This window comes from Sphingomonas sp. J315, from assembly GCF_024666595.1.
GTDB lineage: Bacteria > Pseudomonadota > Alphaproteobacteria > Sphingomonadales > Sphingomonadaceae > Sphingomonas.
In genome coordinates this window covers 2,222,501-2,280,171 of the sequence record NZ_CP088296.1, presented here as the reverse complement: position 1 = coordinate 2,280,171, position 57,671 = coordinate 2,222,501, and the positions used below count along the sequence as shown (strand labels likewise).

Below are 57,671 nucleotides of genomic sequence, written 5' to 3'. Positions count from 1 at the left end.
GCGGGGCTGCGGTGACGCTGACCGGGAAGTAGTTACGCACCAGACCCAGCGAAGGCGGCGAGACCCCCTTCGAATAGGCGGCACGGAACTGAAGCCCACCACCGACTTCCAGCTTCAGGTTGAGGCTGGGTAGCCAATAGTCATAGTCGAGATCGAAGTTGTTCGCGACGGTCGCACCGTTCAGATACGCCCCAATCTGCGTCAGCTGCGTCGGCGTCAGTGCGCACAGCGTGTTCACCGATCCACCCGCACCCGTCAGCGCGTTGTTGATCGAGTCACGGCATGTCGTCGCGTCGGGAAGGTTGGTTGCGAACGGGAATTCGACGAACCCTTCCGACTTGCGGTTGGTCGTCGTGTAACGCACGCCGACATTGCCGCTGAGCTTCATGCCGTTGCCGAACTCGTTGCCGAAGCGCAGCATGACGTAGGCAGCCTTGTTGATCTCCTGCTGCGGATTGACTTCACCCGGGGTGAAGTACGTGCCCGGGATCGCGTTGGGGCGATCCGCGAGCGAACGCCAGCCGCCGTTGATCTGACGTCCACCGGCCCCCGCCACGGTGGGTTCCCACTCGCGATTGATGCGGTTCGCATAGTCGATATAGGCGGGATAGCCCGCCGGGCTTGCCGTGTTGGCGTTATAGAACAGGCGGCACTGACCACCCAGCGGATTGCTGACCGCGTTGCCAAAGAAATTGTCGAAGCAGAAGGGCCGGACGCCCTGCAGCGGCGCGCCGCCGGTGCCGCCGGTGACGTTGTCGACGGGATCATCGGCCCAGATCGGACCGTTATTGCCCCACTGCTCGCTAAGACGACCCCAGTTGTAGGTCGAGAAGCGCGCCGTCTGGTCGCGGTCGGCATAACGACCACCGACACGAACCGATTCAAAGAAGCTGCCTTCGGGGAAGGACAGCTCGGCATCGAGACGGAAGGCGTCCGAATTGCCGTCGCTCTGCTCGATATGGTCCATCGCCGAGCGGTAGAAGCTGTTATACGGGTCGGAGAAGCTCTGGTGCGTGCCCGTATAGTAAGACGGGTAGTTGGCCGAGCTTCCCGGCGCACCCGTGCAGGGCAGCGTCGGGCAGTTCTGCGGCGGGCGGAATTCGACCGTCGGAAAGTCGCTGCCGTTCAGCCGGATCGCCGCGTCCTGGTAGGACGAGAGCCACAGGCCATTGTCGACGATGTCGACGAACGAGTCGACATGCTGATAGTCGAAGCTGACACTGAGATTGTCAGCGACCTGATAGCGGAAGTTGAACGAGTAATCGTCGGTCACCGCACGCTCGTCACGATCGCGGCGGATGTTGTTCGACTGCAGGCCCATTGCCGGGGTGCGGATGTCGCCCGCCGTATTCTGGTCGGCGCGCCAGCCGGTCGGGCCGGTGATCACGCCGCTTTCGAACAGGCCGGTCGAATCGAAGGTGATCGACGTGCCATCACGGGCGCGCGAGTCGCCGTTCGACGCGACGTTGTCGGTCGCGATCTCGATCGTGTGCTCGGTCCACGCCTGACGCGCGTCCGAGCGCAGGAACTGGAAGGTCGCTTCGGCGCGGCGGTCATTGCTGCGCCACTGCGCGGCCGCAGCATAACCGAAGCGGCGACGCTCAAACTCCTGCGTGCCCATCACGGCACCGCGCGGGAACACGCCGCTGCCACGCTGGGTCGCGGTGCCGAACGGGACCACATCAGTGCGCGTGCCGTCCGAATAGATCGGGCGGACACGGAAGCTGGAGACCTGGAAGCGATCCGCGCGCGAGAAGAGCTGCGAATAGGACAGGCTGCCGAGCAGGCCGATCTCACCGATGCCGGTGTCCCAGGTGTTGCTGACAACCAGTGCCGCAGTCGGCGAGGCCTGCTTCACGAAGTCCGAATAGTTGAGCTCGAGCGAGCCGGCGAGGACGAAGCCCTTCTTGTCGAACGGCAGGCGGGTGCGGAGGTTGACCACGCCAGCGATGCCACCCTCGATCCGGTCGGCCGAAGGGCTTTTGAACACGTCCACCCCGCCAAGAAGCTCGGACGGAACGTCGGCAAAGCTCAGTGAGCGGCCGTTATTGGCGGTGAACGCCTCACGCCCGTTGAACTCGGAGCGGACATAGGTGAGGCCGCGCACGACGACGCCCGAACCTTCGACCGAGAAGTGGTCGGGATCGACGCCCGCCGCGAAGCGGTTGATCGAGATGCCCGGGATGCGCTGAAGCGTTTCGGTCACCGACCGGTCGGGCAGCGCGCCGATATCCTCGGCGGTCACCGAATCGACGATCGTGTCCGATGTCCGCTTGCGCGTCTGAGCGCTCTGCAGCGATTCTGCGGAAGCCGGTGACCACCACCGTATCCGCGTCGGTCTCCTCGGCAGCCGGCGCATCCTGCGCATATGCCGCCGTCGGCATGGCCAACGCTGTCATCAGCGCGGCGGTCGAAACTCCGAGACCCCATGCGGCGCGACCATCGGTGCGCACACGCTTCCGCCAATTCGACATCCATCCCCTCCTTGTTCGAGAGCCTTGGCGGCTCTTCTGCCAGCTGCGCCAGTAAGGTAGCGCTAACATTTCTTCGTCTTATGCCAATGTGCAGCTTTCGGCAAGAGATGTTGTGCGCTACCACAAAGAAAATGACGCAGATGTTGCAGCGATGCTGCACGGCGATTTTTGGGGAGGGAAGCAGCGTGGCGGAACGGATCCGGTCGATCGTGATCGTGGGGGGTGGCACAGCGGGGTGGATGACCGCGGCGGCGATGGCGCGCATCCTTGGCCCCGATTATGCGACGATCACGCTGGTCGAGTCGGACGCAATCGGTACGGTCGGCGTGGGCGAGGCGACAATCCCGCAGATCGGCACATTCAACCGGCTGCTGGGTATCGACGAGAATGAGTTTCTGCGCCGGACCAAGGGCAGCTTCAAGCTGGGGATCGAATTCGTCGACTGGGGCGGACTCGGCCGCCGCTATTTCCACCCGTTCGGCAAATATGGCATCGACATGGAGGGCGTGTCCTTCCACGCCTATTGGCAGCGGCTGGCGCATGAAGCGCAATTCGCCGACATCGACGCCTTCTCCCTGATGGCAAGCGCCGGTCGCGCCAACCGCTTCATGCCGCCGATCGACGCGGGCAATTCGCCGCTGTCGGGCATCGCCTATGCCTATCATTTCGATGCGGGGCTCTACGCCCTCTATCTGCGCGAGCTGGCGGAGAAGATGGGCGTCAAACGGATCGAAGGGCGCATCGTCGATGTCGCGCGCGATGGGACAAGCGGCCATATCGCGTCGGTCGCGCTCGAATCCGGCGAACAGGTGGCGGGCGAGCTGTTCATCGACTGCTCGGGCTTTAGCGGGTTGCTGATCGGCAAGACACTGGGCGTGCCCTATGTCGACTGGTCGGCGCATCTGCCGTGCAATCGCGCGGTGGCAGTGCCGTGCGCATCGGTGCCAGGCGGCCTCACCCCTTTCACCCGATCGACCGCGCGCAGTGCCGGGTGGCAATGGCGCATCCCGCTCCAGCATCGCACCGGCAACGGCATGGTCTATTGCAGCGACTATATCAGTGACGACGAGGCGGCGGCGACCCTGCTCGCCAATCTCGATGGCGAGGCGCTGGCCGATCCGCGCTTCCTGCGCTTCACCACCGGGCATCGTACGCATTTCTGGGACGCGAACTGCGTATCGATCGGCCTGTCGGCGGGGTTCATGGAGCCGCTCGAATCAACCAGCATCTGGATGATCCAGACCGGTATCGCGCGGCTGTTGTCGAACTTCCCGGACTCGAGCTTCGCTGAGGCCGAGCGCGCGCGCTACAACCGGCTGATGATCGAGGAGAGCGAGCTGATCCGCGACTTCCTGATCCTCCACTACCACATCACCGACCGCAATGATTCGCCCTTCTGGGACTATTGCCGGACGATGGAGATCCCCGAGCGGCTGGCGGAAAAGATGCGCGTGTTCGAAAGCTCGGGCCGCTGCTTCCGCGAGCATGAGGAGCTGTTCAACGACACCAGCTGGTTCGCCGTGATGGTGGGTCAGGGGATGCGCTGGGCGCGGCACGATCCGGTCGCGGAGCTGCTGACACTGGCGGAGACGCGCGACCGGCTGGCGCATATCGCGAGCGCGGTCGCCAAATCGGTGGAGTACATGCCCGATCACGCCGAATATATCCGGCAGAACTGCGCGGCGGCTTAGGCTTGGCTGAGCTTCGCTGAGCGCGGCACCAGCCCGCTCCCCCACCCGGCCGCCCATCTAGTATCCTCTGTTTGGGTGGCCGGGTGGGGGAGCGGGCTGGTGCCGCATCCCAACAAAAGAAGGGGCGGGAGTTGCCTCCCGCCCCTGCCCCTTTCTGGAAGGCGGTTCAGCCTTCCATTTCCTCAAGCTCGCGGCCCTTGGTTTCCTTCACATAGCGCTGGACCAGGAAGAAGCTGATCACCGCGCACACCGCGTAGAAGGTGTAGGCACCCGCCAGGCTCCACGTCGCCATGGCCGGGAAGGTCTGGGCGATGAGATAGTTGGCGAACCACTGGAAGAAGCCCGCCACCGCCAGCGCCGATCCGCGGATCTGGTTGGGGAACATCTCGCCCAGCATCACCCACATCACCGGGCCCCAGCTGACGTTGAAGAAGATGACGTACAGGTTGGCTGCGATCACCGCGAGCATGCCGAGCTGGGTCGACAACACCAGCTTGCCGTCCGCGTCGAGCGAGCCCTGGCTGAACGCATAGACCATGATGAACAAGGTCACGGCCATGCCCGCAGAACCAATCAATAACAGCGGCTTGCGTCCGATCTTGTCGATCACCGCAATCGTGATGAAGCACGCCGCGATCGACACGACGCCCGACACGATGTTGATCATCAGCGCGTCATTCTCGGTATAGCCGGCGAGCTGCCACAGCGTCGCGCCATAGTAGAAGATGACGTTGATGCCGACGAGCTGCTGGAACACCGCCAGCATGATGCCGACCCACACGATGCTGCGGATGCCGAGGAAGCCGCCCGCACCCTTCGACAAAATGTCGCTGAGGCGCGGATTATGATCGGTCGAGAAGCTTGCCTTGATCTCGCCGAGCTTGGCGGTGCCGGCGTCCGTACCGAACAACCGGTTCAGCACGGTCAGCGCCTCGGCATCGCGGCCCTTGGCGACGAGATAGCGCGGGCTTTCCGGGATGAAGAACAGCGCGACCAGGAACACCGCTGCGGGCAGTGCCTGCATCAGGTACATCCAGCGCCACGCCTCGATATCCGCCCAGAACAAGGCGAGCGACGAGCCCGCAGCCTGCGCCAGATAATAGTTGACCACGAACGCGGCGGTCAGACCGGTGATGATCATCACCTGCTGCACCGTGGTCATGCGTCCGCGAATATTCGCCGGCGCGACTTCGGAGATATAGGCGGGCGACAACACCGACGCCGCACCGACCGCCATGCCGCCGACGATGCGGGCGATGACGAAAATCGTCTGATCGTGCGCAAAACCCTGCACCAGCGCACCAACGAGAAACAGCACGGCCGCGAGCCGCATCACATTGCGGCGGCCCATCTTGTCGGCCAGCGTTCCGGCGAAGAACGCACCGATGAAACAACCGATGAGCAGCGAACCGACGGTGAAGCCCAGGCTGGTGTCGTTGAGGGCAAAGGCCGTTTTCAGGCCGTCCTGCGTGCCGTTCACGGCACCGCTGTCATATCCGAATAGCAATCCGCCGATCGTCGCCACCGCGACGATGGCGAAGACCAAGCCTGTATTGGCCTGCGCCCCCGATGTCTGGGTCACCCGATTCTCCTCTCCCCTGGCCCGGTCCATCCGCGCCTATGTTAGCGCTACCTAAACGCGAAAGCGTCTTGCGCGCAAGAGAGATGCTGCGCGGAATCTTGCGAAGGATCAACCGTGCCAGTCGAACCATTCGCCATAGGGATGGCAGGTGGCGAGCACGCGGCGAGCACCGTCAGGCCAGCAGGTCAGCGCCAGCTCGACCTTCTCGCGCCCCTCGGTCCATTCGAAGCTGAGCCAGGCGAACGGGCGCGCATCGGTGGCGCGCGCGCCTGCCGCATGGATCGCGTCGATCACCGCACTGCGGGCAGCGCGGCCGAGATACTGGATCACCATCGAGTGGAAGACGACGCGGCACACCCCTTCGCTCTGCGGCGCGGCGACCTGTTCGGGCAGCCACAGAGTCGCGTCGGCGCGGGTCAATTCGGGCGGATGTGCGCGGGCGATGCGCAAAGCGGTCTTCAGCCGTTCGATCCGGCGCGGTTGATCCGCCCAGACAAAAGCGAGCAGGCGCGCGCGCGCGCGCCGGTCGGCGGCGTCGAGCGGGTTCAGATCCACTCCGCGCGCCGCGACCACCTCGATCGGGGCCGCGACCGGTGTCATCCCGCGCCATTCGGGCGCAATCCGCACCGGCGAGGCGGGATCACCGGCAATCACGCCATCGAGATCGTAGCGATAGCGGGCCAGGTTGAGGTTGAGTCCACAGCTCGACCCGATCTCCAGCAGTTCGACCGGCATGCCCGTTCGCACCCGCAGCGCCATCAACGCAGCCGCGAAACCTGCCGCACGTGCGACTTCGTTGGTCTGGGTCGGCTCCTGCATCCAGCGAATGATGAAGTCGTCATGCGCGGCGAGTGCGCCGCCAATCGCGCGGTCGAACTCGTCATGCTCGCGCTGATAGAGCGCGCTAAGGTCCGCGACATTGCCGCCCCGCGCCAGTGCGTGCAGCGCCGCGTTGAACCGCATCGCCAGCGCCGCCGATGAGGGATCGTCGGGCCAGCCGTCGATCAGCGCTGCGGTGTGCGGCGCGCGGTGCAGCTGGCGGTCGCCGGCCTCCAGCACAGAAGCGACGAAATCGGAACCAAGGGCGCGGATGACCCGAGACTGGCGGCGTAGCTCCCCGTGGGAACCGACGCGCGTCATCATGTTCATTCGACTTCCCCCAACCGCGCAAACGCGGCCCAACATTTCATTTGAATCGGGCCGTGGACGCCACCACGGCCCGGTTCGATCACGCCGCGTTCCACACAGCGGCACCCATCGTCTGCGCGACGCGGCTCTGCATCGCATGGACCGGACTGCGCCCGCCTTCGACGGTGAACTGCGCGGCCTGATCGGCGAGATGGGTCACCTCGTTCACCAGATCGCGCGCGGCGGCCGAGCTCTGCTCGACCATCGTGCTGGTCTGGCGGGTAGTCTGGTCCATCGTCCCGATCGCCGAACTGACTTCGGTGATCGCAAACGACTGCGCGTGATTGTCCTGCGCGATCCGGTCGAGCAGCGAGTGGACCTCGCTCACATCGGTCGAGATATCGACCAGTGCGCTGTCGACCTTCTGGACCATCTCCACTGCAGCCACGATATCGGTCTGGGTCGCGGTCAGCTGGTCACGCGCCCGGCCCGCCTCTTCCTCGGCGCGCATCGCCAGCGCGGAGACGAGGTCGGCGACGACCGCAAAGCCACGCCCGGCTTCACCGGCGCGACCCGCCTCGACCGCCGCGTTCATAGCCAGAACCCGGGTCTGGAACGCGATCTTGTCGAGTCCCTCGATCACGCTGTCGATGCCCTTGGCGCTGTCTGCCACGCGACCCATCGCCTCGACCGCCCCCTCGGCGACCGATCGGCCATTGGCGACGGTGCCGATCGCGCCGTTCGCACGCTCGACCGTCTGGCCGGCGGCGGCTGCGGTGGTCTTGAGTCGCTGGTCCATCTGGACGATCGCGGCGGAGGTCTGCTCCAGGCTCGCGGCGTTCGCCTCGGTCCGGCGGGCAAGATCCTCTGATGCCTCGGCGATCCGGCCGGAGCCGGAATGGATCGAGGCAGTTGCCTCCATCACCGATGCGATCAATCCGCGCAGGCTGGTGACAGCGGCGTTGAAATTGGCCTTCACCGCCGCATAGTCGGCGGGGAAGTCGGCGTCGATCTGTGCCGTCAGATTGCCCCCGGCCAGCTCGGACAGCTGCGCCGAGACGATCTCGACCACCATCTTCTGCTCGGCCTCGGCCTTGGCCGCCGCCGCGTCGGTCGCCTGCTTGGCGACTGCAGCGTCGCGGAACACCAGCACCGCGCGTGCCATGTCGCCCAGTTCGTCGGCGCGCTCGGCACCCTCGACATCGACGTCGTTGCGGCCCGATGCCAGCGTGCTCATCGTATTCGTCAGCGATGCGATCGGGGTCGCAATGGCTCGGCTGAGCAGCCAGGCCAGACCGATGGCAAGGCCGATCAGCGCGATCCCGCCGACGATCAGCACCGTCGTGGCGGTGTCCATCGCCGATTCCTGCGTCTTCGCGCCCTCTTCGATGATCGCCAGTTCGGCGTCGCGCACGTCGCGCAGCGGCAGTACAGCGGCACTGACCAGCACCGCCTTGCCCGCGCCCTGCACCTCGGCCTGCGCACCCGCAAGATCTCCGCCGTCAACGCGCTTGATCAGGCGATCGCCCCATTTGGCGCGCCAGTCGAGCGTTTCCTTGCGCGACACCCGCACCGCTTCGATCAGCTTGGGATCAGTCAGTTCGGACTCGAGTTCGGCTGACGCCCTGTCATAGTCGACGCGCCCTTCCTCATAGGATTTGAGGTAGGACTTGTCGCCCGTGACGAGATAGCCGCGCATCTGGCTGTTCTGCCGCAGGAGCGCCGTTTCCAGCGCAAGCGCCTTGGCATAGCGGCTCTGCGCGGCCGTGTTCGCGTCGGTCACCGACCGGATCGCCGAAATGTTCGAGAAGAACACCGCCATCATGACCGCCGCGGACGCGCATATGATCAGGAATGAAAGGCCCAGCTTTCTCGGAATCTTCAGGGACTTCAGCATGCGTGCAGCTTCCAGCTCAATCTAGAGATAAGGTCGGTGCCGGGACGCGAACGCCCCGGCACCCCGTAGGTCAGAAAGAGAAGCGAACCGACCCGGCGACCGTGCGTCCGTTGAGCGCGCGGGCAGTGACCACACCACTCGCCGGGATCGCCGGCTGGTTGACGTCGGTCAGAGCCAGCGTGTCGAACAGGTTGTTCGCGGTCACGCCCAGCTGGACATTGTCGGTCAGGCGCACCTGCGCGAAGCCATTGACCAGCGTGTAGCCGGGCAGTCGCAGCTGGTTGCTGTCCTGCGCGAAGCTGCCCGTCGTGCCGACAACATTGGCACCGACGGTGAAACGCTTGCTCTCATATTGCGCGGTGGTCTGATAGATCAGGTCCGGCTGATGGCGCGGCGTGTTGCCCACTGCCGCGGCGTTGAACTGGTCCTTGGCGATCTCCGCCTTGGTCCAGGTCGCGCCCGCCGTCACGCTGAACGGCCCGTACTGATAGGCACCCTCGAACTCGAGGCCATAAGCCTCATAGGTGCGATAGATGCGCTCGACCTGTGTCACGCCACCTGCGCTGGTGTTGATCTGCATGTTGCGTTCGTCGGTGCTGGCCCAGAACCCCGTCAGGTTCAGGGTCAGGTTTGCCTTGCGGAACTTCACGCCACCCTCGGCCTGCTTGACCAGGTCATAGGCGTCGGCCTGATCAACCAGACCGCCCGTCACCGAGTTATGCCCCGGGTTGAACAGCGGGCCAGTCGCAGCCGCGCGCCCACCCTTGCTGTAACGGGCGAACAGCGCCATCTCTTCGGCGACGCGATAGTTCACGCCCGCCGAATAGCTCACGAAGTTATAGTCGAAATCGACCGGTGCCGGGGTGGTGAGCGGGATGATGCCGGAACGGGTTTCCGGTGCCGAAATCACGCCGTCACCATTGATGTCGAACGGCGCGATCGGGGTGCGCCCGCCGCCCAGCTCGCCGCCATAGATCGACCCCTGTGCCTTGCCGCTGTTGAAGCGGACGCTGGCACCGATGGCGACCTTGCCGATGTGGAAGTTCAGCGAGCCGTAGGGCGCGCTGGTGTCGAACTCGACGTCGTATTTGCGGCGATAGCCGGTAGTGACGAGCGCCGCGCTATAGGCAAAGACGCCGTTCTGCGTCTGCGGTACGCCGCCGGCGGTGGTCACGTTGATCAACGACGCTTCGCCATTGCCGCGCACATCGCTAATGACCGAGGTGAACAGCCAGTCGGTGTTCATCCACTGGCGCGACTTGTAGTAGCCTGCAGTGAAGGTCAGCTTGCCGCCGCTCAGGTCCCAGACCCGGCTGGCGCGCAGATCGTTGGTCATGTTGTCGAGGCTGTTGATCTGGATGTTCATCAGCAGCGACGCAGCGAGCAGACCGTTGCCGTTGAGCGCCGATGGCGTGGCAATCGCCTGGCCAGTGTTCGGACCGGAAGCGTAGCTCAGCGTCGCGCCCGGACCGCCCAGCGACTGGGCAAGCGCCGCCGCCGGCGCGACAGTCAGCGGGAAGTTCTGGAGCATCTGGCCCGAAATGTCCGCGAAACGGAACCGTTCGGTGATCGTCCAGCCGGCGATGTCGAACTGCGACTCAAGGCCGATCGCCTTGACCACCGGGTTCAGGCCGTCCTTCATGTCGAACGCGCGCACGGCGTTGTTGCCGTCGCGAGTGACCTGGGTCGGAATATAGGCCGACAGCATCGAATCCTTGCTGATGTCGAAATTGGCGACATTCTCGTAGTTCGGCTTGTCATTGGTGCCGGTCACGCGCAGCGGCGCGAAATAATAGGTCGGCACGCGATCATCGAGATATTTGGCGTGCAGACGGACATAGCCGTTCGGCAATTCCTTGGTGATGTTCGCCTTGATCTGGCCGCCGCGATATCCGGTATAGCCGGTCGCGCGCGGCCCTTCGCCCTCGCGATAGAAGCCGCCGACCTGATAGCGCAGCGTGTCGCTCAGGCGACCGCCATAGGTGAAATCGGCGCGGTACATTTCCTCGCCGATTCCGGTGGTCGCCTGAACTGCGCCACCCTCGGTTTCACCGGTTTTGGTGATGAAGTTGATCACGCCGCCCGGCGCGTTCGACGCGAAGGTCGACGACGATCCACCGCGGATCGCCTCGACCGCGTTCAGCGAGGAATCGACGCGCAGGAACATGTCGGTGCCGAGGAACGAGAAGTCGCCGAATTCGAGGATCGGCAGACCGTCTTCCTGGAACTGGAGATATTTCGAGCCGATCGACGCGAGCGGAAGACCGCGGATCGTGTAGCTGTTGTTGGCGACCCCCGACGAGGCCTCAACGCGGATGCCAGGGATGTTGCGCACGATCTGCGCGACCGAGCTCGGCTCCAGCTTGTGAACTTCCTCGCCGCGGATCGCGCTGGTCGAGGTCGCCTGATCGAGGCGATCACGGCCCTTGGCCACGCCGGTCGAGAACACTTCCTTGCGTGCCTCGGGCGCGTTCTGCGCGGCAGCCGGTTCGGCAGTGTCGGCGTCGCGTGCATGTGCCGGCGCGATCAGTGCCAGCGGCGCGGCGGCCAGGAGAAGAAAATACTTGGTCATTCGTGCGTGCCCACCCTTGAAGATCTGTGCCCGCGCCACCCGGCCGGGCATTACCCATGTTTCCGCCCACCGCAGAACTACGGAGAAGGCGTCGAGGCTATGATAGGAAGGGCGCGCGGTTTCGGTTTTCGAAGTTCAGGAATCTTTGAAGCGCTACAGGCAGATAAACTCTGAATATCGTGGTGAACGGCCGAACCATTTTGAGTAACGAACGCCGCGACTCACGCGAATTCGCCGGTTTTTCGTGCGATCGGCCAGTACGCAGCGGCGCGGGCTAACGATTGCTTGCGCCGCGCCGCCGTAATCTTCCGCAGGCGCGGGTCATCACTGCGCGAAGAGGCGCATGCGGCGCTAAACCGTGAACGTTCAGGCGGTGGCGCCGACCTCGGCCTCGTTCCAGCGCAACGCCTTCAGCACCGTCTCGACAATGTGCGGCGCATTCAGCCCCGCCTCGTCATATTGCAGCTCGGGCTTGTCCTGATCCTGGAACCGGTCGGGCAGCCGCATCGTGCGCAGCTTCAATCCCGCGTCGATCAACCCCTCGTCGCTCGCCATGGTCAGCACATGCGCGCCGAGCCCGCCAACCGCATTCTCCTCGATCGTCACCGCGACCTCGTGCGTGGTAAGCAGGCGGCGGATCAGCGCCTCGTCGAGCGGCTTGGCGAAGCGCAGATCGGCGACGGTGGTCGACAGCCCCTTGGCCTCCAGCGCATCGGCGGCCTTGAGCGCCTCGGCCAGCCGGGTGCCGAGCGACAGGATCGCGACCTTCTTGCCTTCGCGCACGATCCGGCCCTTGCCGATTTCCAGCACCTGCGGCTCGGCGGGCATTTCGACCCCGACACCGTTGCCGCGCGGATAGCGCACGGCAATCGGACCGGAATCGTGTTCGACCGCCGTTTTCGTCATATGTGCCAGTTCCGCTTCATCGGCGGCGGCCATCACCACGAAATTGGGCAAGGAGGCGAGATAGGTAACGTCGAAGCTGCCCGCATGGGTGCAGCCATCGGCACCAACCAGCCCGGCGCGGTCGATCGCGAAGCGGACGGGGAGGTTCTGGATCGCGACGTCGTGGACGACCTGATCGTATGCGCGCTGGAGGAAAGTGGAATAGATCGCGCAAAAGGGCCGCATGCCCTGTGCCGCGAGCCCTGCGGCAAAGGTGACGGCGTGCTGTTCGGCGATTCCGACATCGAAGCTACGTTCCGGGTGTGCCTTGGCGAATTTGTCGACGCCGGTGCCCGACGGCATCGCCGCGGTGATCGCGCAAATCCTCGGATCGGTCTCGGCGAGCTTCGCCAGCGTTTCGCCGAAGACATTCTGATAGGCGGGCGGCCCCGGGGGTGCCTTGGCCTGGGCACCGGTGATGACGTCGAACTTCTGGACGCCATGATATTTGTCCGCCGCCGCCTCGGCGGGCGCATAGCCCTTGCCCTTCTGGGTCACGACATGGATCAGCACCGGGCCTTCCTTGGCGTCGCGGACATTTTCCAGCACCGGGATCAGGTGATCGAGATTATGACCGTCGATCGGGCCGACATAATAAAAGCCCAGTTCCTCGAACAAGGTGCCGCCGGTCGCCATGCCGCGCGCATATTCCTCGGCCTTTGACGCCGCGTTGGTCAGGCGGCGCGAAATCTTGCCGGTGATCTTCTTGGCAAGGTTGCGCAGCCCGAGATATTCTGAGCTGGACACCACCCGCGCCAGATAGGCCGACAGCCCGCCGACCGGCGGTGCGATCGACATGTCGTTATCGTTGAGAATGACGATCAGCCGGTTTCCGGCCTGTTCGGCATTGTTCATCGCCTCATAGGCCATGCCCGCGCTCATCGCGCCATCGCCAATCACCGCGATTCCCTTGCCCGGCGTGCCGGCGAGCTTGTTCGCGACCGCAAAGCCGAGCGCGGCGGAGATCGAGGTCGAGCTGTGCGCCGCGCCGAACGGGTCGTACTCGCTCTCGGCGCGCTTGGTGAAGCCACTGAGCCCCCCGCCCATGCGCAACGTGCGGATGCGGTCCCGCCGCCCGGTCAGGATCTTGTGCGGATAGCATTGGTGGCCGACGTCCCACACCAGCCGGTCGTCAGGCGTGTTGAACACATAATGGAGCGCCACGGTCAGCTCGACCACGCCCAGCCCCGAACCGAGATGCCCGCCGGTGGTGCCCACCGCGCTGATCGTTTCGGCGCGAAGTTCGTCAGCAAGCTGGCGCAATTGCACGGACTTGAGCTTGCGCAGATCGTGGGGGAGTCGACGGTGTCGAGCAGCGGGGTCGTGGGACGTTCGGACATTCGACCGCATTTACTCCAGCGTGTTGGCCCTGTCCAACAACTGACACCGGGCACCGCGCACGGTCATGAGCAAAAACTGAGATGTGCGTGAAAGCGGCGCCGACGCAGCGTCAATCGCGTGCGAGCGTTTCGACCGCAGCCACGGCAGCGGCAAAGCGCGCGTCCCAGGTGCCGCGAATCGACACCCAGTTCACGCCAGCTTCCTCCAGCACATCGCGGGTCAGTCCGGCAAAGCGCGCGCGGCTGGTGTCCGAACCATAGACGCGGGTGCCGTCATCGACCCAGGCAACGTCCGGTTCCAGCAACAGATAGAGGTCGGCGCGGGGATGGTTGAGCAAGGCGGCGGGCGCGCTGCCCAGCATCATCCGCGCCCAGGCCGTGGTCATCAACGCATCGGTATCGGCGAACAGGAAGCGCGTCGCCCAGCGCTTCCACGCCGCGATCGTCGCGCTCTGCGCCTCCCCGATCATCGTGAGGTCGGCGGCGTCCATCTCGATCCCATGCACCTCGGCCTGTGCGCGGCCATATTCGGGCACCCAGACGCTGCCGAAATGCCGTGCCAGCCGCTCAGCCAGCACCGATTTGCCGGTGCTCTCGACCCCGTGCAGCACCACCGTGCGGGTGTAATGCGCGCGCACCGGGCCGGGGAGGAAGGCGGCATGCGCCCAGGGATCGGCGCGCACCGCGCTGCCCGACAGGCCGCCGATCCCTTCGGGGTCCGCCGCCATGATCCGCCCGCCGAGCGGGACGAACAGGCCGCCGACCTCCGCCGCTAGCCGCTTGCCATAGTCCTCGCCCGCGAAGAGCAGGTCGATCGCTTCGGGATGCACCGTGCGGACGATGTCGCGCCAGATCGGCCAGAAATCGAGGCTTTCGTCGGGCGACTGCGGCACCGGCGCGCCATGCCCGATCACCTTGCAATCGGGCAGCAGCTCACGCATCCAGGCGAGCCGCGCTTCGCCGGGGATCGGATCGTCGGGCAGCCAGCAGACCAATACCGTCAGCCGGTCGCACATCGCGCGCGCGGCACGCGCCAGCGTCAGATGCCCGGCATGCGGCGGCATGAACTTGCCGAGCAGGAAGCCGCGCTTCACCGCGCCGCGCCCAGTTTCGCGCGCCACGCAAACAGCCCCCACACCGCCATGCCGAGGAAGATCGCGTAGAGAATCGCGGTGGGATACAAGCCCCGGCTCCAGAACAGCCCGACCGCGACAACATCGACCGCGATCCACAACAGCCAGCTTTCGACGCGGCGCTGCGATTGCAGGATCTGCGCCGCGACGCTCATCCCCGCCACGGCCGCATCGGGATAGGGCGCGACGGCATCGGTAAAGCGCGCCATCATGGCACCCCATGCGATGCTTGCGAGCGCGGTCCCGACGATCCAGCCGATCCGCGCCGAATTGGTCAGCCGCCCGACCGCAACGCCATGATCGACCCGGTCGCTACGGCTCCAGTTCCACCAGCCATAGAGCTGGATGGCGAGGAAGAAGATCTGGAGCAGGGCGTCGCTGTAGAGCTTCGCATCGGCGAACACGAAGAAGTAGAGCGCGACCATCGCGATGCCGAACGGGTAGTTCCACAGGCTGCGCCGCGCCACCAGCGCGACATTGACCAGCCCCAGCGCCGCCGCGGCAAGCTCGACCGGGTTCAAATTGGTGGCTTCAGTCGCAGTCGGCGCACTTGCCGCGCACCTCGATCACCGGGCGCACGGGCGAGAAGCCAGCGCCCTTCGCCGCCGAACGGACGGTGCGGGTGATCGAATCATCGTCGAGATGCGTGGTGTTGCCGCACGAGTCGCACACCAGAAAGATGCAGTCGTGCAGACAATCGGGATGCGCGTTCGCGACATAGGCGTTGGCGCTTTCGACCCGGCGCGCCAGGTTCGACGTCACGAACAGGTCGAGGATGCGATAGACGCTGTTCGCCGCGACCCGCCGCCCTTCGCGCTTCGATACCGCCTCGGCGATGTCATAGGCGGACGCAGGCTTGTCGAACCCGGCCAGCACCTCGAAGATCGACGCGCGCATCGCTGTCCACTGCTCGCCCGCCTTTTCCAGAGTCGCCTGGGCGGCGACGGTCAGGTCGGACCCGTGATGTTCGTGATGATCGTGCGCGTGCATGAGGGAAATGTAGGCGCGTGCGGTGCGCCGGGCAAGCGCCGGACTCAGTAAGTCGCCCGGCGGTTCAGGTCATGCCCCAGCGCCAGAATCGCGACGCCGATCACCGTCCACACGATTTCCGGCCCGCCATGCTCCAACGTCAGCGCGCCGGCCATGATGCCAAGGCCGAAGGCACCGACCGCGGCGGGCATCATATAACCATGCTTCAGAATGCCCCGACCCAGCGCAATGATTCCGAACAGGATCGCCAGCACCAGCCCAACCTCATGGATCAGCGGGTGCATCAGCGATCCGGCGGCTGACGCGAGCGCGAGAAACACCGTCGTCGCCAGGCAATGCGCCAGGCACAGGCTCGACAGCCCGATCGCAAAGCGATCGAAGCGCATGTCGACCTGTTCCCAGAATCGCGGGGCGAGCACGTTGTGCATGGGCGCGATATAGAACGGGAGCGGCAAAGTTACAACATAACATCCGCGCGCGACTCTGGCTTTTACGGTTTTCGGCGCATAGACCTGCGCGGGTGTCAGAGTTCCGCCATCCTATCCGCCCGCGCGCCATCGCCAACTGGCTGACGGTCGTCGCCGCGCTCATCGTCCTGATCGTTGTGGTCGGGGGCATCACCCGTCTGACCGAATCGGGACTCTCGATCACCGAGTGGAAGGTGGTTTCGGGCATATTGCCGCCGCTGTCCGAAGCGGCGTGGCTCGCCGAGTTCGAGAAGTACAAGCAGATCCCCGAATATCAGCAGGTCAACCAGGGGATGAGCCTGGCGGCGTTCAAGTTCATCTATTTCTGGGAATATATCCACCGGCTGCTCGGACGCGTGATCGGCCTTGCCTTTGCAGCGCCGCTGGTCTGGTTCGCGTGGAAACGGGCGATCCCGCGCGGTTATGGCTGGCGACTGGTCGGCCTGTTCGCACTGGGTGGACTTCAGGGCGTGATCGGCTGGTGGATGGTCAGTTCCGGTCTCGCCGAGCGCACCGATGTCAGCCATTTCCGCCTCGCCGCGCACTTGTTGCTGGCGCTGTTCATCCTTGCCGCGCTCACCTGGACCATCCTCGACCTGCGCCTTTTGGCGCGCGACCCCGGCTATCGCCAGGCGCGATTGAACGGGTTTGGCTTCGTCGTCGCGCTGATCCTGTTCGTGCAATTGCTCTACGGCGCCTTCACCGCCGGGCTGAACGCCGGGCTGGTCACCGATCAATGGCCGCTGATGAACGGCAAGCTCTTCCCGTCCGAAGTGCTCGCCGTGCGCCCGTTCCTCGACGCCATCATCAATGACCCGGCGATGATCCACTGGATCCATCGCTGGTGGGCCTGGGTCGCGGTCGCCGCGCTGATCCTGCTCGCCCGCCGCGTCCGTTCGGCCGGAAGCCGCGCGGCTTCGGTGGCGATCCACAGCGCCTTCGGTATCCAGATTGCGCTGGGCATCGCGACGGTGATGACCGGGGTCGATATCACTTTGGGCGTGCTGCACCAGTTTGTCGGCGCATTGCTGGTCATTGCCGCCGCGTGGGGCATGCACGTCACCGGGCGGCGCGTGCGCGGCTATCGCGGATGAGCGACGTCGCGCTGATCCACGTAACCTTTGCCGACGCGGCAGAGGCGGAGCGGATCGGTCAGGCGATGGTCGCCGCGCGGCTCGCCGCCTGTGTCAACCTGCTCGGCCCGTGTACGTCAATCTATCGCTGGCAGGGCGCGGTCGAGCGGGGCGAGGAACATCGCGCGCTGTTCAAGACCACACCAGAACTCGCCCGCGAACTGGCCGATGCGATCGCGGCACAGCATAGCTATGACCTGCCGGTGATCGAGATCTGGCCGGTCGCGGCGGGCAATTCGGTGATCGATTGGGTGCGGGCCGAAACTCGGTGATCGCCGCTGCACTGCTGATCCTGGCCCAGGCCGCGCCGGTCTTCGCGCCGCCGCTCGACCGCGCGCTGACCATGACGACCGAAACAGTGCGCACCGAAGGGCCAACCTCACGCAGTTTTGTCGCCCGCCGCACGCTTCGGTTCACCGCCGCACCGGACGGCTATCGCGTGGCGGTGACTCTGGAGGATGCCGGGGCGGGCGAGGAAGAAAGCGATCCCGCCGGCCTGCTGCGCAGCGGCTTCACGCGGCTGGCGGGACGCACCGTCGTCCTGCACCTCGACCGCACAGGGACCGTGACCGGCGTCGACGATGCCGAAGCGACCTGGCGCGCCGTGGTCGAAGGGATGGCGGCGCTCGCCCCCGATGGCAACGACCCGGACACGCAACGCCGCGCCGCCCGCGTCCGCGCGATCGTCGCGGCGCTGCAGGCCCAGCCCGAAGCGGCGCGACGCAAGATGCTCGCCTCGCTCGTCGCGCCGCTGATCGCGCCCGAGCTGGTGGTCGAGGCTGCGACCCCCGCCCCACCCCGCGCGGTGCGCGTGCCCGCGACATCGGTCTATGGCCGGGCCGAACTGGATGGACTGCGCAGCGTGCGGTCCCGCCCCGACGGGGTCGAAATCTCGGTCAGCGCTACCGGTCCGATCGCGGTCGCCGGGCCAGATGGGCAAGCGAGCGCCACGATCACCCTCGAAACGCTACGCCGGGTCAATCCCGAAACCGGGCTGGTGGTCGAGAGCCGGGAGTTGGTCGAGACGCTCGGGCCGGACGGCAACCTGCGCTCCGAACGGCTGACGGTCACGCGACTTGCGCAATAGGGTATCCCAATACCCGTCAGCAATCCCGCCATTTGCTTGACTTTCGACTCCCATTTCGTCAATTGGCCGCCGTTCGCGCCGTCCTGCGCCAGTCTGGCAAGGGGCGGCGTCATTCATTTCAATCCAAGAGGTCTGGCCCCATGAAGGCGCTCATGAAGACCACCAAGTCGGTAAAGCCGGCCGAAGTGGAAAAGAAGTGGCACATCGTCGATGCCGAGAATCTGGTCGTCGGTCGCGCTGCGGTCGTCATCGCCAACGTCCTGCGCGGCAAGCACAAGACGAGCTTCACCCCGCATGTCGATTGCGGTGACAATGTCATCGTGATCAACGCGGACAAGGTGCGTTTCACCGGCAAGAAGCTGGCGGACAAGGTCTATTACAAGCACACCGGCTATGCCGGCGGCATCAAGGAAGTGACCGCGCAGAAGGTGCTGGAGGGTCGTTTCCCCGAGCGCGTTCTGGAAAAGGCGGTCGAGCGCATGATCCCGCGCGGCCCGCTGGGCCGTCAGCAGATGCGCAACCTGCGCATCTACAAGGGCGCCGAGCATCCGCATGCGGCGCAGAACCCCGAGGTCCTCGACATCGCCGGCATGAGCCGCAAGAACAAGGTGGGCGCATAATGTCCGACAATCGCCAGTCCCTTTCCGATCTGGGTGCGATCGCCGACGGCGCACCTGTTTCCGAAGCCGCCGAAGCCGGCGTTGCGACCCCGGTCGTTTCGACCACCCCGCTGCGCCAGCAGGAAATCGACAAGCTGGGCCGCGCCTATGCGACCGGCCGTCGCAAGGACGCCGTCGCCCGCGTGTGGCTGAAGCCGGGCTCGGGCAAGATCACGATCAACGGTCGCGATCAGGAAGTCTATTTCGCGCGTCCGACGCTGCGTCTTGTCATCAACCAGCCGTTCGGCGTTGCCGAGCGTGACGGCCAGTATGACGTGATCTGCACCGTCAAGGGCGGCGGGCTGTCGGGCCAGGCCGGTGCGGTCAAGCACGGCATCGCCCAGGCGCTGACCAAGTATGAGCCGGTGCTGCGCGCGCCGGTCAAGGCGGCCGGGTTCCTGACCCGCGACAGCCGCGCCGTCGAGCGCAAGAAGTACGGCAAGGCCAAGGCCCGCCGCAGCTTCCAGTTCTCGAAGCGCTGATCGGTCGACAGTCCGATCTTCGGAATGCGAAAGGGCGGCCCATCGGGCCGCCCTTTTTCGTTGTGCGCCAATGTGTTGCCCGAACGCATCGTAAAACTACGCAACGTGACGCTCGATACGATCGTCTCTTGACGCGCGTACAAAGCTGCATAGCCTTCCTCTCTGACCGCGTGCTTTGACGAGGCCCGCGACATTTTATGGGGGAAATCATGATCTTTGCTCGCACCACGCGCGCCTCGCTGCTGCTGTCGGCCGCAGGATTCGGCCTTTGCGCGATCGCCACGCCGGCGCTGGCCAATGACGGCACCGCCGCAGGGCCGCGAATCGACTCGGCCGGTTCGTCGCTGGACGCGCATAGCAGTCGCCCGGATGCGGCGATCGACGTCGCCCACGCTCCCGGCGCCCCGCTGACGAACGGCGGCTTCGTCTCGCCGGACGAAGCGGAGGAAACGCCGCAGATCACGATCAACAACAACTTCACCCCGGTCCAGGCCTATGACCCGACCAACATCACCGGCATTGGCCAGATGGTCACCGACGCCGGCGGTGGCAGTGTCGGCCTGTGCACCGGGACGCTGATCAATCCGCGCACCGTGATCTTTGCCGCGCATTGCGTAAACACCCGCGCGGCCACCGCCTATGGCGCGAACACGGGCGGCGTCGGCATTGGCGTCGGGTTCGAGACCAATACCCGCGCCAATGCGGCTGGACAGACCGACGAACTCGTGCGCTGGCTGTTCGGCACCGGTGCCACCCAGGCGGGCCGTTTCCAGAGCAACACGGCGCAGCATTTCTACAATATCAATCAGGTCTTTTACGATCCGCGCTCGCGGAACGCGGCCTCGTGCACCAGCCCGACCTCCTGCTTCCTTGAGGCCGATGTCGCGACCGCCGTGCTCGACACCCCCGCTGCCGGCGTGCCGACCTGGGCGCTGCTGTTCTCGCCGCTGCCCACCCCCGGATCGATCGATCCGGCGACCGGCACCGGCTATCATGTCAACATCGCCGGCTATGGCAGCTTCGGTACCGGAACCACGGGTGCGGCGAGCAGTGGCAATTTCCGCCGCCGCGCGGCGGAGAACATGCTGGGCGCCCTCGTCTCGATCAACACCCGCAACGAGTTTCTGTTCGGCACCGCTGGCTCGCCCTCGCGGCCGCAGCAGCTCTATTTCCTCGATTTCGACGATCCCGCGCGCGGCACCGCGACCGCCAATCCGCGTGACTTCAACGGTTTCCGCGACAATGCGTTGCCACGCGAAGGCCTGACCGGCCCCGGCGATTCGGGCGGCCCGCTGATCCTCGACCGCCATTTCTCGAAGCAGGTCGTGATCGGCGTGCTGTCGGGCGGATCGACCTTCTTCACCGGTCAGCCGGGCGGCAGCTACGGCACGCAGAGCTTCTATCAGCCGCTGTTCCTCTATTGGGACTGGATCGTCGCCAACAATCCGTATCGTTACGTCACGGCGCTCGCGGGCAACCGCAACTGGGAGGACGGCACGGCCTGGGTGACCGAAATCGATCCCAATTATCAGATCATCTCCGGCGGCCAGCTGGTGAATGGCGTACCGACGCATACCGGTGCCGCCAATTCGGGCAACGGCCCGCAGTTCGGCGAACTCTGCTTCCAGTCGCCCAGCACGTCGGCCAACCCCGCCGTCAACGAGTGCGAGAACATCGCCACGGGCGCGCCGCGCAACAACGTCCCGAACGGTCCTGCTGACGCCAGCGCACCGGCGATCGCCGACGTCACCGGCAGCTACGGCCTGACGATGGGGCTTGAAACCGCTGCCGCCGATCCCGGCTATACCGATACCGTTCGCCCGGCGCCGACCATCGCCAACGGCCTGCCTGGCGCGACCAATTTCGTGCCGAACAATGTCGATGGCGTCCGCACCACCGGGCAGATCGGCCGCTATTACGACGTAACGCTGCGCAACACCGGCGTGATCACGCTGAATTCGGCAGTGGTCGTCGATCGCTTCTCGATCGCGGGCGCGACCTCGCAGCTGAACATCGCGAGCGGCGCACGGCTGACCAGCCTGATGGAGATCCAGCAGCTCACCGGCACGATCCAGAATAATGGCCAGCTGACATCGGTCGGCGATTATCTGCTGCTGTCCGGCCTGCTGACCGGCAGCGGAACAGTCACGGCCCCGTTCACCACCAGCGTGATGGGCAGCATCGCACCTGGCACGATCGGGACGACGGGTACGCTGACCTTCCATGGCGGCCTTGTCCTCTCGTCGGGCTCTGGATATCTGGTCGACCTGGGCGCGAACGGCGTATCGGACCGGATTGTCCTGGGCAGCGGCGGCATCGCCAATATCGGCGGCAATCTGCAGATCAGCTTCTCGGCGGCGACGCTTCGGGGCGGCAACAGCTACACGATCCTGTCCGCACCGGCCGGTGTCACCGGCACCTTCAACGCGCCGGCCGCATTCAGCGCGATCCTGCGCCCGACGCTGACCTATTCGTCGAGCGCGGTGACGTTGAACGTCGTTGCTGGCAGCTATGCCAGCGTGGTCCCGGCGTCGAACCCGGTTGGCTTCGCCTGGGCGCGCATCCTCGATGCGAATCGCGGGCAGGCGGCCAATTATGACGCGCTCTACGGTCCGCTCGACCTGCAGAACGCGGCAACGATCATCAGCACGCTCAGCGGCTGGGCACCGGCGGCCGAAACCACCGCGCGGACGCTCGGCATCGCATCGACCGACTCGACGTCAACCTTCATCCGCAACCGCCTGGCCGGGCTCGATCCGGCCAATCTGGGCGGCTCGATGGCCTATTATGGCAGCCCGGTGCAGGTCGCTGCGGTCGGCTTGTCGCCGATGGGCGCGAACCCGGTGCGCGCGGATATGCCGCCGCCGATGGTTCAGGAGGGCGCGCTCCCCGAAACGATGAGCGGCTTCATCTCGGGCGGCTATCTCAAGGGTGACGGTGCCGCGATGACCGGAATGGGTGGCCGCGACAATTATGACGGCTGGTATGTCGGCGCGGGCCTCGAAGTCGCGATCGACGATACCGGGCTGGTCGGATTTGCCTTCACTTACACCGACACCGACGGCACGGCATCGTTCGGAGCGCAGACCGCACGCGGCGAAGCGTTCCAGGGTACGCTCTATGCCAAGCAGCGATTCGGCGGTGCGACGATCGACGGACAGGTAACCGCTGGTGCGCTGGGCACCACGACGCAGCGTACCGCAGCCTTCCTGGGCACCAACTACACGCTGCGCGCCAAGGACAGCGCAATGGTCGTGGGCGGTGAGGTCGGCCTGGGCTTCGACGCCGGAACCGATGCGATCGAGATCGCACCGCGCGTTGCGGCGCGGGGCACCTGGATCGACTTCGGCAGCGCACAGGAATCGGGCGGCCCTATGGCACTCGACATCAATCGTGCGGACTATAACAGCCTTCAGGGTCGTGCCGGCCTGACCGTCGCTGGCAAGTCGGACGGACTGCGGCCGTTCGTCACCGCCACCTATGTCCATGAGTTCAAGAACCGCTCGCCGATTGTCGGTGCGACGCTGATCGGCGGGATCAACGGCGACGTCGCCTTTGCGCTCAACGGGCAGGACAAGGACTGGGGCGAAGTGTCGGGCGGCATCACCTTCCGCACCGGTTCGGTCGACCTGTCGCTGTCCGCGGACACGACGATCGCGCGTTCCGACCTGTCGGCGCAGAGCTATCGCGGATCGATCACCTTCCGCTTCTGATCGATCACGTTGCCGCATGAGAAGGCCGCCCCTCGCCGGGGCGGCCTTTTTCACGACATTTCGCGAACCTGCGTCTCCAGCATGCCGTCGACGACATGGAGTTCGTTGAACGACGGTCGAGTGTCACGCACCCGCTCCGACAGCGTCCCTGCGCCGATCAGTCGCATCGGGCCGGCGGGAGTCGGGTGGGTGATATCGAAGGGGTCATGGACATGGCCGGTCAGCACGCCGTGCGCGCCCGCATCGGCCAGCGCCTCCAGCGCCGCGCGTCCGCCGCGGGTATGCGACGTGCTGCGCGTCCCCGCTTCGATCAGCGGGTGATGGCAGGCCACCAGCAACAGATGATTCGCGGGCACCTCGGCGATATGCGTCAGCGTGCGCCTGAGTGCGCGGTCGCTGACATGGCCCTTTGACCAGTTGAGCCGGAATTGCGCGCGCGCAGTGGTCTTGAGCGGGACGATCGACACCCCGCGCAGGTCGAGCGGGCGCTCGATCATGCGTTCCAGCGCCTTGAACCGGCGATACGGGGTGACGAACCGTGCCCACAGGTTGAAATAGGGCAGATCGTGATTTCCGACCTCGACAGTCACGGGCCGCCCGAGCGCCTCCAGCCATGCCTGCGCCGCCGCGAATTCATGTCGGCGCGCACGCATCGTCAGATCGCCGGTGACGATTACCGCGTCGGGTCGCTCGGCGGCGACCGTTGCGGCGAACCAGTCGAGCGCCGCGCGATCCTCCGCGCCAAAATGGATGTCGCTGACATGGAACAGCCGGGTCATGCCGCATCCCCCAGCGTCGCAAGGAATATCGGTCGCGTAACGCCGCTACCGACAGGCGTTCCCCCATCCAGCGTCACCGGCTCCCCGTCGAACAAGGCAAGCACGGGGTGACGGCTCAGCGGCGCGATGCGCTTCGCCTGCCGCTGGGTGACCGCGCGTGCCGCGACCCAGTCGCCGGTCAGCCAGTTCCAGCCCAGTTCGGCAATGCTCGCCCAGTCGCGCGCGTCGATCGCATCGACTCGCAGTCCGGTGTCGGCGGGGGCTGCGAAAATCGCCTGATAGCGACCGGCCATTCCCGGAACTCCGTCCACCCGCAGCCCCCGACCGAAGGTGCGGCGCCAGGCATTGCGCGCCGCACCCGCCATCCGCGCGATTCGCCCCGCGCGCGCCGCCTCCCGTGCCCGCCCCCAATGCGCGGCAGGGCCAAGGATCAGCCCGACAAAGGCGCGATGGGCTCCGGCCTCGATATAGGGCAACGCTACCCGCTGCGCACCGCGATGCGCGGCATGGACGATAGCCGCTGGATGCGCATCGCCATGCAATATCTTCGCGAGCATGTTCATCGTGCCCCCGGGCAGGATCAGAAAGGCGCCGTCCCATTCGGCCAGCGCGCAGAGCGCCGTGTTGATCGTCCCGTCCCCCGCAAACAGTACGACCGTATCGACATCGGCGGCATCGAGCGCGGCGCGGTCGGGAATGGGGTCGCGTGGAAAGCCGGTGCGTCCGGCCAGCGCCAGCCCGCGCTCCTCGAACACTGCCTCCAGTGCTTCGCATTTCTCCTGACTCGCCGATCCGGATTGAGGATTGGTGATGAACCACAGCCGTTTCATGTCCCGCCAACGCATGAGTGTGCGATTGTTTCGTATCGCGCACGAAAAAGGGGCCGCGCGAGCGACCCCTTCCGATGATTGGACATTCCGGTCAGCGCTGCTGATCGGTCGCGCCACCCTCGTCATCGATCTCGTCCTGGCGGCGTTCGCGCTGCGAATCGGTCTGCTCGCGACGCTGCTGATTCTGCTGCTGGTCGACATTCTGGTTGCGCTGCTGGTTCTGCTGACCGCCTGGGGTCTGGTCCTGCTGACGCTCGTTCATGGCAACTCTCCTCGGATTGCCCCCGCTCATGGCCGAACAACGATCGGATGCCCCGAAACGCTCCCCCGTTCGTCGCAAAACGGACCCACCGAAACAGAAAAGGCCCACCAACTCAATGAGCTGGCGGGCCTCTATATGGTGGGCGTGGCAAGGATTGAACTTGCGACCCCTGCGATGTCAACACAGTGCTCTACCACTGAGCTACACGCCCACTCGCCTGGCGGCGAATCTCGGGAAGCGGCGCTTTAGCGGGGGTCGTCCCCCCATGCAAGCGCCGGAATCGCTTGGGCATCAATTCCGGCTGGGGATCTGTTCGGACTCGAACAGCCGGTCGACCTCCAGCACCAGATCGCGCAGGTGGAACGGCTTGGACAGCACCCGCGCCTGCGGCACCTGCTTGCCCGCCTTCAGCGTCACTGCCGCAAAGCCGGTGATGAACATGACGCGCATATCGGGCGCGATCTCGGCGGCACGCTGGGCCAGCTCGATGCCATCCATCTCGGGCATCACGATATCACTGAGCAGCAGATCGAACCGCTCCGCCTCGATCAGCGGGAGCGCGGCAGTGCCACGGTCAACCGCCGTGACCGAATAGCCGGACTTTTCCAGCGCGCGCGCAAGATACTCGCGCATCACCTGGTCGTCCTCGGCCAACAAAATCCTGATCATTCGCCCCTCGCCCGCGGCCGATGCCTGCGTCTGCCCGTCGCGATGTTATGCGCGAAGCCCTTAAGAAATTCCAGCCATACGGGGCGTTGCCGCACCGGCCATGCGGGCATAGATTTGACAGGTGAGCGCGCGCCCCCCCTTCGACCGTCACGGCCCCGAGCGTCCCGCGTCGCCGGTTGTCCTTTCGGTCCCGCATGCCGGGCGCGATTATCCGCTCGCATTGCGCGCCGCGCTCAGGGTTCCTGCGATCGACCTGATGCCGCTTGAAGATCGTCATGCAGACACGCTGGCGCTGGCGGCGCGCGGGATCGAGACGATGTTTTCCGCCAGCCGCCCGCGTGCGTGGATCGACCTGAATCGCGCCGAGCATGAGCGCGATCCTCGAATCGACGAGGGGGCCGAACCTGTGCCGGACGCCGCGCAATCGCTCAAGCTGCGCAGCGGCCTTGGCCTGATTCCCCGGCGCGCGGGCGGCGCGGACCTGTGGCGTCGCCGGTTCGCTGCCGAGGAGGTGCGTGCACGGATCGAGCAGGATCACCGACCCTATCATGCTGCGCTGGCCAATGCGCTTGCGGCGGCGCGGGCGCGATTCGGCGTCGCGGTACTGATCGATGTGCATTCGATGCCCCCCCTTGCCAGCGGTGCCGCGCGACTGGTGATCGGCGACCGCTTCGGTCGCTCCAGCGCCGCGCGCTTTGTCGCGCGGATCGAGGCGGTGGCACATGCGGCGCGAGTACGCAGCGCGATCAACACCCCCTATGCCGGCGGCCATGTGCTTGAGCGCCATGCCAACCCGGCCAGAAACATCCATGCGATCCAGCTGGAGTTCGACCGCAGCCTCTATCTCGATCGCCGCCGCGACCAGCCGGGACCGGGGCTGGAGGCAACTGCGGCGCTACTGCGCGCGATCCTCGACGCCGTCGCGGACGAAGCATTGCCGCTGGCCAACGCCGCGCAATAGCTTGCCGGATTGCGGCACCAGGCTCCTGTGAAGTGAGGCATCGGCTGAAGGCCGCAGGCCGGTGCCGCGCGTCAGCCAGGCTGAACACACAAAGCATGCCCATAAAAAAACCGCCCGGTGTTGCCACCGGGCGGCCTAGGTTCAGGGAGGAGACACGCCCGAGGGCGTGCCACGCGGGTCCGCGAAAGGGGGGACACGAAACCGCGCTAAAAACAGTATAGTTATGCTTGACCGTGGCTTCAAGGCCACAATCCGAAATGCGATGAATGGAGGGGGTGGATGGGCTAAATCACCCATCTGCAAGCCGAAATCGGCAGAATCAGCCTCCGGAGCCGCGCCTGCGGCTCCGGAGGGAAAGGATCAGACCGCCGGAGCGATCTGCGGCTCGACCGCACCGAGCGCCATCTGGCGACCGAAAATCTCGCGGACCAGGCCCAGCGAGAAGAGGTGAGCATAGATCAGCGGCAGCATGCCGTTCTGCTGAATCTTGCGCAGCTGGTCGCCGCGCATGTCGTTGAGCTTCGCCTCATCGACCATGCGGAACCCGCGATAGATGTACGGCTGTGCAGCGCCTTCCGGCTGGATCGCGACTTCGCCATCCATCAGCAGGCCCATGTCATTGAGTTCCTTGAGGAACGCGCCGGTCTTCTGGCCCGCGATCTCGAACTCTTCGTTGAACTTGAGGACTTGCTGGACCAGTTCGGTCGGCTTGCCGTCCGCGAACAGCGGATCGCCATCGTCGAACGCGCCGATCGTGTCGGTGGTCGGGTCGAAGCACAGCGACAACTCCTCCGACTCGGGACGCAACCGCGCGAGCAGGAACGGATAGCGGCGGATATAGGCCGGGATGTACATCGGCTCGGTCCCGCGCGGCTTGCCGTCGGTGTCGAAGAAGACGTTGACCCCTTCGTTCAGGCCCATCAGCGCCAGCGGCACCGGCTCGTCGCCCGCCGAGAACACGATCGGCATGTGGCGCTGAACCAGCGGGAATTCCTCGACGGTCAGCGGCACCGCGTGCTGCTTGCCCAGGAACGGCGCGGTCGTCGCGGGACGGATGCGGAAATTGCCATGCAACTCGCTCGAGAGCGGGAGGAGGTCGTTGTAGAAAACGGGAAGACCCTGTGCTTGCGGCGCGCTGGCCATGAAATTCTCCTGGATTTAGGTGTGCGCGGTCTATTGGTCGGCGCGCGCGGGCGCAAGCGTAACCAGTTTCCCCGGATTGAACAGATTGTCCGGGTCGAACGCCCGCTTGATTGCGATGAGCGCATGCATCCGCGCGGGCGATGACAGCCGCGCCAGTTCGTCGCGCTTCATCTGGCCGATGCCATGTTCGGCGGAGATCGAGCCACCCGCCGCGACCACAAGATCATGGACGAAGGGGCTGATTCGTCCGGAATTTTCCGCGACCCAGTTGCGATCCGCCCCGACCGGCGCGCGCACGTGGAAATGGACATTGCCGTCACCCAGATGGCCGAACGCCCCGGCGCTGGTTCCCGGAAACGCCGCCTCGACCGCCGCCGCGCCGTCGATCATGAAATCTGGCATTCCCGCCACAGGTACCGAAATATCGTGCTGCAGCGCCGGGCCGCTCGCACGCTCGGCCTCCGAAATCGAATCGCGCAGCTTCCACAGCGCCTCCGCCTGCGCCTCGCTCGTGGCGATCGTCGCGTCGCGGATCAGACCGCGTTCCAGCCCTCCGGAGAGCAGCCGTTCGAGCAGGATTGCGGGCGGCTCCGCCCCGGCATCGCTTGCCACCGCCTCGATCAGCACATGCCAGGGATGCGGCCCATTGAGCGGGTCGCGCGTCCCCGGAATATGCTCCACGACCAGCGCAAGCGAATGCGCGGGCACGATTTCGAAGCTCTCGATCCGGTCCGTCGCCGCCTCGCACAGCCGCAACAGGTCGAGCGCGGCGTGCGGCGAATCTACTCCAACCCAGCCGACCGCGCGCGCCGCAATTGCGGGGACCAGTCGCAGCGTCGCGGCGGTGACCACGCCCAGCGTCCCCTCCGCACCGACCAGCAACTGGGTAAGGTCATATCCGCGATTGTCCTTCTTCAATGGCGCAAGCCCGTCATGGACGCTGCCATCGGGCAGCACCGCTTCGACTCCCAGCACAAGGGCGCGCATCGTGCCGAAGCGCAGCACTTGGGTCCCCCCGGCATTGGTCGAGACCAGTCCACCGATCGTCGCGCTGCCCTTCGCGCCCAGGGTCAGCGGAAAGCGCCGCCCCTGCGCCAGCGCGGCATCGTGCAGGTCCGACAGGATCACCCCCGCCTCAACCACCGCCAGACCCGCATCGGCATCGATCCGCCGAACCGCGTTCATGCGCCGCAGCGACAGGATCGCGGCCGATCCGTCCTCGGGCGGAGTCGCGCCGCCGACCATCGACGTATTCCCTCCCTGTGGCACCAGCGGGACGCGATGCGCAGCGGCGAGTTGAACGATCGCCGCGACATCCGTCGTAGTACGCGGCTGAAGCAACAGCGACGACGCGCCCTGATAGCGCCCGCGCCAATCAATCAGCCACGGCGCGATGGTGTCGACATCGGTTATCACCGGATCCGCCCCGATTCGCTCCGCGACGGCAGCGGCGAACCTGTGGAGCGCGGTGGTTGGAACAGGCTCTGTCATCCGGGCGCGCTACCATGACGAAACGGCGCGGGGCAATTCATCCACTGTTCAACCCGGCCACGTATAGGGCATGATGGAATGGTGAAGCTGTTGATCGCGTCCGTGTCTGCCGCACTTCTGCTGCCCCCCGGCGCGCCGGGTCAGGGCAAGCCTTCGCCGTCGCCATCTTCGAGCGCCGCGCCGACCCGCCTCGCTCAGGTGCGGATACAACAGCACATCGTCATCCGCGTGCCCCGCCCCGATCCGGTCCGACGCGTTGCCACTCCCGCCCCGGCCCCTCTTCCCCCGATTGCCTGGGTCGAGCAGCGCGCCGACGATTGCGTTGCTGCCGACTCGTTGTCCGGCGCGGCGATCATCCGCTCCGACAGCGTCGATCTAGTCCTGGCCGGCGGGCGGCGCGTGCGCGCGAAGCTGGGCAATGAATGCCCCGCGCTCGACTTCTATACGGGCTTCTATGTGAAGCCCAACAAGGACGGAAAGGTGTGCGCCAAGCGCGACGTGTTCCGTTCGCGTTCGGGGGGCGAATGCCGGATCAAGTCGTTCCGGACGCTGACCCCTGGTCGCTGATCTGCGTTTACCTTGACTTTTTGCGCGGTTTCGCAGAGAGGCCGCGTCAGTTTGCTACAGGGGCGCGCCCCATTTTCCCGGACATCTGAATGAGCTTTGCCGATCTCGGCCTCTCTGACGAATTGCTGAAGACCGTCGAGGCGGCGGGCTATACCGATCCGACTCCGATTCAGACCCAGGCAATTCCTTCAGTCCTGATGATGCGGGACCTGATCGGCATCGCCCAGACCGGCACTGGCAAGACGGCCAGCTTCGTCCTTCCGATGATCGACATCCTGTCCGAGGGGCGCAGCCGCGCGCGCATGCCGCGCAGCCTGATCCTGGAACCGACGCGCGAACTCGCCGCACAGGTGGCGGAGAATTTTGAGAAGTACGGCAAGAACCACAAGCTTTCGATGGCGCTGCTGATCGGTGGCGTGCAGATGGGTGACCAGGTCAAGGCGCTGGAAAAGGGCGTGGACGTCCTGATCGCGACGCCGGGTCGCCTGATGGACCTGTTCGAGCGTGGCAAGATCATGCTCAACGGCTGCAATTTGCTGGTGATCGACGAGGCCGACCGGATGCTCGACATGGGGTTCATTCCCGATATCGAGACGATCTGCTCGAAGCTGCCGACCAATCGCCAGACCTTGCTGTTCTCGGCGACGATGCCGCCGCCGATCAAGAAACTGGCCGACAAGTTCCTGTCGAACCCCAAGACGATCGAGGTCGCCCGGCCCGCGTCGACCAACACCAATATCACCCAGCGCATCGTGCCCGCACCGTCGAGCGCGTTCGCCAAGCGCGACCTGCTGCGCCGCCTGCTGGGTGCAGAGGATGTCCGCACGGCGATCATCTTCTGCAACCGCAAGACGACGGTACGCGAGCTCAACAAGAGCCTTCGGTCGCACGGCTTCCGCTCCGCCGAAATCCATGGCGACATGGACCAGTCTTCACGCATCGCCGAGCTGGACCGGTTCAAGGCAGGGGACGTCAACATCCTGGTCGCGTCCGACGTCGCGGCGCGCGGACTCGACATCAAGGGCGTCAGCCACGTCTTCAACTTCGACGCGCCTTGGCACCCGGACGATTACGTCCATCGTATCGGTCGCACCGGTCGTGCGGGCGCGACGGGCACCGCCTATACGCTGGTGACCAGCGCCGACGCCGAGGCGATCGAGAATATCGAAAAGCTCCAGGGTCAGAAGATCGAACGAGTCGGCGAGCTTCCCCAGGGTGAGCCCGAAGCGGCGAAAAAGCCACGTGGCCGCGCGGCGAAACCGGCGAAGGATGAGGTCGTCGAGACCAAGGTCCGCGAGCCCAAGCCAGTCCGTGAAGCCAAGGCACCGCGCGAGGAAACGCGCCCCGCGGAGAAGACACGCGACGAGCGGCCGCGCGATGACCGCCCCCGCGACCGCCGCGACGAGCGCCCTCGCCGCGACCGCGATCGCCGCTACGAGGGACGCGATGATGGTCCCGACGAGGGCGGCTGGAACGGCCCGATCCCCGATTTCCTGAATTTCACGATTCCAGCGTGACAGCTCAGGAAGACGAGGACGATTTCCTCGCCTTCACGCCGGTCCCCGGCATCGCCAGCCCATGCATCGGCGTATGCCGGATGCGCGCCGACAATGTCTGCGAGGGCTGCCACCGCACGCTCGACGAGATCGCCGAATGGTTCACCGCCAGCGACGATCGCCGCCGCGCAATCCTGGCGCGCATCGCCACCTCGTAACCTGCTGGATCGCGCAACCTGTCGGTTGCGCAATCGGCCCAACGCTCGTTGCCAGCACCCGCAATGACTGTCATTTCGGATTGGAAACAATCACTTGTGGCCAGTGATCCGATCCGCCACAGTCGATCCAAATGCCTCCCCCCAACACCACCCGCAGCTTGTTGCGCAGCGCCACTGCGTCCGCGCACGAGCGGGTCGATCACGCCTTTGGCGGGTTCGACCTGTCCAACCGCGATGGCTATCGCGCTTTCCTGATCGCTCAGGCGCAACCACTGGTGACGGTGGAGGCGGCGGTCGACGCGTTCGATCCGCGCGCGATTCTGCCCGACTGGCCCGAACGCCGCCGCGCACCCCTGATCGCCGCAGATCTGGCCGATCTCGACGCCCCGATCCCCGCTCCCGCAGCGCTCGACCTGCCGAATAATGCTGCGGCACTTGGCGCGATCTATGTCCTTGAAGGCTCCCGTCTGGGCGGCGCGTTGCTCGCGCGTAACGTTCCGATGGACCTTCCGGGCCGGTTCATCCGTTGCCAGCCTGCGCCGAAGCGCTGGCGCAGCTTGATCGAGGTTCTGGACGGGACTCTCACAAGTGGAGACCAGCGTGATGCGGCGGTAGGCGCTGCCCGTGCCGTCTTCGACCTGTTCTGGCGAAGCGCGCGCCAGCATGGAAGGATGCCCGTCGTTGAATGATCCGAACCCCGTCGATCTTACCAATTGTGATCGCGAACCCATCCATATCCTTGGCACGATCCAGCCGATCGGGTTTCTGATCGCTCTGACCGCAGACTGGATCGTCGCACGCAGTTCGGCGAACCTGCCCGAGTATCTGAGCCTTTATCCCGAGCAGATTGTCGGCCATCCGCTCGCCGATCTGCTGCCCGCGCCGGTCATCCACGACCTGCGCAACCGTACCGCGATGCTGCGCAGTCCGGACGCAATCGAGCGGCTGTTCGACGTGGAACTGACCCCGGACGCGGGCCGGTTCGATATCGCCATTCACATGTCGGGCGGACAGATCGTGATCGAGGGCGAACGCTCGTCGGGCGAGATCGGCGACGTCACCGGCATGGTGCGATCGATGATCGCCCGGCTCGACCAGTGCGGTGACATGCTGTCCTTCTTCCGCGAAGGCGCGCGTCAGGTGCGCGCGCTGACCGGCTATGACCGGGTCATGGTCTATCGCTTTGCCGCCGATGGTTCGGGTGAGGTGGTAGCCGAAGCGTGCAAACCCGGCATCGGCCGCTTTCTCGGTCTGCACTATCCCGCGAGCGACATCCCGACGCAGGCGCGCGTCCTTTACACCCGCAACCTGTTGCGTGTGATCGCCGACGTCAACGCGACCCCGGTACCGATCGTGCCCGAGCTGGACGAGAAGGGTGAGCCGCTCGACATGTCGCTGTCGCTGCTGCGATCGGTCTCGCCGATCCATATCGAATATCTGCGCAACATGGGCGTGGACGCGTCGATGTCGATCTCGATCCTGGTCGATGGCAAATTATGGGGTCTGTTCGCCTGCCACCATTATGCTCCCCGCTGCCCCAGCTTCGAGCGGCGCTCAATCTCCGAGCTGTTCGCGCAGATGTTCTCGATGCGCCTCGAAAGCCGCGAGCGGCAGCAGACCGTGGAGTTCGAGCGACGCGCACGCGACATTTCCGACCAGCTGCTCGGCGCGGTCGCTTCCGACGAGACGCTGCTGCGCGACCCCGACTGGCTGGCCGACATCCTCACCAACGCCATCCCCGCCGATGGCGTCGGCGTGTGGCTCAACGGCAGCTACGCCTTTTCCGGGATCACGCCGCCGACCGACGATTTCCGCCGGATCATTCGCGCACTCAACGCGACGGCAGCGGGCAAGGTGTTCGCGACCGATCATATCGGATCGCTGATCGTCGATGCGGAGCCCTTCGCGGGCAGCGCCGCCGGATTGCTCGCGATCCCGATCTCGCGCTCTCCGCGCGACTATGTCGTGCTGTTTCGCAGTGAAATGGTGCGTTCGATCCGCTGGGCCGGCGATCCGCACAAGCCGGTCGATTACGGCCCCAACGGCCCGCGCCTGACCCCGCGCGAGAGTTTCGAGGAGTGGAAGGAACTGGTGCGCGGTCGATCGCGCCCCTTCACCGCGTCGGAACTGCGTGTCGCCGAAACGTTGCGCGCGACGCTGATCGAAGTGGTGCTGCGCCTTGCCGACGAAGCGTCTGCCGAACGTCAGCGCTCGGGCGCGCGTCAGGAACTGCTGATCGCCGAACTCAATCATCGCGTTCGCAACATCCTGGGCCTGATCCGCGGGCTGATCCGCCAGGCGCAGCCGGAGGAAGAAGCGGTGCGCGATTTCGTGCGGGTCGTCGATGGGCGAATCCACGCGCTGGCCCGCGCGCACAACCAGATTACCGAGGATCATTGGGGCCCGGCCTGGCTCCAGGCGCTGATCGACGCCGAAGCCGCTGCCTTTACCGAGGAAGGCGACCGGATCCTGAGCGAGGGCGAGCCGGTGATGCTCAACCCCCAGGCATATTCGACGATGGCGCTGATCCTGCACGAGCTCGTCACCAACTCGACCAAATATGGCGCGCTGTCGGTGCCGGGCGGAACGGTGAAGCTCAACTGGACATGCAATGCGCGCGGCGATCTGCTCCTCCATTGGCGCGAACTCAACGGCCCGCAGGTGGCGCAGCCGTCGCGCAAGGGATTCGGCACCACGATCATCGAACGCTCGGTCCCCTATGACCTCGGCGGCGAGGCAGCGATGCGCTATGCTGCAGGCGGGTTCGAGGCAGATTTCTGCATTCCCGCACGCCATGTTTCAAAGCCGCGTGACGGTGGCGCACCGCGAATCCACTTTCCGCGCGCACCGCACGGCCATCGCGAGGAGCCGCCCACCGACCTGCTCAAGGGTCAACGGCTGTTGCTGGTCGAGGACAGTCTGATCATCGCGCTCGATGCCGAGGATATCGCCACCCGGCTCGGCGCGACGGATGTGATGACCGCAGCATCGGTCGATGCCGCACTGGACCTGATCGCCGCGTCGCCGCCGACGGTGGCGATCCTCGACATCAACCTTGGTAGCACCACCAGCTTCGCGATCGCGGACGCGCTGCTCGAGCGGGAAATCCCGTTCATGTTCGCGACTGGCTATGGTGAACAGGCGCAATTTCCAGACCAGCATCGCGGCCGGCCGGTGGTGCAGAAGCCTTATACGCTGGAAAATCTCGCCCGCGCGCTGGCGGAGATGCTCGGCTAGCCCAGCACCCGGCCCGCGACAGCGTCGAGCTTTGCGAGGAGTTCCGGATCGCGCACGGACGGCGCGGTGATCAGCGCGGTGTCGAGGCAGGTGTCGATCGGCGACGCCGTCCGCTCGGCGGGCAAGTCGCGGAGCAGGTTCAGCACCATCGCCCGCGCCTTGGTCGCATTGGCGCCGAGCTGCGCGATCACCTGCGCGACATCGACTGCGGCCTCCTCTTCGCGCCAGCAGTCATAGTCGGTGACCATCGCCACCATCGCGAAAGGCAGTTCCGCCTCGCGCGCCAGCTTCGCCTCGGGCATCGCGGTCATGCCGATCACGTCGCAGCCCCAGCTGCGGTAAAGGTGGCTTTCGGCCCGGGTCGAGAATTGCGGCCCCTCCATCACCAGGCAGGTGCCGCCGCGATGCACGCTCGCCCCCGCCGCCTCGGCAGCGTCCGCTGCAAGCGCAGACAGGCGCGGGCAGATCGGATCGGCCATCGAGACATGGGCGACCATGCCGGTGCCGAAGAAGCTCGACGGACGCCCCTTGGTGCGGTCGATGAACTGGTCGACGATCGTGAATGTCCCCGGCGCGCGTTCCTCCTGCAGCCCGCCGACCGACGAGACTGACAGAATATCGGTTACACCCAGCCGCTTGAGGCAATCGATATTGGCGCGCGCGTTCAGTTCCGACGGACTGATCCGATGGCCGCGCCCGTGGCGGGGCAGGAAAGACACGCGGACATGGCCCAGCCGTCCGGTGAAAATCGCGTCCGAGGGTTCACCCCAGGGCGAGGCGACATTGACCCATTCGCCGCCCTCGACGCCCTCGACTTCGTACAGCCCCGATCCGCCGATGATCCCGATATGCCAGTTGCTCATACCACGCCTTGTTTGCTCACTTTAGGGCGGGCGTAGGCGAAGTAGATGACAACCCCGAGGACGTTCCAGATCAGGAAATAGAGCTGAGTCTTGGCCGGCAGGCTGAAGAACAGATAGGCGCAGCCCAGCACCGCGATCGCGCCGACCAGCCACCAGAGTGGCGTGCGAAACATGCGCGGCGCGTCCGGCGCACGGCGGCGCAGCACCATCATGCAGATTGCGACCGCCGCGAAGGCGACCAAAGTCCCGGCATTGGCAAGCGCCGCAATCTCGTCGATCGGCAACAGCCCCGCGATCACGCTGACGATGATCGCGGTGAAGATGGTGATGCGAACCGGCGCGCCGCGCGACGACACCTTCGCCAGCGCAATCGGCAGCATCCCGTCTCGCGCCATGGTGAAGAAGATGCGGCTCTGCCCGAACAGGAAGCCGAGCAGCACCGTCGGGAGCGCGATCACCGCCGAGATGGCGAGGAAGGTGGCGAAACGCGGCTGGCCGAGTTCGCGCAGGATCAACGCCAGCGGCTCCGGGCTGTCGGCGAATTGCGTGTAGGATAGGGCGCCGACCGCCGCGACCGCGACGAGCATATAGATCGCGACGCACGCGACCATCGACCCGACGATGCCGATGGCAAGGTCACGGCCCGGATTCTTGGTCTCCTCCGCGGCGGTCGAGATCGCGTCGAAGCCGTAGAATGCGAAGAAGATGATCGCGGCGGCAGCCATCACCCCGCGCTCGACCCCGTCGGCCGACACGCTCTTGGCGAAGCCGAACGGGGCGAATGGCTCGAAATTGGCGCTGTTTAAGTAGGGCAGCGCGACCGCGACGAAGACGGCCAGCGCAACGATCTTCACGATGACGAGGCCCGCGTTGAGCGTCGCGCTTTCCCGCGTGCCGAGGCACAACAGCCCCGCGACGATCGCGATGATGACGATGGCGGGGATGTTGACGATGCCGCCCGCATGCGGCCCCTGCATCAGCTCCATCGGCACCCCGGCCCAAGATTGCAGCAGCGGCGCGGCATAGCCCGACCAACCGACCGCGACCGCGCTGACCACCAATGAATATTCGAGGATCAGCGACCAGCCGACGACCCAGGCGATAATCTCGCCAAGCACGGCATAGCTGTAGCTGTACGCGCTGCCCGACGCCGGCATCATCGTCGACATTTCGGCATAGGCGAGCGCGGCGGCGGCGCAGATCGCCCCGGCGATGACGAAGGACAGGATCACCGCTGGCCCCGCCTTCCCGGCACCGACGCCGATCAGCGTCAATATGCCGGTGCCGACGATCGCGCCGATGCCGAGTGCGATCAAATGCGGCCAGGACAGGGTCGCCGCCAGCCGATGCTCGGGGGCGTGATCTTCCGCGCCCTTCACGCTTTTCGTCCGAAAAAGTCCGTCGGCCATGCCGTCCCCCCTGATTATTGCACGTGGGTGCGACGGGATTGCCGCGTCGTCAACGGTTCATCCCGGCGACATGCGACGAGGCGCATCGTTGCGACAGCAAAACGGAGTTCGGCCATGCACCGTCGCCTGTTTCTCATCACGCTCGGCGCGACCGCAGCCACGCCTGCACTCGCCCAGCGCAAATTGCCCCAGGAGCCCAATCCGCAGATCGACTATGGCGGATTCGAACAGTTGACCGGCGACGTCCGCCGACTGCGCGCGCAGCGGCTGTTGCCCTTTGCCAAGTTCAAGGAACAGGCTGCATCGCGCGGTACGGTGTTGCTCGACGCTCGGTCCGAAACGGCGTTTCGCGAGGGGCATATTCGCGGCGCAGCCAATTTGCCACTGCCCGACTTCAATGCGGAGTCGCTCCGCAATCTCATTGGGCGCGACCGAAAACGGATGGTCCTGATCTACTGCAACAACAATTTCTCGAACCGCGTCCGCCCGGTTCCGATGAAGGCCGCGCCACTCGCTCTCAATATCCAGACGTTCATCAATCTGGTCGGCTATGGCTATTCGAACGTCTGGGAGCTGGCGGACGTGATCGATTTCGACGATCCCAAGGTGGAGTGGGTGCGCGGGTTGGCGTGACTCTCTCCGTGCTAAACGGGCGCCCGCACGCTCTTCAGCAGCGTCTTGAACCGCGTCCCGTCACCCTCGCGCACGGTGATTGTCACCGAGCCGGTCTTGCTGGTGTTCACATCCTCGACCGTCCCGGCGCGGCCCTTGTGGCGGCCATCGACCACCTCGCACGCATCGCCATTGCCGATCACCCCGGACATTTCGCCCCGCTGTCGATCCACGCCTTGGTCAGCGCGCCGAACTGTGCCTGAGTTCCCGGAGCAGGGGTCCGCCCCGGCCCCGGATTCCAGCCCCAGCCGACCAGCGTATCGCTGGCATTATGCTCGTGGATCTGCGCCAGCGTCTTGCCGCCGTTGCGCTTGCGGTCCTTCAATTGCTCGCAGATTTCGCGCAGCGACTTGCCCTCCCACGCCATCGAGGCCGGGGCGAGATGCCATAGCGGATGCCCCGGAATGCTGCCCTTGCCATCGGCGAACGCGACATTGCGCGGGCCGTGACAGGTCGAACACTCCATTCCCGCGACACCCATCCCGCCCGACCCGCGCTCGACCGGGGGCATGTGAAAGCGCATATCATCGCCCTGCAACGGGCTGTCGGTACGCGGGTGACAGTTGATGCAGCGCGGATGCGTCAGCACCTTGCCCATCTCGGTAAAGATCGCCGCCGACCGCGCCGCCGGATCGGAAATGGTCGCAAAAGCCGCGACGGGCTTCAGCCCGACCGGCGCCGCCGACTGGCTCGATGCCACCACCGCGGCGGGCAGCGCGATCGCGGCGAACCCCAGCGCGATCAGGCCGTAACGTTGCACGCTCATGCATTGTCTCCATGCGCGAAGGGCAGGCGGCGCACCGCCTTTCCGGTCAGCTTGCGCCAGGCATTGGCGACGGCGGGGGCGATCGGGGGGACGCCCGGTTCGCCGACCCCGGTCGGCTTTTCGGTCGAGGGGATGATCGCGACCTCGATATCGGGCATCTCGCCGATGCGCAGGGAGCGATAGCTGTCGAAATTGGTCTGCCGGACGACGCCGCCCTCGCCCAGCGTCACCTCGGCATAGAGCGCGTGGCCCAGGCCATAGCCGATCCCGCCCTCCATCTGCGCGCGGATGATGTCGGGGTTTACCGCGATCCCGCAATCGACCGCGCACCAGACCTTGTGCACCCTGGGCAGGCCGTCCTTGCCCTTCGAGACCTCGGCGACCTGCGCCACATAGGAGTCGAAGCTCTCATGCACCGCAATCCCTTTGGCTCGGCCCTTTTTTGGGGGCTTGGCGAAGCCGGACATCGCCGCGACCTTGGCCAGCACGCCCTTGGCCCGCTCATGCTTGAGCAGGTCCATGCGCCCCTGCACCAGATCCTTGCCGCCCAGTTCGAGCAGCTCGTCGATCAGCGTTTCCTTGACGAACGCGGTGTGGGTGTGGCCGACCGATCGCCACCACAGCACCGGGACGCCGCCCTTCATCATGTGCTGGCCCAGCCGGAAATCGCCGATCTTGTACTGGTTGGTGTCGTTCGCGCCCTCGATCATGTTGCCGTCGATGCCGTCGCGGATGCCCATCGCTTCGAACGGCGTATCCTTCATGATCGACTTGGCGGCGCACACCTGATCCCAGCCGCTGATCGCGCCGGTGGCGTCGATCCCGGCGCGGACGCGATGCACGGTCATCGGGCGATACCATCCGCCGGTCAGGTCGTTCTCGCGGCTCGCCACGACCTTCACCGGCGCGGCAAAGCCGTAGGCGCGCGCGCACGCCGCCGCCTCGCTGCCGTCGGACATCATCGGATTGACGCGGCGACCGAAACTGCCCCCGGCGAAATGCTGGACCAGTTCGCTCTTGTCGAACGGAACCCCGGCGACGCCACAGATCGCGCCCATTTCGCCGACCTGAAACTGGCTGCCGGCATGGACCGAAATCCCTTCACCCTTCTTCTCGATGACATAGTCCATCGTTTCCATCGGCGCATGCGCGAGGAACGGGAAATAATAGATCGCGTCGATCGTCTTCGCCGCGCGGCCCAGCGCCGCAGCGGCATCCCCCGCCGCCTCGACCTGCTTGCCCGGCGTGCGCGCGGCGGCGCTATATTCGGCCAGCATCTGATCCGACGAGCGCGTCTCTGCCTTCGACAAATCCCAGTCGACCTCCAGCGCGGCTGCCGCCCGCTGCGCGGTCCAGGTATCGCGGGCATAGACCGCCACCCCGCTCGGGATCGGCTTGACGTCGAGCACGCCGGGGATCGCGCGCGCCGCACTATCCTCGACTTTCTTGACCGTCGCACCGAAGGCAGGCGGACGCCGCACGGCGGCATGGACCATGCCGGGCAGGCGGACGTCCTGCGTGAACACCGCCGACCCGTCGGTCTTGGCCTTGCTGTCGACCTTCGCGACATGCTTGCCGATATAGACATAGCGGTCGGGGGTCTTGGGCACCGGCTTTTGCGGCACCGGCAGCTGTGCCGCGTCTGCGACCAGTTCGCCGAAGCCAGCCTTGTTGCCGCCAGCACTGACCACGCCCTTGGAGATCGCGACGGCGGAGGGCGCGACACCCCAGCGCTTTGCCGCCGCCTCGACCAGCATCGCGCGCGCGGCCGCACCCGCCATGCGCATCTGGTCCCAGCTTTCGCGCATCGCGGTCGATCCGCCGACGCCCATCGTGCCGAACATCAGGTTGCGATAGAGCGGGTCATTGGCCGGGGCGAAGACGACGTGCACCTGATCCCATGCCGCGTCCAGCTCGTCGGCGATAATCGTCGCCACGCCCGTGGCCGGCCCCTGGCCGAACTCGACATGCTTGGCGATGATCGTCACCCGGCTGTCGGTCCCGATGCGGACGAATGCGTTGGGGGTCAGCGTCGCGCCGCCCCCCCTGTGCCTTCGCCGCCTTGACCGGCAGGGTGAAGCCGATGGTGAGCGCGGCGCTTCCAGTCAGAAAGCCGCGGCGATTGGCGACCGCGTTCATGCCTGTGCTCCCTTCACGCCCGCAGCGTCCTTGATCGCCTGACGAATGCGGACATAGGTGGCGCAGCGGCAGATATTCCCCGCCATCGCCGCGTCGATATCCTTGTCGGTCGGCTTGGGCTTGGCGGTCAGCAGGCCGATGGCCGACATCACCTGCCCCGACTGGCAAAAGCCGCATTGCGGCACGTCGATCTGGACCCAGGCGGCCTTGACCGCATCGGCGACCTTGCCACTCGCGCCCTCGATCGTGGTCACGCTCTTGCCCGCGACCATCCCGACCGGGGTCACGCAGGACCGCCGGTTCATCCCGTCGAGATGCACGGTACACGCCCCGCATTGCGCGACGCCGCAGCCATATTTGGTTCCCGTCAGCCCCAAATGGTCGCGCAGGACCCAGAGCAACGGCGTTTCGGGATCGCCGGCGAAGGTTTCGGATTTGCCGTTCAACTGGAAGGTGGTGGCCATCGATGCGCCTCCTGTCTGGGCGCAAGCTAAGCCACCACCATCGTTTCGCGAAATGAATTTATTTCACCCGCGGTTGGTCACTTGGCAACGAACCGCACTGCGGCACCGCCGCCAGGTCCCATCCAGATCGACAGGCTGTCGCCCGCCTTCACCCGCTTCTTCTCGATCACGATCGCGTGACGCTTGTCGGTGCGATAATCCGCACCCTCGCCGTCGCGATAGATGTGCGCCTCATAGCTCTTGCCCGGCTCCAGAAAGTCGAGCTGAACCGTCGTCGTCCGCGACGTGCCGTCGGTTACCGCGCCCAGAAACCACTCGCCGGTCCCCTTGGCCTTGCGCACCACGGTCACATACTCCCCGACCTCGCCGTTGAGCACGCGGGTGTCGGTCCAGTCGACCGCGACATCCTTGATGAACTGGAACGCGCCGGGATATTTGGCGTAATTCTCGGGCAGGTCGGCCGCCATCTGGATCGGTGAGTAGAGCACGATGTACTGCGCCAATTGCTTGGCGAGCGTCGACATGAACGGCGTCCCGCCCTTGCCCTCCAGGCTCAGCACGCCGGGAGTAAAGTCGAACGGCCCGGCGAGCATCCGGGTGAAGAACAGGTTCGCCTCATGCTCGGGCGGATTCTTCGGCTCGCCCCACGCATTATACTCCTGCCCGCGCGCGCCCTCACGGCTGACCCAGTTGGGATAAGTGCGGCGCAACCCGGTATCCTTGATCGGCTCGTGCGGATTGACCGCGACCTTGTACTTTGCCGCCGTCCTGACGATGTTGAGGTGGTGGCGCGACATATATTGGCCGTCATGCCATTCCTGCGTCACCCGGCCATCGGCCCAGACGCGATCGATCTGTCCGGCATCGGTTACGTATCCGGTCTTCACCACCTCGATCCCGTTTGCCGCCGCATAGCGATAGGCGTCGTCGGACTGCGCCTCATACTGCCCCGCGCCGCCGCCGGTTTCGTGATGGCCGACGATATGGACGCCCTTTTTCTTCGCATAGGCCGACAGCACCGCCATATCGAATTGCGCCACCGGCTTGTCGAAGTCCCAGTCATCGCCATTGTCGAACCAGTTGCCGTCCCAGCCGACATTCCACCCCTCGACCAGCACGCCGCGAAAGCCGTTCTTCGCGGCGAAGTCGATGTAGCGCTTCACATTCTCCGTCTTCGCGCCCAGCCGTTCGCCGGTGCCCCAAGTCGCGGTGTCGAGGTGCATTTCCCACCACACCCCGACATATTTGCTGGGCTTGAACCAGCTGACATCGCCCAGCTTGTTGGGTTCGTTTAGGTTCAGTTCGAGCTGCGACATGTACAGCTCTGCCGCGCTGTCGGCGACGCGCAGCGTGCGCCACGGCGTCGTGAATGCACCCTCACGGATCACCGCCGCACCCTGCGACGATCGCGACAGCTCGGCGCGGAAACGTGTCCCCTCCACCCGGCGCAACCACATGCCGGCGTAATCGACCAACGCCGCTTCATGAAACGCGACATGGGTGCCGTCGGCCAGCTTCATCGTCACCGGGGTATGCGCCTGGGTCATGCTGCTGACCGGCGTCTTGTTGTAGAGATATTCGTAGCGATTCCACTCGCCCGCCGGGGTCCACCAGGCGGTGCCGTCGCTGGCCAGCGCGAATTCGGTCAGCTCCTCGACGATGCGGTAGGGCTTGCCGTCAGCCTGGGCGGGCAGTTCGTAGCGGAAGCCGAACCCGTCATCGAACACGCGGAACACCACGTCCATGACCCGCGCCGTCGCAGTGCGATCCTTGAGCCGCACGCGCAATTCGGTGTGGCGGTCGCGGACGCTCTGCCACTCGCCCCAGGGCTGTTCCCAGGTCGAATCCGCGGCGGTCACCTTCTGGCTCTCGAGCGCGAAATTGCGCTCAAGCTTGGGCGCATCGCCGAGGATGAAGCCCATGCGCGACGGCTGGATCAGCGGCTTCCCGTTGCGCGTGACGCTGTAGTAGGGGCGCCCGTCGCCGTCGGTGGTGACAGTGACCTTCAGGCTGCCATCAGGCGATGCTGCGGTCGCGCCGCCCGCCTGCGCCGTCGTCGCTTGGGCCACATCCTGCGCCAGCGCCGGGCCGGCCAGCGCGATTAACGGCAGCGTCAACGCTGTCAGGGTCAAGGTTGCACGCATTTTCACTCTCCTGTCGGCGACGCCACAAGCGCGTCAGTCTGTATGTTCGAGGACCATGCCCGAATAAGGGGGCAGCATGCCGGAGGCCGCACCGTTGACAGCCGCGATCACCCGGACCCGGTCGTGGACCTCGGGATGCCACGCCAGCGCAGTCGTGCCCAGATTGAATGCACAGGTCAGGCGCTGGCCAGCGATGCTGCGGGTGAACACCAGCAGCGCCTCACCCGCCGCGACCACCGCCATCGCGCCCTCACGCAACGCCGGGTTGGCCGCGCGCGTCGCGATCAGGCCACGGGTCAGGTTGAGCAGCGAGCCATTCTCTGCGGTCTGCCGATCGACCGCCAGCGCGGCATGATCCGCCCCGACCGGCAGCCACGGCTCGCCTGCGCCAAAACCGAGATTCTCCGCATCCGCCTGCCACGGCATCGGAGTCCGCACCCCGTCGCGGCTGAGCGTCAGTGGCCAGTTTGCAATCGCCTCGGGATCCTGCAGCTTGTCGAACGGGATCTCGACCTGGTTCAGCCCCAGCTCCTCGCCCTGGAACAGGATCGCATTGCCGCGCAGGCACAGCAGCAACAGCATCTTCATCGCCGCGAATGCAGCGCGATGCTCGGGTTCCACCCAGCGCGACACCGCGCGCGGGGCATCGTGATTCTCGAACGCCCAGCTCGGCCAGCCCGTGCCCGGCGCATCGGGCCAGGTCTCGACCGCCCTCTTCACCAATGCAGGGGTCAGCTTGGGCGCGTAGAGAAAGTCGAAGCCATAGGCGCTGTTGAGCCGCGTCGTTCCCGACGTAAAGGCGTGCATCTCCGCCTCGGGCGTCGGGCCGCCGACCTCGGCGACCGTGAACGCGCCGCCATGCGCATCGGTCAGCGCGCGGTGGCGCTCGAGGAAGCCGACGATATCGGGGTGGCTCTGGTTGTAGAGATGCTGCTGGAAATCGAACGGGCGGGTGCGCGGTCTCCCATCATCGGGCGCGGGCGGATTGTCGCGCAGCTGGGGGTCGTGCATCGCGAAGTTGATCGCATCGACGCGGAAGCCATCGACCCCGCGCTCGAGCCAGAATTGCGCGGCCGCCAGCGCCGCATCCTGAACCTCCGCATTGTGGAGGTTGAGGTCAGGCTGGCTGCTCAGGAAATTGTGCAGATAATATTGCCCGCGCCGCGCGTCCCAGGTCCAGGCCGGGCCGCCGAATACCGACTGCCAGTTGGTTGGCGGCGACCCGTCCGACTTGGCATCGGCCCAGACATACCAGTCGGCGCGCGGGTTATCGCGGCTCGCCCGGCTTTCCTTGAACCATGCATGCTGGTCGGAGGTGTGCGAATAGACCTGATCGATAATGACCTTCAGCCCCAGCACATGCGCGCGGGCGACCAGCGCATCGAAATCGGCCAGCGTCCCGAAGATCGGATCGACATCGCAATAATCGGCGATGTCGTAGCCAAAATCGCGCATCGGCGAAGTGAAGAAGGGCGACAGCCAGATCGCATCCACCCCCAGCGAGGCGACATGGTCGAGCCGCGCAGTGATGCCGGGCAGATCGCCGATCCCGTCGCCATTGGAATCGGCGAAGCTGCGCGGATAGATCTGGTAGATGACCGCTCCGCGCCACCAGTCCTGCTGCGTTTCGGTGATCGTCAACGGTGCGGCCTGATTCACTTGGCAGCTCCCGTGGCGGCGCAGGCAACATAGCCGAATGCGGGGAGCGTGACGGTCAGGGTTCCGGGCGCGGCGGCGCTGGCGGGGCAGCTGCCGACAATCGCAGTGAAGCCGGTCGACCCGACACCGACCTCGACATTGCGGGTGATCGGGGTGCTGCTGGTGTTGAACGCGACCACAACCTCGGCGCCGGTGGCAGGGTCGAAGCGCGACACCGCGAACAGGCCGGGCGTCTCGTCATAGTTGCGCGTCACCTGCCGCCCCTTGCTCAGCGCGGGCGTCGCGCGGCGTGCTGCCGACAGCTTGGCAATTTCGACATAGAGCGGATGCGTCATGTCGAAATTGGAATCCGCCGTCGTCTTGCTGGTGCCGATCAGGGTGTTGTCATTGTACACCGCGACCTTGCTCGGGAACATGTCCTCGCGCGCGTCCTGATCGTTGCCGTCACCGATGAACCCCTGCTCGTCGCCCGAATAGACGGTCGGCACGCCGCGCAACAGCATCAGCATCGCGTGGCCGAGCTTCACCCGCGCGAGCAATTCGGCATCGTCCGCCTTGGGGAACGCCTTGCGCACATCGGTCGAGAAGCGGCCATGGTCGTGGTTGGAGATGAAGGTCGGCAGCTGCAGCGCGGTCGCCGCTCCGCCCTCATACAGCGCGTCGCGGTCGAACAGAGCCGCGAGCGTGTCGGTCCCCTTGCTCCCCGCCACGGTCGCCTGCACCGCTGCGCGGAACCCGAAATCGAGCACGCTGGGCAGCTGGTGGACGCGGGTGTGCAGTGCCAAGTCGCCGGCATCCCCCCTCATTTGCCACTTCGCCGAAGATGTGGAAATTGGGAATGCCCTTCGCCGCCGCGCGCGCTTCCATCGCTGGCACGAATGCCTGCCAGAATTCCGGGTTTACGTGCCGCGCGGTGTCGATGCGGAAGCCGTCGATCCCGAACTGGTCGATCCAGCCGCCGTAAATGTCGATGAACCCCTGAACCACCCGCGGATTCTCGGTCATCAGATCGTCCAGTCCGACGAAATCGCCGATCGTCGAGCTTTCGTTGCGGAAGGTCGTGTTGCCGCGATTGTGATACCAGATCGGGTCGTTGAGCCATGCTGGCACCTTCACCGACTTCTCCGCCTCGGGCACGAACGGGGTGTAGGCATAAGTGGGATCGGTCAGCTTCGCGAAGTTTTCCGCGGTGCCGATGCCGTCACCGGCAAAGCCCGGATTGATGGCCTTGCCGGTGACGCCCCCTTTGCGCTGGTAGGGATAGTCGGCGCGGCTGCGATAGGCGCAGGCGCTGACCGGACACTCCCGATACTGGATCACGTCCGCCGTGTGGTTGGTGATGATGTCGAGATAGACCTTGATCCCGCGCGCATGCGCCGCGTCGACGAACGCCTTCATCTCCGCATTCGTCCCGAAATGCGGGTCGACCTGGGTGAAGTCGGTGATCCAGTAACCGTGATAGCCGGCGCTTTCCTGCCCCGGACCGCCCTGCACGGGCTTGTTCTTGTAGACCGGCCCAAGCCAGATCGCGGTCGCGCCGAGCCCCTGAATATAATCGAGCCGCGAGATCAGCCCCTTGAGGTCGCCGCCATGGAAGAACCCCTTGTGCGTCGGGTCGAAGCCATGGGTGAGCCGGTCGCCCTTGAGCCCGCCCTTGTCGTTCTTAGGGTCGCCATTCTCGAACCGGTCGGGCAGCATGAAGTAGAGTACCTCTTGCTCCGCCGTTCGATCGCGCAGTTGCGGTGCGGGGGTCTGGGCCAGCACGGGGCTGGCGAGCGCGGTGGCTAGGATCAGCGGCAACAGCTTCATACGCGGGTCACTTCCTGGGGCTGAGATTGCGGGGTCGCCACGAAGCGCGCGACGAATGCATCATGGTCGGGCATCCGCGCCGCATCGCGGGCGAAAGCGGTTGAGATGGTCGAGAGGAACTGGTCGAGCTGCGTGTCGTCGAGCTGATCAGCGAGCGGGTGCCAGCGCGCGGGCAGGATGTTCTGTCCCACCATCACCTGCAACCAGCCGGGGACGTCGAACAATTCGTCATGCTCACGCACGATGCGGCCGTCGGTGCGAAACATCGCGATGCGGTTTGCCAGCGGCTCGGGCAGCTCCATCGTGCGCAGCGCGTCCCAGAAGGGTTCACCCACTCGGCCATTGGCGGTGTAGTGAAGGATCACGAAGTCGCGAATCCGGTCGATCTCGAAATCCGCCATCCGGTTGAACCCGTCACGATCGGCATCCGCGACCGCCCCGCTCGGCAGGAAATCGAGCAGCCGGTTGATCCCGGTCTGGATCAGATGAATCGAAGTCGATTCCAGTGGCTCGATGAACCCCGACGACAGGCCGATCGCCACGACATTGCGGTTCCAGAATTTCTTCCGCTTGCCGGTGGTGAAACGCAGCATGCGCGGTTCGGCCAGCGCCTCGCCATCGAGGTTCGCCATCAGCGTCGCGGTCGCCTCATCCTCGCTGGTGTGCCGCGAGCAAAAGACATGGCCGTTGCCGGTGCGGTGCTGCAACGGGATGCGCCATTGCCACCCCGCCTTGCGCGCAGTGGCGCGGGTATAGGGCGTGAGCGGACGGGCGCTCGCGCACGGCACCGCGACCGCGCGGTCGCAGGGGAGCCAGTGGCTCCAATCCTCATAACCGGTCGCCAGCGCGCCTTCGATCAGCAGCCCGCGAAAGCCGGTGCAATCGACGAACAGCTCGCCCGCGACCCGCTCGCCGCCAACCAGCGTCAGCGCCGCGACATCGCCGCTTTCGCCGTCGCGCTCGACCTCCGCGATCCGTCCCTCGACCCGCACGACGCCGCGCGCCTCGGCGAAGCGGCGCAGGAATGCGGCGTAAAGACCCGCGTCGAAATGATAGGCATAGGGCATCGGCGGCAATGCGCTGTCCGGCGCGCGCTGAACATGCGCGAAGCGGTTTCCATAAGCCGCGACGGCGTTGAGCACATAGTCACCCAGCGGCCCCGCCCGGCCCGCAGCGCGTCCACGCAGCCAGTAATGGTGGAAGGGCAGCAGCCCCAGCCCACGCCCGACCAGCCCGAAGGCGTGGATGTAGCGATCCTCGAACCCGCCCCAGCCGGCGAATTCGATCCCCAGCTTGTAGGTGCCCTGGGTCTCACGCAGGAACTGCGCCTCGTCGATGCCCAGCGCCTGATTGAAGTTGCGGATCATCGGGATGGTGGCTTCGCCCACCCCGACGGTGCCGATTTCCTCGGATTCGACGAGCGTGATCCGCCAGCCCTTGCCGCAGAAGCGCGCGAGCGCCGCTGCGGTCATCCAGCCGGCGGTTCCGCCGCCGGCGATGACGATGCTGCGCAACATTTCAGACATCGTATCGCCTTTCCCCCCGGCGGGCGAGCCGCCGGGGGATACGGGAGAGATCAGAACTTGAAGGTGAAGCCGGCCTGGAAGCGACGGCCGAAGCGCTGGTGGTTCATCACCTCGAGCGGTCGGCCCGGGTTGATCGCCACGAACGGCTCGTCGGTCAGGTTCGAACCCTGGAGGAACAGCGACAGCCCTTCGAGTGCGCTGCCCGGCTGGAAGTCGTAGCCGATCTGCGCATCGATGATCGTCTCATCCAGCGCACGGCGACGCTGACGGACCGCGCCGAGGCCGGAGAACTCACCCAGGAAGGTCGAGCGATAGCGAACGCTGCCGCGCAGGTTGAAGCCCCATTTCTCGAAATAGGCCGTGCCGTTGGCAACCCAGTCCGAATAGCCGGGGATATTCTCCGGCGGCTGGCCCGGCTCAGGCGCGATCTTGGACTTGGTGTAGGATACGCCACCCGTCACGCCGAAGCCCGATAGCGCCGAGGTAAAGGTCTCGAACGGCACGGTGCCGGCGAATTCGGCACCATAGATCTCGCCGCCCTCGCCATTGAACGGCTGGCTGATCCGACCCATCGTGCTAACCGGCGGGGTGGGCTGGATGATCGGATAGCTCGAATAATCGAACGGCCGCTCCCCGGTGTAGATGTAGTTGTGCAGCGTCTTGTGGAACAGCTGCAGCGCGACATATCCGCTCCGTCCGAAATACCGCTCGAACGTCAGGTCGAACGCGGTGGCGCGATAGGGGCGCAGCGAGGGGTTGCCGCCGCTGCCGGTCACGATGCGCTCGGCGACGTTCGGGCCATAGGAAATGTTCACCCGCATATCGTCGAGCCGCGGCCGCTGGATTTCGCGCGCCGCGCCAAAGCGGATCACGAAGTCGCTGTCGAAGCGCAGCGACAGGCTGAGGCTGGGCAGCACGTCCCAATAATCGTCGCCCAGCGTGCGCAGCTGTGGCCCGGTCGGGGTCATGATATAGCCGGTCGAGTTCTGGTTGGTGTGCTGTGCCAGCACGCCCAGATTGCCGGTCAGCCGCGCTCCGCCCAGATCGGAATCGAGGTTCAGCATCGCGAAGCCGCTCAGCACCTCTTCCTCGACGCTGAAGCTCTTGAACAGCACGTCCTGCGCGGTGTTGGCGACGCGGGTGTAAACCCCGCCATTGAGCAGGTCGAGCGGGTTGTAGCTCAGCATCGGGCCAAGGCCGAGATAGTCGAGATTGGTCGGCGTCAGGCGATATTGCGTCGGCACTTGCGCCTGCAACGCACCACCCGCGAGCTGGAGGAAATATTCATCCGGAACCAGCGACTTTTCGCGATCGACATAGTTGGCACCCAACTGCAGGCTCTTGATGAAGCCGCCGTCAAACTCCTTCTCGATCTCGGCGAGGTAGCTGAACAGCTCATCGTCGACGATACGGTCATTGTAATAGCCATGCTGGCGGCCACCCGGCGCGCCGCCGCCCCAACCAAGCGGGTCCGTCAGCACGATCGTCGTCGGATTGCTGTAGTCGAGCACATGCGACGTGAAATAGGTGCCCGTCCCGGTGGTGCGGAACGACAGCGTGTCGGTCGCGCCGACGCCGCCGCCGGGTCCGGTGCCCGCGTTGGATTCGAGGATCAGCTCGCGGCGATCGGTGCGCGACCAGCCAAAGTCGAAATTGACGTTCCAGCCGTCGTCACCGTCGTGGCGCAGATTGAAACCGCCCGAATACAGGTCCGCCTGACGCAGATAATTGTGATTGTTGACCACGCCCTCGACCCCGGTGAACGTACCCGCGGTGATGAGGTTGCCGGTCGTCTCCCGCCCGGTCGGCGAAAGCGCCGCGCCGCTCCACGCGAGCGGCAGTTCGATGCCGCGCTTGATCTGGGTATCGTCGAAATTGGAATAGAATCCGTCGAGCGTCATCATCCAGTTGCTGCCGAGATCGGCCTGGATCGTGCCCGAAATGCCGAGCCGCTTGAGCTGAGAGGTGGTGACGAACGGCTTTACGCCGCCGATCAGATTGACACCGCCGACATCCGCATAGCCCCAGGCCTCGAACTCCTCGATCTGATAGGGCTCGTCGACATAGGCCGCAGCGAGCGCGACGCCCACGCGATCGTCCATGAACTTGCCGACATAGGTCGCGTTGAGGCGATAGCCCCAGTCCTTAGACCCGCTGTTGAGCTTGCCCATGTCGGTGTAGATGCCGCGTGCACCGACCGCGAAGACTTCCTTGCCATATTCCAGCGGGCGGATCGTGCGGATGTCGACCGTGCCGACCAGTCCCTGGGAGGTCAGCGAAGCGTTCGGGGTCTTATAGACGTTGACGCCGCTGACAATTTCCGAAGGATATTGGTCGAATTCGATGCCCCGATTGTCGTTGGTCGAGGTCTGCGGACGCCCATTGAGCAGCGTCGCCGAAAAGTCCGGGCCAAAGCCACGGATCGAGATGAACGAGCTGCGGCCCGAGATGCGCTGCGAGGTCAGACCCGGCAGGCGCGCAATCGATTCCGCGATTGAGGCGTCGGGCAGCTTGCCGATATCCTCGGCCGAGACCGACTCGACGATCTGCTCCGATTCCTTCTTGGTCGAAACGGCGCTTTCCAGTGCGGCGCGGAAGCCGGTGACGACGACTTCCTCGCTCTCGGCTGCAGGCTCAGCGTCCTGCGCTTGGGCGGGCATCGCCAGTCCGGCGACGAGGATCGCGGCGGCAATCGCCGACCCGCTGGCTCCGTTGGAAAGTCGTGCGGCCGCGCGGCCGCCAAGCATGTGACGCATCATATCCTCCCCTATGCCGGCCCCCTAATCTGGCCGGGGCGCACCCTTGCGGCGCGTTACGCATAATATTCAGGGCAAGCGCCGCGATACGCCAGCGAACGGCATACGTATTCACCGGCAAGGCCATGCTGCGTGTCCGTTGCGCAACATTGACGCCGCGCGGAAAGGCGCTCAACGTTCACGGGTCAAGCGGAGGGCACATCCGCGGACGCTTAGGGGATTGGGTGCCACTGGCCATGCAACGCAAGCCGACATCGTTCGACATCGCGCACCTTGCCGGCGTGTCGCAGCCGACCGTGTCGCGCGCGCTGCGCGGCGGGCGCGGGGTCAATGAAGCGACGCGGATGCGGATCGAGGCGATTGCCCGCCGGCTGAATTACCGCGTCGACAAGGCCGCATCGAACCTGCGCAGCCGCCATGCCGAAACGCTCGCGGTGCTGATTTTTCAGGACGAAAGCGCCGACGACAGCGCGATTAATCCCTTCTTCCTCTCGATGCTGGGCTCAATCATGCGCGCCTGCGCCGATCATGGGCAGGACATGCTGGTGTCGTTCCAGCAGCTCGGCAGCGACTGGCATCAGGATTATGAGGATTCGCGGCGCGCCGACGGGCTGATCCTGCTCGGCTATGGCGATTACGAGCTGTACCGTGCCAAGATCCGCGAACTGATCGCGCAGAACACCCATTTCGTGCGCTGGGGGTCGGTCGAGGCGGAGGGCGCGGGGCTGACCGTCGGGTGCGACAATCATGGCGGCGGGCGCGCGGCGACGCGCCATCTGGTCGAGCTGGGTCGCAAGAACATCGCGTTTCTCGGCCACGCGTCGAGCCATTATCCCGAGTTCCACGACCGCTATCGCGGTCATCTTGCCGCACTCAAGGAGGCCGGGATCGCTCACGATCCCGTGCTTCAGGTCGATGCGCTCACCTCAGAGGAAGCTGGTGCCGCCGCCGCCGAAGCGTTGATCGCGCGCGGCGCGAGAATCGATGCGATCCTCGCCGGGAGCGACCTGATCGCGATCGGCGCGATGCGCACACTTGCTGCGCGTGGCGTCCGCGTTCCCGAGGATGTCGCCGTGGTCGGGTTCGACGATATCGCCGCGGCAAGCTTCACCAACCCGCCGCTCACCACCGTGATGCAGGACACCCGCGCCGCCGGGCGGATGCTGGTCGAGACCCTGCTCGGCCGCATCCGTGAGGAGCGCGTCCACGACGTCCTGCTTCCCGCCAAACTCGTCGTCCGCCGCTCGTGCGGCGCACCGGCCTGACAGCCTTCAAGGACCTATAATGGAAAAACCGCGCCAGGGCTTTTGGGGCCTGTGGAATATCTCGTTCGGCTTCTTCGGCATCCAGATCGGATTTGCACTGCAGAATGCGAATATGAGCCGCATATTCCAGTCACTCGGCACCAGTATCGATGATCTGCCCGCGCTCTGGGTCGCGGCGCCGCTCACCGGGCTGCTGGTTCAGCCGGTGATCGGGCATATGAGCGACCGCACCTGGCTGGGCCGACTTGGCCGCCGCCGCCCCTATTTCCTCGCCGGCGCGATTCTCGCCGCGCTGTCGCTGTTCGTGATGCCGCTCGCGCCGGTCCTGCTGGTCGCGGCGGTGATGCTGTGGGTGCTCGACGCCTCGCTCAACATCTCAATGGAGCCGTTCCGCGCGTTCGTCGGCGATATGCTGCGCAAGGACCAACATAGCGCGGGCTATGCGGTGCAGACCGCGTTCATCGGCGCGGGCGCGGTGATCGGTTCGATTTTCCCTTACGCGCTCGAGCATCTTGGCGTGTCCAATGAAGCCCCGCTGGGCGCGATTCCCGACACGGTTCGCTACGCCTTCTGGTTCGGCGGCGCTGCCTTGTTCCTAGCGGTACTGTGGACGATCGTAACGACGCGCGAATACAGCCCCGAACAGATGGCGGCGTTCGACGGCGCTCGCGCCGAGGCGGCCGACGACAGCATCCGCGTCCTGGCCGCGCGCGATCCAATCGCAAGTTTGCTTTGGATCGCGGCGGGCGCGGCGGTCGCACTCGCGGTGGGATGGTTCGAGCTTGAGAAGGAAGTCTATCTGCTCGCGGCTCTGCTCGCATCCTATGGCGTCGCCAGCCTGATCGCAATCCAGCTGGCAAAATCGGGGCGCGGCACCAACATGCTCGCCAGCATCGTCGGCGATTTCGCCGGAATGCCGCCGATCATGAAGCGGCTAGCGGTGGTGCAATTCTTCAGCTGGTCGGCGCTGTTCATCATGTGGATCAACACCACGCCCGTGGTCGCCGGAGCCTTTTACGGCGCGCCCGACGCCGCCGATCCGCGCTATCAGGAGGGGGCAAATTGGGTCGGGGTGTTGTTCACCGTCTATAACGGCGTCGCTGCCATAGCAGCACTCACCCTGCTCCCGCTGCTCGCATCGCGCTTCGGCAAGGTGCGCACCCATATCATCGGCCTGATATGCGGCGCGGTGGGGTTCGCCAGCTTCTTCCTGATCCGCGATCCCCAATGGCTGATCGCCAGCGAGATCGGCATCGGCATCGCCTGGGCGTCGATCCTCGCCATGCCCTATGCGATCCTCGCGTCGAACCTTCCCCAGGCAAAGCTTGGCATTTTCATGGGGTTGTTCAACGTGTTCGTCGTCGTACCCCAGCTGTTGGTGGCTACGGTGATGGGGTCGATCATGAAGGCATTCTTCCCCGATCAGCCGATCTGGACGATGGCCTTTGCGGCGGGGACGCTGGTGCTGGCGGCGCTTGCGATGACGCGGGTGAAGGAGGGCTAAAGCGCCGCGAAATCGATCGGTCCGTGCCGGTCGAGCGCGCGTGAACGATCCTCCATCGGGTATTTCAGCCCGGTCGCGCAGTTGAACAGCACCGCAGTTTCATCCGGCGACACCCGTCCATCGGCGACCGCCGCGCGCCACGCCGCCAGCGTCGCGCCGCCCTCGGGGCACAGCAACAGCCCGTCGAGCCGCGCCGCATCCTCGATAGCCTCGAGGATTGCGGCATCGCTCACCGCCATCGCGAACCCATTCGATTCACGCACCGCGTCGAGGATCAGGAAATCGCCCACCGCCTGCGGCACGCGGATTCCAGCGGCGACGGTATGGGCGTCCTCCCACCGCGTCGCATGGCGCTCACCCGCCTCCCAGGCGCGCACCATCGGCGCGCAGCCTTCGGCCTGAACCGCAACCATGCGCGGGCGCTTCGATCCGATCCAGCCCAGCGCCTCCAGCTCGGCAAACGCCTTCCACATGCCGATCAGCCCGGTACCGCCGCCGGTGGGATAGAAAATGACGTCGGGCAATTCCCAGCCAAGCTGCTCGGCCAGTTCCAGCCCCATCGTCTTCTTGCCCTCGATCCGGTACGGCTCCTTCAGCGTCGACAGGTCGAACCAGCCATTGGCCTCCTTCCCCGCCGCGACCAGCTTGCCGCAATCGTCGATCAGGCCGTTGACGCGATAGACTCGCGCGCCCTGTGCCGCGATCTCGCGCACATTGATCTCGGGCGTGTCATCGGGGCAGAAGATCACCGCTTCGATCCCCGCCTGCGCCGCATAGGCCGCCGCCGCCGCGCCGGCATTGCCATTGGTCGGCATCGCGATGGTGGTGACGCCCAGTTCCTTCGCCATGCCGATCGCCATGACCAGCCCGCGCGCCTTGAACGATCCGGTGGGTAGCCGCCCCTCGTCCTTGACCAGCAGATGTGCCGCCCCCGCCCCCGCCGCAACTTTGCGCAGCGGGACGATCGGCGTTGCGATCTCACCCAGGCTAACGATATTCTCCGCCTTCCGCACCGGCAGCAGTTCGCGATAACGCCACAGATCCGCAGGGCGCAGCGCGAGATCCGCCGGCGTCACCGCCGCCCGCACGGCATCGAGATCGTAGCGGACCAATAGCGGCCGCCCGACCCGTGACAGGCCCTGAAGCGTGTCGGCGTCATAGCGCTCGCGAGTCAGCCCGCATTCGAGGTGGGTGACAAAGGTGGGGCGGTCGGCGGTGAGATTGGCGTCGTACAGCATCGCGCGGATGTAGGACCGGAGGCGTCGTTAGTCGATGCGCTCCGCGCGCCATCCTTCGCCAACGATCGCACGGTCGCCGACTACGCCGCGATATGCCTTCCCATCGGCGGTAAAGCTCAGCGCGGCTCCGGCCAACTGCGCACCGCCAATGGGCCGTCCGTCCAGCCTGCCCGAAATCCGGCTGCAACGCTGGTCGATGCTCATCCGCCCGATCGTGCCATCGTTGCGGACCAGCTGCCATTCTCCTGCTGCAATCGCCGGGATCGTCCAGCGATAGACGCGTTTGTCGGCGATCTCCCGAAACTCGTCATGCACCCAGTCGCCCATGTCGAACGCATGGCTCACCACCCGCGCCCCCGCCTTCATCTCATTGAGAAGCTTGGGCTTCAGTCGCTCGTTGAGCGCGGGCAGCAAATAGAGGGTGGCGACATCGACATCGCGCAGCGACACGGTGAACAGATCGTCTCGAACGAAGCGCGCGCGCTCCTCCAGCCCTTCAAGCCGGGTCAGTGACCGCGCCCGCGCGACCAGATCGGCGTCGATCTCGACCCCCAGCGCAATGGCACCCCGCCGCGCGGCCGCGCGGGGAATGCGCCCATCGCCCGACCCCAGGTCGATTAGCCGTTCACCTGCCTTCAGCCCCGCCATGTCGAGCATCCCCTCGACCACCTCCGGCGGCGTCGGGACATAGGGCACGTCCTTCGGTCGCCGCGCAAGCGTGGGAACAGGAAACACACAACAGGACCCGATCAGGATCGTTCGGCGAGACAAGAGGACCGACATGCGCGCAGCGTGGCGGAGCGCGGAGCTCGGTACAACCGCTGTGCGCCAAACCGATCTGCGCCAAACGCAAAAAAGCCGCCCGAAGGCGGCTGTTTGTGATGGTTGCGGGGGTTGGATTTGAACCAACGACCTTCAGGTTATGAGCCTGACGAGCTACCGGGCTGCTCCACCCCGCGCCATCAACGAGCGAACTACGCCCCAAAAAGCAAAACGCGCCGCGCCGATTAGCGCGACGCGCGTTTTGCGTATCTGACATTGTGAATGGGTTTTTCCAAATTCCACGGCCACCGGCTGCAATGCCTGGCGACGACCTACTCTTCCAGTGCTTGAGCAATAGTACCATCGGCGCAGTCAGGTTTCACGGCCGAGTTCGGGATGGGATCGGGTGGGTCACTGACGCTATGGTCACCAAGCAATGAAGCAGGTGGCAGTGGATTGGGTTTCAAATCGATGCGTGCACCATCTTTCGATGTAATCAAGGCATGAGGTTCACAACCCCAATGAGCAGCCAAAGCTGTCATTGATGGTGGGACTCATCAAGCGCGAATAGGACAATTAGTACTGGTTAGCTCCACACGTTACCGCGCTTCCACATCCAGTCTATCAAGGTGGTGGTCTACCACCGTCCTAAGAAATCTTATCTTGAGGGAGGCTTCCCGCTTAGATGCTTTCAGCGGTTATCCCGTCCATACATAGCTACCCAGCTGCGCTCTTGGCAGAACGACTGGTACACCAGAGGTATGTTCAACCCGGTCCTCTCGTACTAGGGTCAACTCCTCTCAAATTTCGACGCCCACGGCAGATAGGGACCAAACTGTCTCGCGACGTTCTGAACCCAGCTCACGTACCACTTTAATTGGCGAACAGCCAAACCCTTGGGACCTGCTCCAGCCCCAGGATGTGATGAGCCGACATCGAGGTGCCAAACGATTCCGTCGATATGAGCTCTTGGGAATCATCAGCCTGTTATCCCCGGCGTACCTTTTATCCGTTGAGCGATGGCCCTTCCACGAGGGACCACCGGATCACTATGACCGACTTTCGTCTCTGCTCGACTCGTCAGTCTCGCAGTCAGGCTGGCTTATGCCATTGCACTCTAACGGTCGGTTTCCAACCGACCTGAGCCAACCTTCGCACGCCTCCGTTACTCTTTAGGAGGCGACCGCCCCAGTCAAACTACCCGCCACAGAGGGTCCCTGTTCCGGATAACGGAACGAGGTTAGACATCAGAAATCAACAGGGTGGTATTTCACCGTAGGCTCCACACCAGCTGGCGCCAGTGCTTCAAAGCCTCCCACCTATGCTACACAATTAATTCCTAATGCCACTCTGAAGCTGCAGTAAAGGTGCACGGGGTCTTTCCGTCTAACCGCGGGTACTCCGCATCTTCACGGAGAATTCAATTTCGCTGAGCATGTCCTGGAGACAGTGGGGAAGTCGTTACGCCATTCGTGCAGGTCGGAACTTACCCGACAAGGAATTTCGCTACCTTAGGACCGTTATAGTTACGGCCGCCGTTTACCTGGGCTTCGTTTCGGAGCTTGCACCCCTCCACTTAACCTTCAGGCACCGGGCAGGCGTCAGGCCCTATACGTCGTCTTGAAGCCGACTTAGCAGAGCCCTGTGTTTTTGCTAAACAGTCGCTACCCCCTGGCCTGTGCCCCCTGACACTGCTTGCGCAATGCCAGGGCCTCCTTCTTCCGAAGGTACGGAGGCAATTTGCCGAGT

General features: G+C 65.2%; 43 protein-coding genes, 2 tRNA genes, 2 rRNA genes and 2 pseudogenes (2 of these 49 running past the window's edge). 16 read left to right on the top strand and 33 right to left on the bottom strand.

What is annotated here, in order from left to right; all coding sequences use genetic code 11:
* Positions 1–2,359, bottom strand: partial view of a TonB-dependent receptor gene (locus LRS08_RS11680; RefSeq protein ID WP_260481675.1) — the 5' portion only. The gene continues 872 nt to the left of window position 1, outside the view; only the first 2,359 of its 3,231 coding nucleotides appear in the window; its start codon is at positions 2,357–2,359; its stop codon lies off the left edge, out of view.
* 300 nt (positions 2,360–2,659) lie between these two features.
* Between LRS08_RS11680 and LRS08_RS11675 the strand changes: the two genes are divergently transcribed.
* On the top strand, positions 2,660–4,165 hold the full coding sequence (locus LRS08_RS11675) for a tryptophan halogenase family protein (protein WP_257843536.1): 1,506 nt from the start codon (positions 2,660–2,662) through the stop codon (positions 4,163–4,165).
* A 166-nt stretch (positions 4,166–4,331) separates the two neighbouring features.
* On the opposite strand, the gene LRS08_RS11670 is transcribed toward LRS08_RS11675, so the two are convergent.
* The 9 genes and pseudogenes from LRS08_RS11670 to LRS08_RS11630 form a co-directional block, all read right to left on the bottom strand.
* Positions 4,332–5,777 carry a sugar porter family MFS transporter gene (locus LRS08_RS11670; RefSeq protein ID WP_257843537.1) on the bottom strand — a complete coding sequence of 482 codons (1,446 nt, stop codon included), beginning with the start codon at positions 5,775–5,777 and terminating at the stop codon, positions 4,332–4,334.
* A gap of 78 nt (positions 5,778–5,855) precedes the next feature.
* Complete coding sequence (locus tag LRS08_RS11665; protein ID WP_260481673.1) at positions 5,856–6,887, bottom strand: DUF2332 domain-containing protein; 1,032 nt, start codon at positions 6,885–6,887, stop codon at positions 5,856–5,858.
* An 88-nt stretch (positions 6,888–6,975) separates the two neighbouring features.
* Positions 6,976–8,772 carry a methyl-accepting chemotaxis protein gene (locus tag LRS08_RS11660; RefSeq protein ID WP_260480752.1) on the bottom strand — a complete coding sequence of 599 codons (1,797 nt, stop codon included), beginning with the start codon at positions 8,770–8,772 and terminating at the stop codon, positions 6,976–6,978.
* Positions 8,773–8,842: 70 nt separating this feature from the next.
* Entirely contained in the window at positions 8,843–11,344 is a 2,502-nt protein-coding gene (locus LRS08_RS11655) for a TonB-dependent receptor (protein WP_257843539.1), read from the bottom strand.
* Between the two features lie 366 nt (positions 11,345–11,710).
* A pseudogene (gene dxs, locus LRS08_RS11650) lies at positions 11,711–13,629 on the bottom strand (1-deoxy-D-xylulose-5-phosphate synthase).
* A gap of 110 nt (positions 13,630–13,739) precedes the next feature.
* Positions 13,740–14,750: an AAA family ATPase gene (locus LRS08_RS11645; RefSeq protein WP_257843540.1), complete on the bottom strand. Its 1,011-nt coding sequence runs from the start codon at positions 14,748–14,750 to the stop codon at positions 13,740–13,742.
* Positions 14,720–15,283, bottom strand: a complete 564-nt coding sequence (pnuC, locus tag LRS08_RS11640) for a nicotinamide riboside transporter PnuC (RefSeq protein WP_257843541.1) — start codon at positions 15,281–15,283, stop codon at positions 14,720–14,722. Before pnuC ends, LRS08_RS11645 begins: the two co-directional genes overlap by 31 nt.
* 10 nt (positions 15,284–15,293) lie before the next feature.
* Positions 15,294–15,752 carry a Fur family transcriptional regulator gene (locus tag LRS08_RS11635; protein WP_257843542.1) on the bottom strand — a complete coding sequence of 153 codons (459 nt, stop codon included), beginning with the start codon at positions 15,750–15,752 and terminating at the stop codon, positions 15,294–15,296.
* A 44-nt stretch (positions 15,753–15,796) separates the two neighbouring features.
* Positions 15,797–16,180, bottom strand: a complete 384-nt coding sequence (locus tag LRS08_RS11630; protein ID WP_257843543.1) for a MerC domain-containing protein — start codon at positions 16,178–16,180, stop codon at positions 15,797–15,799.
* 92 nt (positions 16,181–16,272) lie between these two features.
* On the opposite strand from LRS08_RS11630, the gene LRS08_RS11625 reads away from it, so the two are divergent.
* The 6 genes from LRS08_RS11625 (at position 16,273) to LRS08_RS11600 (ending at position 23,293) form a co-directional block, all read left to right on the top strand.
* Entirely contained in the window at positions 16,273–17,313 is a 1,041-nt protein-coding gene (locus LRS08_RS11625; protein WP_257843544.1) for a COX15/CtaA family protein, read from the top strand.
* Positions 17,310–17,624, top strand: coding sequence for a divalent-cation tolerance protein CutA (cutA, locus tag LRS08_RS11620; RefSeq protein ID WP_257843545.1), 315 nt, complete (start codon positions 17,310–17,312; stop codon positions 17,622–17,624). Before LRS08_RS11625 ends, cutA begins: the two co-directional genes overlap by 4 nt.
* Positions 17,621–18,439: a hypothetical protein gene (locus tag LRS08_RS11615; protein WP_257843546.1), complete on the top strand. Its 819-nt coding sequence runs from the start codon at positions 17,621–17,623 to the stop codon at positions 18,437–18,439. The genes cutA and LRS08_RS11615 overlap by 4 nt, the downstream gene beginning before the upstream one ends.
* Positions 18,440–18,579: 140 nt before the next feature.
* On the top strand, positions 18,580–19,059 hold the full coding sequence (rplM, locus tag LRS08_RS11610; RefSeq protein WP_257843548.1) for a 50S ribosomal protein L13: 480 nt from the start codon (positions 18,580–18,582) through the stop codon (positions 19,057–19,059).
* Positions 19,059–19,580: a 30S ribosomal protein S9 gene (gene rpsI, locus LRS08_RS11605; protein WP_257843549.1), complete on the top strand. Its 522-nt coding sequence runs from the start codon at positions 19,059–19,061 to the stop codon at positions 19,578–19,580. Before rplM ends, rpsI begins: the two co-directional genes overlap by 1 nt.
* A 209-nt stretch (positions 19,581–19,789) precedes the next feature.
* Entirely contained in the window at positions 19,790–23,293 is a 3,504-nt protein-coding gene (locus LRS08_RS11600) for an autotransporter domain-containing protein (protein WP_257843550.1), read from the top strand.
* Positions 23,294–23,343: 50 nt separating this feature from the next.
* Here the strand turns inward: LRS08_RS11600 and LRS08_RS11595 are convergent, their stop codons facing one another.
* From LRS08_RS11595 to cpdR, 5 genes are all read right to left on the bottom strand, one after another.
* A complete protein-coding gene (locus tag LRS08_RS11595) occupies positions 23,344–24,072 on the bottom strand; it encodes a metallophosphoesterase family protein (RefSeq protein WP_260480751.1) in 729 nt (242 codons plus the stop codon).
* A complete protein-coding gene (locus LRS08_RS11590; RefSeq protein ID WP_260480750.1) occupies positions 24,069–24,902 on the bottom strand; it encodes a diacylglycerol/lipid kinase family protein in 834 nt (277 codons plus the stop codon). Before LRS08_RS11590 ends, LRS08_RS11595 begins: the two co-directional genes overlap by 4 nt.
* 91 nt (positions 24,903–24,993) lie before the next feature.
* Positions 24,994–25,164: a hypothetical protein gene (locus LRS08_RS11585; protein ID WP_257843553.1), complete on the bottom strand. Its 171-nt coding sequence runs from the start codon at positions 25,162–25,164 to the stop codon at positions 24,994–24,996.
* A 136-nt stretch (positions 25,165–25,300) separates the two neighbouring features.
* Positions 25,301–25,375 (bottom strand) — tRNA-Val (locus LRS08_RS11580).
* Positions 25,376–25,455: 80 nt separating this feature from the next.
* Positions 25,456–25,833, bottom strand: coding sequence for a cell cycle two-component system response regulator CpdR (gene cpdR, locus LRS08_RS11575; protein ID WP_257843554.1), 378 nt, complete (start codon positions 25,831–25,833; stop codon positions 25,456–25,458).
* A gap of 121 nt (positions 25,834–25,954) precedes the next feature.
* Here cpdR and LRS08_RS11570 point away from each other — a divergent pair, with 121 nt between their 5' ends.
* Complete coding sequence (locus LRS08_RS11570) at positions 25,955–26,794, top strand: N-formylglutamate amidohydrolase (RefSeq protein ID WP_260480749.1); 840 nt, start codon at positions 25,955–25,957, stop codon at positions 26,792–26,794.
* Between the two features lie 360 nt (positions 26,795–27,154).
* Here LRS08_RS11570 and LRS08_RS11565 read toward each other — a convergent pair whose 3' ends face one another.
* Positions 27,155–27,937, bottom strand: a complete 783-nt coding sequence (locus LRS08_RS11565; protein ID WP_257843555.1) for a SapC family protein — start codon at positions 27,935–27,937, stop codon at positions 27,155–27,157.
* A gap of 30 nt (positions 27,938–27,967) precedes the next feature.
* Complete coding sequence (locus LRS08_RS11560) at positions 27,968–29,428, bottom strand: FAD-binding oxidoreductase (protein WP_260480748.1); 1,461 nt, start codon at positions 29,426–29,428, stop codon at positions 27,968–27,970.
* A 102-nt stretch (positions 29,429–29,530) separates the two neighbouring features.
* Here LRS08_RS11560 and LRS08_RS11555 point away from each other — a divergent pair, with 102 nt between their 5' ends.
* The 5 genes from LRS08_RS11555 to LRS08_RS11535 all read left to right on the top strand — a co-directional run bounded on the left by LRS08_RS11555 (position 29,531) and on the right by LRS08_RS11535 (position 34,946).
* The gene (locus LRS08_RS11555) at positions 29,531–29,995 is read left to right on the top strand and encodes a hypothetical protein (RefSeq protein ID WP_260480747.1); all 465 of its coding nucleotides are present in this window, start codon (positions 29,531–29,533) and stop codon (positions 29,993–29,995) included.
* A gap of 89 nt (positions 29,996–30,084) precedes the next feature.
* The gene (locus LRS08_RS11550; RefSeq protein WP_257843557.1) at positions 30,085–31,512 is read left to right on the top strand and encodes a DEAD/DEAH box helicase; all 1,428 of its coding nucleotides are present in this window, start codon (positions 30,085–30,087) and stop codon (positions 31,510–31,512) included.
* Positions 31,509–31,709, top strand: coding sequence for a DUF1289 domain-containing protein (locus LRS08_RS11545; RefSeq protein ID WP_257843558.1), 201 nt, complete (start codon positions 31,509–31,511; stop codon positions 31,707–31,709). The genes LRS08_RS11550 and LRS08_RS11545 overlap by 4 nt, the downstream gene beginning before the upstream one ends.
* Positions 31,710–31,840: 131 nt before the next feature.
* Complete coding sequence (locus tag LRS08_RS11540; RefSeq protein WP_257843559.1) at positions 31,841–32,398, top strand: biliverdin-producing heme oxygenase; 558 nt, start codon at positions 31,841–31,843, stop codon at positions 32,396–32,398.
* A complete protein-coding gene (locus tag LRS08_RS11535; protein ID WP_260480746.1) occupies positions 32,373–34,946 on the top strand; it encodes an HWE histidine kinase domain-containing protein in 2,574 nt (857 codons plus the stop codon). Before LRS08_RS11540 ends, LRS08_RS11535 begins: the two co-directional genes overlap by 26 nt.
* On the opposite strand, the gene LRS08_RS11530 is transcribed toward LRS08_RS11535, so the two are convergent.
* Positions 34,943–35,809, bottom strand: coding sequence for an S-methyl-5'-thioadenosine phosphorylase (locus LRS08_RS11530; protein WP_257843560.1), 867 nt, complete (start codon positions 35,807–35,809; stop codon positions 34,943–34,945). The two genes, LRS08_RS11535 and LRS08_RS11530, sit on opposite strands and share 4 nt — an antisense overlap.
* The gene (locus tag LRS08_RS11525) at positions 35,806–37,218 is read right to left on the bottom strand and encodes an amino acid permease (RefSeq protein WP_257843561.1); all 1,413 of its coding nucleotides are present in this window, start codon (positions 37,216–37,218) and stop codon (positions 35,806–35,808) included. Before LRS08_RS11525 ends, LRS08_RS11530 begins: the two co-directional genes overlap by 4 nt.
* 114 nt (positions 37,219–37,332) lie before the next feature.
* On the opposite strand from LRS08_RS11525, the gene LRS08_RS11520 reads away from it, so the two are divergent.
* Positions 37,333–37,851, top strand: a complete 519-nt coding sequence (locus LRS08_RS11520) for a rhodanese-like domain-containing protein (protein WP_257843566.1) — start codon at positions 37,333–37,335, stop codon at positions 37,849–37,851.
* An 11-nt stretch (positions 37,852–37,862) separates the two neighbouring features.
* Here LRS08_RS11520 and LRS08_RS11515 read toward each other — a convergent pair whose 3' ends face one another.
* From LRS08_RS11515 to LRS08_RS11475, 9 genes and pseudogenes are all read right to left on the bottom strand, one after another.
* Positions 37,863–38,042 carry a KOW motif-containing protein gene (locus tag LRS08_RS11515; protein WP_257843567.1) on the bottom strand — a complete coding sequence of 60 codons (180 nt, stop codon included), beginning with the start codon at positions 38,040–38,042 and terminating at the stop codon, positions 37,863–37,865.
* Positions 38,030–38,656, bottom strand: a complete 627-nt coding sequence (locus LRS08_RS11510; RefSeq protein ID WP_257843568.1) for an Isoquinoline 1-oxidoreductase subunit — start codon at positions 38,654–38,656, stop codon at positions 38,030–38,032. Before LRS08_RS11510 ends, LRS08_RS11515 begins: the two co-directional genes overlap by 13 nt.
* Entirely contained in the window at positions 38,653–40,644 is a 1,992-nt protein-coding gene (locus LRS08_RS11505) for a xanthine dehydrogenase family protein molybdopterin-binding subunit (RefSeq protein WP_260480745.1), read from the bottom strand. The genes LRS08_RS11510 and LRS08_RS11505 overlap by 4 nt, the downstream gene beginning before the upstream one ends.
* A gap of 147 nt (positions 40,645–40,791) precedes the next feature.
* A complete protein-coding gene (locus LRS08_RS11500; protein WP_257843570.1) occupies positions 40,792–41,259 on the bottom strand; it encodes a (2Fe-2S)-binding protein in 468 nt (155 codons plus the stop codon).
* Between the two features lie 77 nt (positions 41,260–41,336).
* The gene (locus LRS08_RS11495) at positions 41,337–43,403 is read right to left on the bottom strand and encodes a glycoside hydrolase family 97 protein (RefSeq protein WP_257843571.1); all 2,067 of its coding nucleotides are present in this window, start codon (positions 43,401–43,403) and stop codon (positions 41,337–41,339) included.
* Positions 43,404–43,436: 33 nt separating this feature from the next.
* A complete protein-coding gene (locus LRS08_RS11490) occupies positions 43,437–45,062 on the bottom strand; it encodes an alpha-amylase family glycosyl hydrolase (RefSeq protein ID WP_257843572.1) in 1,626 nt (541 codons plus the stop codon).
* A pseudogene (locus LRS08_RS11485) lies at positions 45,059–46,871 on the bottom strand (alpha-amylase family glycosyl hydrolase). Before LRS08_RS11485 ends, LRS08_RS11490 begins: the two are co-directional and overlap by 4 nt.
* A complete protein-coding gene (locus tag LRS08_RS11480) occupies positions 46,868–48,397 on the bottom strand; it encodes a tryptophan halogenase family protein (protein ID WP_257843574.1) in 1,530 nt (509 codons plus the stop codon). Before LRS08_RS11480 ends, LRS08_RS11485 begins: the two are co-directional and overlap by 4 nt.
* 50 nt (positions 48,398–48,447) lie before the next feature.
* Positions 48,448–51,156, bottom strand: coding sequence for a TonB-dependent receptor (locus LRS08_RS11475; RefSeq protein WP_312026612.1), 2,709 nt, complete (start codon positions 51,154–51,156; stop codon positions 48,448–48,450).
* Positions 51,157–51,383: 227 nt separating this feature from the next.
* Between LRS08_RS11475 and LRS08_RS11470 the strand changes: the two genes are divergently transcribed.
* On the top strand, positions 51,384–52,418 hold the full coding sequence (locus tag LRS08_RS11470; protein ID WP_374581246.1) for a LacI family DNA-binding transcriptional regulator: 1,035 nt from the start codon (positions 51,384–51,386) through the stop codon (positions 52,416–52,418).
* 19 nt (positions 52,419–52,437) lie between these two features.
* Positions 52,438–53,922, top strand: coding sequence for an MFS transporter (locus tag LRS08_RS11465; protein WP_257843577.1), 1,485 nt, complete (start codon positions 52,438–52,440; stop codon positions 53,920–53,922).
* On the opposite strand, the gene LRS08_RS11460 is transcribed toward LRS08_RS11465, so the two are convergent.
* The 5 genes from LRS08_RS11460 to LRS08_RS11440 all read right to left on the bottom strand — a co-directional run.
* On the bottom strand, positions 53,919–55,160 hold the full coding sequence (locus LRS08_RS11460) for a threonine synthase (RefSeq protein WP_257843578.1): 1,242 nt from the start codon (positions 55,158–55,160) through the stop codon (positions 53,919–53,921). The genes LRS08_RS11465 and LRS08_RS11460 overlap by 4 nt on opposite strands.
* A 27-nt stretch (positions 55,161–55,187) precedes the next feature.
* Entirely contained in the window at positions 55,188–55,895 is a 708-nt protein-coding gene (locus LRS08_RS11455) for a methyltransferase domain-containing protein (protein WP_257843579.1), read from the bottom strand.
* Positions 55,896–56,042: 147 nt separating this feature from the next.
* Positions 56,043–56,119 (bottom strand) — tRNA-Met (locus LRS08_RS11450).
* 122 nt (positions 56,120–56,241) lie between these two features.
* A 5S ribosomal RNA gene (rrf, locus tag LRS08_RS11445) occupies positions 56,242–56,356 on the bottom strand.
* A gap of 122 nt (positions 56,357–56,478) precedes the next feature.
* Positions 56,479–57,671: ribosomal RNA gene (locus tag LRS08_RS11440) — 23S ribosomal RNA — on the bottom strand (it continues 1,599 nt past the right edge of the window).

Excerpts from the sequence above, each read along its gene's own strand:
- LRS08_RS11520 (WP_257843566.1), top strand. The coding sequence starts at position 37,333 with ATGCACCGTCGCCTGTTTCTCATCACGCTCGGCGCGACCGCAGCCACG.
- LRS08_RS11515 (WP_257843567.1), bottom strand. The coding sequence starts at position 38,042 with ATGTCCGGGGTGATCGGCAATGGCGATGCGTGCGAGGTGGTCGATGGC.
- LRS08_RS11635 (WP_257843542.1), bottom strand. The coding sequence starts at position 15,752 with ATGCACGCGCACGATCATCACGAACATCACGGGTCCGACCTGACCGTC.
- LRS08_RS11590 (WP_260480750.1), bottom strand. The coding sequence starts at position 24,902 with ATGAAACGGCTGTGGTTCATCACCAATCCTCAATCCGGATCGGCGAGT.
- LRS08_RS11560 (WP_260480748.1), bottom strand. The coding sequence starts at position 29,428 with ATGACAGAGCCTGTTCCAACCACCGCGCTCCACAGGTTCGCCGCTGCC.
- LRS08_RS11550 (WP_257843557.1), top strand. The coding sequence starts at position 30,085 with ATGAGCTTTGCCGATCTCGGCCTCTCTGACGAATTGCTGAAGACCGTC.
- LRS08_RS11500 (WP_257843570.1), bottom strand. The coding sequence starts at position 41,259 with ATGGCCACCACCTTCCAGTTGAACGGCAAATCCGAAACCTTCGCCGGC.
- LRS08_RS11525 (WP_257843561.1), bottom strand. The coding sequence starts at position 37,218 with ATGGCCGACGGACTTTTTCGGACGAAAAGCGTGAAGGGCGCGGAAGAT.
- LRS08_RS11660 (WP_260480752.1), bottom strand. The coding sequence starts at position 8,772 with ATGCTGAAGTCCCTGAAGATTCCGAGAAAGCTGGGCCTTTCATTCCTG.
- LRS08_RS11465 (WP_257843577.1), top strand. The coding sequence starts at position 52,438 with ATGGAAAAACCGCGCCAGGGCTTTTGGGGCCTGTGGAATATCTCGTTC.
- LRS08_RS11585 (WP_257843553.1), bottom strand. The coding sequence starts at position 25,164 with ATGAACGAGCGTCAGCAGGACCAGACCCCAGGCGGTCAGCAGAACCAG.
- LRS08_RS11510 (WP_257843568.1), bottom strand. The coding sequence starts at position 38,656 with ATGAGCGTGCAACGTTACGGCCTGATCGCGCTGGGGTTCGCCGCGATC.
- LRS08_RS11530 (WP_257843560.1), bottom strand. The coding sequence starts at position 35,809 with ATGAGCAACTGGCATATCGGGATCATCGGCGGATCGGGGCTGTACGAA.
- LRS08_RS11535 (WP_260480746.1), top strand. The coding sequence starts at position 32,373 with ATGGAAGGATGCCCGTCGTTGAATGATCCGAACCCCGTCGATCTTACC.
- LRS08_RS11655 (WP_257843539.1), bottom strand. The coding sequence starts at position 11,344 with ATGACCAAGTATTTTCTTCTCCTGGCCGCCGCGCCGCTGGCACTGATC.
- LRS08_RS11600 (WP_257843550.1), top strand. The coding sequence starts at position 19,790 with ATGATCTTTGCTCGCACCACGCGCGCCTCGCTGCTGCTGTCGGCCGCA.
- LRS08_RS11595 (WP_260480751.1), bottom strand. The coding sequence starts at position 24,072 with ATGACCCGGCTGTTCCATGTCAGCGACATCCATTTTGGCGCGGAGGAT.
- LRS08_RS11540 (WP_257843559.1), top strand. The coding sequence starts at position 31,841 with ATGCCTCCCCCCAACACCACCCGCAGCTTGTTGCGCAGCGCCACTGCG.
- LRS08_RS11475 (WP_312026612.1), bottom strand. The coding sequence starts at position 51,156 with ATGATGCGTCACATGCTTGGCGGCCGCGCGGCCGCACGACTTTCCAAC.
- LRS08_RS11460 (WP_257843578.1), bottom strand. The coding sequence starts at position 55,160 with ATGCTGTACGACGCCAATCTCACCGCCGACCGCCCCACCTTTGTCACC.
- cpdR (WP_257843554.1), bottom strand. The coding sequence starts at position 25,833 with ATGATCAGGATTTTGTTGGCCGAGGACGACCAGGTGATGCGCGAGTAT.
- LRS08_RS11480 (WP_257843574.1), bottom strand. The coding sequence starts at position 48,397 with ATGTCTGAAATGTTGCGCAGCATCGTCATCGCCGGCGGCGGAACCGCC.
- rplM (WP_257843548.1), top strand. The coding sequence starts at position 18,580 with ATGAAGGCGCTCATGAAGACCACCAAGTCGGTAAAGCCGGCCGAAGTG.
- LRS08_RS11670 (WP_257843537.1), bottom strand. The coding sequence starts at position 5,777 with ATGGACCGGGCCAGGGGAGAGGAGAATCGGGTGACCCAGACATCGGGG.
- LRS08_RS11565 (WP_257843555.1), bottom strand. The coding sequence starts at position 27,937 with ATGGCCAGCGCGCCGCAAGCACAGGGTCTTCCCGTTTTCTACAACGAC.
- LRS08_RS11495 (WP_257843571.1), bottom strand. The coding sequence starts at position 43,403 with ATGCGTGCAACCTTGACCCTGACAGCGTTGACGCTGCCGTTAATCGCG.
- cutA (WP_257843545.1), top strand. The coding sequence starts at position 17,310 with ATGAGCGACGTCGCGCTGATCCACGTAACCTTTGCCGACGCGGCAGAG.
- LRS08_RS11630 (WP_257843543.1), bottom strand. The coding sequence starts at position 16,180 with ATGCACAACGTGCTCGCCCCGCGATTCTGGGAACAGGTCGACATGCGC.
- rpsI (WP_257843549.1), top strand. The coding sequence starts at position 19,059 with ATGTCCGACAATCGCCAGTCCCTTTCCGATCTGGGTGCGATCGCCGAC.
- LRS08_RS11665 (WP_260481673.1), bottom strand. The coding sequence starts at position 6,887 with ATGACGCGCGTCGGTTCCCACGGGGAGCTACGCCGCCAGTCTCGGGTC.